Below are 57671 nucleotides of genomic sequence, written 5' to 3'. Positions count from 1 at the left end.
CTGAGGCACGAACGGCCCCTTCTCAGCCGGTGCCGCCGGGCGCTCCGCACCGCGAGCGGCCAGGCGGCAGCCGGCGGAACCGAAGCACAGCGGGCACAGGAGCCCGGCCCATGCTGCTCAACTCGGCGAACCCGGCTCACGCCTCACGGAGCCAGCCGCTCCACCAACCAACTCTCCCCCACCCGGCGATACCGCAGCCGATCATGCAGCCGGGCGATCCCGCCCTGCCAGAACTCGACGGTCTCCGGCACGACCCGGTACCCGCTCCAGAACTCCGGCAGCGGCACCTCCTCCGGATACCTCTCCGCGATCTCGGCGGCAGCCGCCTCCAGCGACTCCCGCGTCTCCAGAACGGACGACTGCCGGCTGGCCCAGGCGCCGATCTGCGACTCCCTCGGCCGGCTGCGCCAGTAGGCGAGCGTCGCCGCCCGGGTCACCGTCGAGGCCGAGCCGCAGACGAGGACCTGGCGCTCCATGGCGATCCAGGGGAAGCACAGCGACACCCGCGGGTTGCCGGCGATCTCCGTCGCCTTGCGCGAGCCGGTGTTGGTGAAGAACACGAAGGCGCCGCCGTCGATGCCTTTGAGCAGCACGGTTCGGCTGCTGGGCTGGCCGTCGGGGCTGGTGGTGCCGAGAACCATGGCGTTCGGCTCGGGCAGGTTCATGGTGACGGCGTCGTGCAGCCAGGCGCGGAACTCGTCGAACGGATCGGGCGCGAGGTCGCGCTCGAGCAGCCGTCCGGCGGTGTAGCGGCGGCGCATCCGCGGCAGTCCTTCCTCCACGTCCTCCACTCTGTCACCTCGACCAGACAGATGGCCGGTCACGGCGGTCACACAAACGTCGTGGCCGAGGCCACTGTGGGAAACCGCACATTCACATTGCCGCAACTTGTGGAGAGCCACCAGTTGCGAGGCATGATGGGCGTGGGGGCCCGCGAGCGCACCACGAATGGAGATGTCAATGACCGAGGTCAAGCATGGCCTTGAGGGTGTCGTAGCGTTCGAGACCCACATCGCCGAGCCCGACAAGGAAGGCGGCGCACTCCGCTACCGCGGGGTCGACATCGACGACCTCGTCGGCCGGGTGCCGTTCGGCAACGTGTGGGGGCTGCTGGTCGACGGCGGGTTCGATCCCGGCCTGCCGCCGGCGGAGTCGCTGGATCTGCCGGTCCGCACCGGCGATGTCCGGGTCGACGTGCAGAGCGCGGTCGCCACGCTGGCGCCGCTGTGGGGCTTCCAGCCGCTGCTCGACACCAGCGACGAGGACGCCCGCGACCAGCTGGCACGCAGCGCGTCCACCGCACTCTCGTTCGTCGCGCAGTCGGCGCGGCACTCGACCGGGCAGGCGCCGGTCCCCGACGACGTCGTGGCGCAGGCCGGCAGCATCGTCGAGCAGTTCATGGTGCGCTGGCGCGGCGAGCCCGACCCGCGGCACACCGCCGCCGTCGACGCGTATCTGACGTCGGCCGCCGAGCACGGCATGAACGCGTCGACGTTCACCGCGCGGGTGGTCGCGTCCACCGGCGCCGACGTCGCCGCGTCGCTGTCCGCCGCTGTGGGCGCCATGAGCGGGCCGCTGCACGGCGGCGCGCCGTCGCGGGTGCTGGCCATGATCGAGGAGATCGAGCGCACCGGCGACCCCGTCGGCTATGTCAAGGGCATCCTCGACCGCGGCGAGCGGCTCATGGGCTTCGGCCACCGCGTCTACCGCGCCGAGGACCCGCGGGCCCGCACGCTGCGCCGCGTCGCCCGCGAGCTGGGCGCGCCGCGCTACGAGGTCGCCGAGGCGTTCGAGAAGGCCGCGCTGTCCGAGCTGCACGAGCGCAAGCCCGACCGCGTGCTCGCCACCAACGTGGAGTTCTGGGCCGCCATCGTGCTCGACTTCGCCGAGGTTCCGGCGAACATGTTCACGTCGATGTTCACGTGTGCCCGCACGGCCGGCTGGTGCGCGCACATCCTCGAGCAGAAGAAGACCGGCCGGCTGGTCCGCCCGTCGGCCATGTACACCGGCCCGGGCGCCCGCACCCCTGACACCGTCGCCGGCTGGGATCCCGCCTGGGCGGCCTGACCAGCACCAACGTACGACGCCACGCGCCGGTCCGGGTCATCTGACGGACCGGCGCCCGCATGTGCGCTCTCATGCGGCACAATGGCCTACCTGACAGTGTGGTCACACTTCCGTAACCCACCGGACACCCGACACGGAGCGCAGCCATGACCGACACTGTGCAGATCCCCGACGACCTCAAGCCCGCCGACGGCCGGTTCGGCTCAGGCCCGAGCAAGGTCCGCCCCGAGGCGCTGGCCGCCCTCGCCGCCCAGGGCGGGTCCGTCCTCGGCACGTCGCACCGGCAGGCGCCGGTGAAGAGCCTGGTCCGCCGCGTCCGCGAGGGCGTCGCCGCGCTGCTCGGCCTGCCCGAGGGCTACCAGGTCGTGCTCGGCAACGGCGGCACGACGGCGTTCTGGGACGCCGCGGCGTTCGGCCTGGTCAGGCAGAAGGCGCAGCACCTGTCCTTCGGCGAGTTCTCGTCGAAGTTCGGCACCGTCACCAAGACCGCGCCGTGGCTCGACGAGCCGACCATCGTCAAGGCCGAGCCGGGCACGCTGCCCTCGCCGGTGGCCGAGGACGGCGTCGACGTCTACGCGTGGCCGCACAACGAGACCTCGACCGGCGTCATGGCGCCGATCCGCCGGGTCGACGGCGCCGCCGGCGACGCGCTCGTGCTCGTCGACGCCACCAGCGGCGCGGGCGGCCTGCCGGTCGACCCCACGCAGGCCGACGTCTACTACTTCGCGCCGCAGAAGAACCTCGGCTCCGACGGCGGGCTGTGGATCGCCGCGTTCTCGCCGGCCGCGCTGGCCCGGGTCGAGGAGATCGCCGCCACCGGCCGCTACGTGCCGGCCTTCCTCGACCTGCCGACCGCCATCGACAACTCGGCCAAGGACCAGACGTACAACACGCCGGCCGTCGCGACGCTGTTCCTGCTGGCCGACCAGCTCGACTGGCTCAACGGCAACGGCGGCCTCGAGTTCGCCGTCGGCCGCACCACGGCGTCGTCGAGCCACCTGTACAGCTGGGCCGACAAGACCCCCTACACCACGCCGTACGTCGCCGACCCCGACGCCCGCTCGCTGGTCATCGGCACCATCGACTTCGACGACACGGTCGACGCCGCCGCGGTGGCGAAGGTGCTGCGCGCCAACGGCATCGTCGACGTCGAGCCGTACCGCAAGCTGGGCCGCAACCAGCTGCGTGTCGCGATGTTCCCGGCGGTCGACCCTGCCGACGTCGAGGCGCTGACCGCGTGCATCGACTTCGTCGTCGAGAAGCTCGGCGCCTAGGAGGGGCCGGGCATACCGGCGATGAGAGGGGCCGGAGGCCTCCTCGACATCGTCGGTCCGAAGCGCCGAGCCAGGGTGACCGTACCTGCGGCCATGCCCGGCCCGACGACATCCAAGAGATCAGGTAACACGGTCAGTCAATAACAACGCCCGGCCGCGATTCGTGTCAGCGGCCGGGCGCGTTGTTGGTTCCACTTACCGTAGGAACCTCATTCCCCCGTCGTGTTCCTGGGACAACCATAGAACTCGGCGATCATCCTGGGGATCATCCGTTCGGTCCTCTGCCTGTGGGCCGCGCGGTCAGCATTTCACTGCAGTAGTGGACCGGTTTGCCCTGGCTGACGGCCTGGCAGACAACGTTTCCGCTCGGGCTGATCAACTAGTCACGATGTTGGTCACGGAACGGCGAATTCGCCGCCCCGACCAGCCCGTCAGCCGCAGCGCGGCGGCGCGTAGGCTGAGGTCGACGACCCGCGAAGGAGGCACCACGGTGCGGCCGAAGACCACCCGGCAACTGGTGAGCGCCGTCCTGGTCCTCATGCTCATCGTCGTCGCGGTCGCGGCGCTGCTCTGACGGCGTCAGCTGCGGCCGGTCAGCGCGGAGCGGGCGACCGCCTCGTACCGCGGGCCCCGCAGGGCAAGGGCGACCTGGCGGCCCTGCTCGCACCGTCCACACGCTCCCCTCCACTCGAGTCACTCATTCACCGTCCGGTACCGGCATCATGCCGAAGACCACCGCCGTACCCAGCAGGTAGTGATGGATGACGGAGTGCCGGCCCAATGTGGCCTGCCAGCAGCTGTGCTTCACGCCGATCACAGCGTTGGCTCCTTGTTCCTCGGCCAGCAGGGCGAGCTCGTCGAGCGCCTCGTTGAGATCCAGCCGGTCCGCGAACAGCACCCACGAACGGGTGATCGGCGCGTCGACATCAACGACGTAGTCGGTCGTGTAGAGCGGAATCATCCCCCTATGGTCGGGACGTTTCCGGGACTCGGCAATGGGCTCGCCCGCTTCTTCCACGCCCACCACCTGGCGGTGATCCTCATCGTCGCGGTGGCGGCGGCGCTCTGACGGCGTCAGCGGCGGCCGGTCAGCGCGAAGCGGGCCAGCGCCTCGTACCGCGGCCCACGTTCGTGGCCACCCGGCACCGAACGGAACAAGGTCAACCCGTCGGCCAGCCACGACGGTCCCGCGTACGGCGCCAGCCGCTCGACGTACGGGCGCAGGTCGGCGCCGACGTGAGCCCGGGCGAGCGTGACGTGCAGCCGGAACCGCTGCCGCTCGTCGTGCCCGACGCCGGTCCGCCGGCCGGCGGCGCGCGCAGACCCGGCCAGCGCGCGCAGGACGACGCCGTCACCCTCGAACCCAGCCCACAGCACGATCTGGCCGAACCGGCCCGCGCCGGCGATGCGCGCCTGCGTAGCCGAGCGCCGGCGGGCCACACGCTCAAGGCGCTCGGTCAGCTCGGCCAGCCGGTCCTCGCCCACCTCGCCGTAGAACGCCAACGTGAGATGCCAACCGGCCGGGTCCGACCAGCGCAGCGCGCTGTCGCGGACCCCGTCGACGACGGCGGCCAGATGCGCGACAGCTTCCGGCGGTGGCGCGATGGCGGCGAACAGCCTCATCGGGGGACGCTGTCGACGTACTGCTCGTGGGACAGCCGCATCCGCCAACAATTGCATGGCGCCGCGTCGCCGGGCGCCGGGACCATGCGCACCATGACGAGCTCGCTGCTGACCGAGGTCTCCGCGGCGGTGGCGGACGGCATCGCCGCCGCCGACCCCGCGCTGACGTCTGCCGACCCGCTGGTCCGGCCGAGCGAGCGCGCGGACTTCCAGTCCGGCGCCGCGCTGGCGCTGGCCCGACGCGCGGGTCTGCCGCCGGCCGAGCTGGCCGCGCGGGTGGCGGCCGGGGTGCGCACCGGCACGCTGGCCGACGTCCGGGTGTCCGGCCCGGGGTTCCTCGAGCTCACGGTCGCGCCCGACGCGGTGTGGCGGCGGGTCGCGGACCGGGCGGCGCGGGCCGACCTCGGGCTGCCGCGCGGCGAGGCGGGCAAGCGCGTCGTCATCGACTATTCGGCGCCCAACATCGCCAAGGAGATGCACGTCGGTCACCTGCGCTCGACCATCATCGGCGACTGCCTCGCCCGGGTGCTCGGCCGGCTCGGCGCCGACGTCGTCCGGCAGAACCACCTCGGCGACTGGGGCACGCAGTTCGGCATGCTCATCCAGTACCTCGACGAGCATGCCGAGGCGGCCTGGCGGCAGGACGAGCTGGCCGGCGTCTCGCCGGTGTCCGCGCTGGACGAGCTCTACCGGGCGGCGCGGGCGCGGTTCGACGCCGACGACGGGTTCGCCGGCCGGTCCCGGGCCCGGGTGGTCGCACTGCAGTCCGGCGACCCGGCCACGATCGCCGTCTGGCGCGAGATCGTGACGGAGTCAGAGGTGGCGTTCCGGCAGCTGTACGACCGGCTCGGCGTCCTGCTGACCCCGTCCGACTCCGCCGGAGAGTCGTTCTACAACGACCGGCTGGCCGCCGTGGTCGACGAGCTGACCCGGGCCGGCGTCGCGGTGGTGAGCGACGGCGCGGTGGTGGTGTTCTCCGAAGATGAGACAGGCCCGGACGGCGCGCCGGTGCCGCTGATCCTGCGCAAGGGTGACGGCGGCTACGGCTACGACACCACCGACGTGGCGACGCTGCGGTACCGGGTGTCCGAGCTGCACGCCGACCGCGTCCTGTACGTCGTCGACGCGCGGCAGTCGCTGCACTTCCGGCTGGTCGTCGAGGCCGTGCGGCGGGCCGGGTGGCTGCCCGGCGGCGTCGAGGTCGCGCACGTCTCGTTCGGCACCGTGCTCGGCCCCGACGGGCGGCCGTTCCGGACCCGAGCCGGCGACACCGTCACGCTCAGCAGCCTGCTCGACGCCGCCGCCGGCCGCGCCCTGGCCGTCGTCGCGGAGAAGAACCCGGCGCTCGACCCGGCCGAGGCGGCCCGCATCGCCGAGCTGACCGGCGTCGGCGCGGTCAAGTACGCCGAGCTGTCGACGTCGCGGACCAAGGACTACACGTTCGACGTCGCGCGCATGGTGTCGTTCAGCGGCAACACCGGCGGCTACCTGCAGTACGCCCACGCCCGCATCGCGTCCATCCTGCGCCGCGCCGAGGGCGAGCCGGACCCCGTCGTCGACCCGTCGGCGGGCCTGCATCCGGCCGAGCGGGCGCTGGGGCTGGCGCTCGACGCGTTCGGCGACACGCTGGCCGACGTGGCCGCGAGCCTGGAGCCGCACCGGCTGTGCACGTACCTCTACGACACCGCGCGGGCGTTCACCGACTTCTACGAGGCGTGCCCGGTGCTGACCGCGCCTGAGCCCGAGCGCGGCAACCGGCTCACGCTGTGCCGGCTGTCGGCGGCGACGCTGCGCGAGGGCCTGGCGCTGCTGGGCATCGTGGCGCCGGAGCGGATGTGAGCCTCAGGCCACCCGGACCGTCGCCGGCTCGTCCGCCGGTGCCGGGGCCGGCGCTGTGGTGACGACGACCAGCCCAGGCCGCGGCCGCAGCCGCGTCCGCACCACCACACCGCTCCTCGGCGCCAGGACCAGCAGCGCGGCGAGGGCGAAGGCCGTCGTCAGGATGCCGCCGCCGAGCAGCGACCAGCGTGCGCCGAACGTCCCAGCGACGAAGCCGATGAGCGGCGCGCCGAACGGGGTGCCGCCCATGAAGATCATCATGTAGAGCGACATGACCCGGCCGCGGACGTACTGCGGCACCGTGGTCTGCACGTAGGCGTTGGCCGCCGTCATGATCGTCATGGCGATGATGCCCAGCGGCACCAGCGAGATCGCGAACAGCACATACGACGGCATCAGCCCGGCCGTCACCTCGAGCAGGCCGAACACCACCGAGCCGCCGACGATCAGCCGCCGTCGCGGCACCCGCCGCCGCGCCGCGATGAGCGCGCCGGACAGCGTCCCGATGGCCATGATCGAGCCGAGCAGGCCGTACTCGCTCGGGCCCTTCCCGTAGACGTCGGTTGCCATCAGCGCCATGGTCATCTGGAAGTTCATCCCGAAGGTGCCGAGCCCGAACATGATCGCGACGACCATCAGCAGGTCGGGCCGCGACCACAGGTACGACACGCCCTCGCGCAGCTGCGAGACCGTGCCCGCGCGCTCGGGGTCGCGCTTCGGCCGGCCGCCGGCCCCGCGGAGCAGCAGCAAGGCCAGGATCGGCGACACGAACGACGCGCCGTTGAGGATGAACACCCAGCCGGTGCCGATCAGCCCGATGAGGATGCCGGCGAGGGCGGGTCCGATCAGCCGCGCCGCGTTGAACGACGCGCTGTTGAGCGCGACCGCGTTCGTCAGGTCGTCCTTGCCCACAAGCTCCGAGACGAACGCCTGCCGGGCCGGGTTGTCCAGCGCGCTGCCGACGCCGAGCAGGAACGCGAGCACGTAGACGTGCCAGATCTGCGCCGCCCCGGTGAGCGTCAGGACGCCGAGGAACAGGCCGACCAGGCCCAGGAACGTGTTCGTGAGCATGAGCAGCCGGCGCTTGTCGAACCGGTCGGCGAGCAGCCCGCCGAACGGCGCCACCAGCAGGAACGGCAGGAACTGCAGGCCCGTCGTGATGCCGACCGCCTGCGCCCCGCCGCCGAGCACGACCAGCACCAGCCAGTCCTGCGCGATGCGCTGCATCCAGGTGCCGACGTTGGACAGGAACATGCCCGACCAGTAGAGACGGTAATTGCGGTGCCGGAGGGAGTGGAACGTAGGACTCACAGGCCGGCCAGCTTCTCGAGCACGGGCAACGCCGCGCGCAGCCGATCGCGCTCGTCGGGGCTGAGGTCGCGCAGCTTGTGCGTCAGCCAGGCGTCGCGGCGCTTGCGGTCGGCGGCGGTGCGCGCCTTGCCGGCGTCGGTGATGCGGACGTTGATGACGCGGCGGTCGTCGAGGTCGGGCTCGCGGACGGCGAGGCCGAGCTCTTCCAGTCCCGACACGATGCGGGTCATCGACGGCGGCCGGATGCGCTCGCACGCGGCCAGCTCGCCCACCGGCAGCGGGCCCTTGCGCCCGAGGATGCCCAGCGCGGACAGCTGGTTCAGCGTCAGAGAGTCGTCCTCGCGCTGGTTGCGGATGCGGCGGTTCAGCCGGCCGACGGCGATGCGAAGGGAGCTGGCCAGCCCGGCCTGGGTACGCGGCTGCGCCGGGCCCGAGCGCGCCGGTTGGCTCTGGGGCGCGGTGTTCTGAGAGATCTTCGCGGCTGGCACTTTCGTTAGTTTAACTCATTACCTTTGCTAAAGGCCAGCGGCGTCTTGTCGGTTTGGTCCTGGCGGAGTTTGAGCTGCTTTGCGGTGGATTGAACGGCGGGTGAGCGCAGCCCGTCGGTGAGACGTCCGTTCGCGACGTCCGTTGACCTGCCCATCCGCGGGTGCCGAGACTGACCACACCCGACCGCCAGAAGGGTGTGCCGCCATGCCGGACCTCAGCCGTCGCTCCGTCCTCCGCACCGGAGCCCTCGCCGCCGTCGGGGCGGGTGTCGCGGGAGCCGCTGGTGCGGCCGGTGCGGCCAGTGCGGCCGGGGTGCCGCCACGGCCGGCGGCCGGGACCATTCGGGTCCTGACCTGGAACATCTACCGCGGCGGCACCGGCGTCGGCGCGGACAACCTGCCGCTCCTGCTGGACCAGCTGGTCGCGCTGCGCCCAGACGTCTACCTCGCCGTCGAGACGTACGGCGCCGGCGACCGGATCGCCCGCGAGCTGACCCGGCGGGGCGGCAAGGGCCGGTTCACCGGCATCAAGATCACCGACGCGGCACCCGGCAGTGACAACCTGTGGATCTTCACGCACCTGCCGGTGGTCCGGGTGCACCCGAAGCCGGTCGGCGGGACGCACATCGGCGACTTCAACCTCGGCGGGGCGCGGGTCCGGCTGCCCGGACGGCGGGAGCTGGACGCGTTCGTGCTCTGGTGCAACTACACGAACCCGTGGGACGGCTACCTGATCGACGAGAACGCGGCGGCGATCCGAGCGGGACTGACGCCGCGCCACTCCCCGGCCGACGTCGTCCACGCCGGCCGCCGCCAGACCGCCCACGTCGACGAGGTCGTGCGCCGGCACCTGCCCGCCATGACAGGCGGCGACGACGTCCCGATCATCATCGGCGGCGACCTCAACACGCTGCCTGCCGCGGACTGGTCGGCGGCGAACGCGGGTGCGCCGAACCACTTCGGTATGGCCTACGACCTCACCGCGACCAAGGTCCTCACCGACGCCGGCTTCGTCGACACATTCCGCGCGATCGAGCCGGACGTCGCGGTCGAGGGGCGCACGTGGAGCCCGCTGCCGACGGAGCGGCTGATCACGCCGCAGCGCATCGACATGATCTTCGCCAAGGGCGCCGTCCGCGTCCACGACGCCGCGACTGTCGACGCGCGGCTGGCCCAGCACGGTCCGGGCACGTTCTACTCCGACCACGCCGCCGTCTGGACCGACGTCAGCGTGGCCTGACCGTCACGGGCGCCGGGTGACCCGTCCACGGCCCTTGCTTGTCCGTCCCCGTACCTGCAGGACATCCCTGACGATTGCGGCTCCAAGTCACACGCGGTGAGAACCATGATCAAGGGCGGTTTACTGTCGTCAGGGCAGCAGTAGACCGCCCTTGATCATGGTTCTCAACACCCTACGGGTGGACCCAGGACCACACCAACGGTGTTCCCGGACTCGCTCCGGCCGATGTGGCAACCCGATCCACGTTCGCTCGATGAACCGCACATCACCCGCGACACGGATCAGGTCGACGAGCCCCAAAAGATCAATCGGGCTCGCATATCGAGGTGGGAGGACCCTCCCAACCGGGCGGGGTCTGGCCGGCGATCGACCGAATCCTCGAACACTGACGTCAGGCGGTGTCGGAGCGCCGAGCCCGGCGACCGCGGTAGCCGCTGCCGCCCTCGGTGTCGGCGGCGTCGGCGGCGTCGGCGGCGTCGGCGGCGTGGGTGTCGTCCACGGTGCGGCGGCCGCCGAAGGTGGTGTCGAGGAGCGGCTCGTCGTCGTCCGCCGGGGACGAGGCCGGGCGGGTGGGCGCGTCGCCGAACAGCTCAGACGCCGACGGGGGCGGGGTGCGCCGGGACGGGCGCTCGGGCGGCGGCGGGGCGGGACGCCGGTCGGCGGGAGCAGGACGGGGCGGGGCGGCAGCAGCAGGGCGCTGCGGAGCGGCCGGGCTCGCCCCCGAGGCGGGTCGCGGCGCCGGCGCCGGACGCTCGCCCGTCGCCGGACGCGAGGACGGCGGCACCGGGCGCTCGCCCGTTGCCGGACGGGACGGGGCAGCCGGGCGCTCGGACGCGGCCGGACGCGAGGACGGCGGCACCGGACGCTCACCGGTCGCCGGATGGGAGGGGGCGGCCGGACGCTCCGGCGCGACACCGGGACGCTCGCCGGGAGCCGGTCGCGGCGCGGCGGCCGCGGGTCGCTGGCGCGGAGCCGGACGCTCACCCGTCGCGGGCCGGGACGGGCTCTCCCCCGCACCGGGGCGCGGCCCGGCCGCCGGACGCTCCGCAGCCGAGGGAGCGGGGCGCGACGGCGGGATGGGCTGCTCGCCGGTCCAGCTGGGCCGGCCGTGGGCGGTGGCGTCGCGAGGTGCGGAGCGCGGATCGGGACGCGCACCGGGCCGGGCCGGCGGCAGGTCGACGCGAGTGGCGTCGGCGCGGGTGGTGTCGGGGCGGACGGGCGGCAGGTTGTCGCCGGTGTCGATCGGCCGGGTGACGGAGTCGGGCGAGGTCTGCGGGCGGGCCGGCCCACCGGCCATCGGCCCACCGGCCGACGGCGCACCGGCCGACGGCGCACCGTCGAACGGACGCGGCCGTTCGCCACGCGCCGGACCCTCGCCGCGCACCGGCTCACCCGGCAGCGGCTCGTCGTGCGCCGGCTCCCCCCGTGGAGGCCGCTCACCTCGGACCGGCCCGGCCGGCAGGGCGTCGTCGGCGTCGCGGGCGATGACCTCGCCGCGGGTCAGCACCTCGCCGTCGGCGGACGAGGCCTCGGCGAGGGCCGCCTCGGCCTCTTCGCGCTCGAACTCGATGGCGTCGCGCCGCTTGCGCGCGTACTCAAGGCCCAGCAGCCCGAGCCCGACGCCGGCGAGGCAGGTCCAGACCCACCAGCCGCGCCCTTCGGCCTGCAGGGTGTCCATGCGCAGGGCGAGCAGTACGAAGGCGACCGCCCAGAGAACGGTGACGACCGCGACCGTGCGAACGCCGTCGACGTCGAGCGGCTGAACCTGGTCGGGCTCGGCCGCCTCGACCTCGGGCTCCCCTGGGGACCGCCGCCGACGCTTCGCCATATGCCCCAGGCTAGCCCGGCCACCTCGGTCGCGGCGAGCCGATCCGCGGCCCGCCGCATTCGTCCCGTAACGATCTTCTGGCATCCTCACGCCCACAACCGGCTGCGTCCGTCCCCCGCCGAGCTGCCCGGAGGCCCCCATGAGCGACACCGACACCACGACCGAACCCACCGCGCTGCACCGCTATTTCAAGATCACCGAACGCGGCTCGACGATCGGCCGCGAGGTGCGCGGCGGCCTGGTCACGTTCTTCACGATGGCCTACATCATCGTGCTGAACCCGCTGATCATCGGCACGGTCGCCGACGTCGACGGCACCTTCCTGGGCGGCGGCGACACGCCCGACCTCGCCGCCGTCGCCGCGACGACCGCGCTGGTGGCGGGCGTCCTGACGATCGCCATGGGCGTGGTCGCGAACTTCCCTCTGGCGCTGGCGGCGGGCCTCGGGCTCAACGCGTTCGTCGCGTTCGGGCTGGCGTCGGAGATGACGTGGGCCGACGCGATGGGGCTGGTGGTGATGGAGGGCCTGGTGATCCTGGTCCTCGTCCTGACGGGGTTCCGGCAGGCCGTGTTCGGCGCGGTCCCCCGTCAGCTGAAGACCGCGATCAGCGTCGGCATCGGCCTGTTCATCGCGCTGGTCGGCTTCGTCAATGCCGGGTTCGTGCGGTCGACGGGGAATCCGTCGCCGCCGATCGGGTTGGGCGACGGCGGCTCGCTCACGACGTGGCCGGTCGCGGTGTTCTGCGCCGGGCTGATCGCCGTCATGGTGCTGTACGCGCTGAGGGTCCGGGGCGCGATCCTGTGGACGATCATCGGGACGGCCGTGCTGGCGGTCGTCGTCGAGACGATCGCGGACCTCGGCCCGTCAGTGGAGAACCCGGGCGGCTGGAACCTCAACGCGCCGACCTGGCCCGACCAGCTCGTCGACCTGCCGGACTTCTCGCTGATCGGCGACTTCAGCCTGCTCGGCTCGTGGGAGTCGGTCGGCGTGGTGAGCGTGCTGCTGTTCGTGTTCACGCTGATGCTGGCCGACTTCTTCGACACGATGGGGACGATGGTCGCGGTCGGCGCCGAGGGCCAACTGCTCGACGAGGACGGCAACCCGCCGAAGACGACGCAGATCCTGCTGGTCGACTCGGTCGCCGCCGCGGCCGGCGGTGCCGCGTCGGTGTCGAGCAACACGTCCTACATCGAGTCCGCCTCGGGCGTCGGCGAGGGCGCGCGCACCGGCCTGGCCAGCGTGGTGACGGGCGTCTGCTTCCTGCTCGCGACGTTCCTGGCGCCGGTCGTGGCGATCGTGCCGAACGAGGCCGCCGCGCCGGCGCTGGTGCTGGTCGGGTTCCTGATGATGGGCCAGGTCCGCGAGATCGCCTGGGACGACGTCGAGATCGCCATCCCGGCCTTCCTGACGCTGGTGCTGATGCCGTTCACGTACTCGATCAGCACGGGCATCGGCGCCGGGTTCCTGTCGTACGTGATCATCAAGCTGGCCCGCGGCAAGGGTCGCGAGGTGCACCCGCTGCTGTGGATCATCGCCGCGCTGTTCGTGGTCTACTTCGCGATCGCGCCGATCGAGGACCTGCTGGGCGTGCGCTGAGCCGACCTTGTCGGTGCCGTCCGATAGAACCGACCCATGACCGAGATCGTGCTCTTCCACTCCGTCCTCGGGCTCCGGCCCGGGGTGCTGCGAACCGCCGAGCGATGGCGCGCGGCCGGTCACGTCGTCCACGTGCCCGACCTCTACGGCGGTGCGGTGTTCGACGACTACGACGAGGCGTTCGAGTTCCTCGGGAAGCTCGGCGGCCAGACCGAGCTCGCCCGGCGCACCGAGGCGGCGGTCGACGGCGTCCGGCCCGACGTCGTCTACGCGGGGTTCTCCAACGGCGTCATCTCCGTCGTGCAGCTGGTCACGTCGCGGCCGGGCGCCCGCGGGGCGCTGGCGTTCCACGGCTCGGTGCCGGTCCGCGCGGTCGGCGCCGAGCTGTGGCCGTCCGCCGTCCCGGTGCAGGTGCACGAGGCCGAGCTCGACCCGTTCCGCGAAAACGACGCCAACCGCGAGTTCGCCGAGACGGTCGCGGCGTCCGGCGCGTCGTACCACTACTTCTCCTATCCTGGCGTCGCCGCGCACCTGTTCGCCGATCCGTCGCTGACCGGCGAGTACGCCCCTGACGCGGCCGAGCTCCTGCACGGCCGTGCGCTGGAGTTCATCGCGGCATGTGAAGATCGGGGGCGCTGACCCACCCGACGGCGAGGAGCAGGCATGCGGCTGACTCTCCCGGCGGCCGCTGTGCTCGTGGCCGCCGCGACGGCGCTCGGCCCGGCGACGGCCGCCGCGACGACGACGCTCGAGACGACGGCACGTGCCGAGGAGCCGGCGTCCGGCGACTATCCCGGCGCGGTCGCCCTGGCCTGGGCGTCCGAGCCGGTCTACGTCGACGAGACCCAGGCCGGCATCGTGTCCGCCGCCGACGCCAACCGGCTGGCCGACCGCGTCGACGGCCACTCGCCCGCCGTGTACATCGCGGTCCTCCCGGCGGAAGCGCTGTCCGACCAGCCCGGCGACGATGACGACGCCCGCGGCGCGGCGTTCCTCGACGCCGTCGACGAGGCCGGCGGTCCCGACGGCGTGTACCTCGTCGTGTTCGGCGGCGCGGCCACGTACGGCGCCGACTACGGGGTCGACTCCTCGGTGGCCGAGGCGGTCGGGGCCGCGGTCGAGGCGCACACCCGCTCGCAGCAGGTGGCGATCCTCGACGACACGCTCACCGAGCTCGGGGTGTCCGGCGCGCCCGAGGAATCCGGCGGCGCCGGCTGGGTGCTGCCGCTGGTCATCGCGCTGGTGGTGCTCGCCGCCGCAGGCGGCGGGCTGCTCTGGTGGCACCGCCGACGCGACCACGACCACGAGGGACCGGCGCTCTACCGGCCGTCCTTCGACGTGCTCGACGACGAGGCCGACTCCCTGGGTGAGCGGCAGGAGCTGGCCCGCGAGGACGTCACCCGGCTCGGCGAAGAGCTCGACGCCGCCGACACCAGTGTCACCGACCCCGCCGTCGCGGCCGACGTCCAGGCCGCCATGGACGCCTACGCGGCGGCCGCCGCGGCCGTCGACGGCACGCCCGACGACCACGTGCTGCGCGCGGTGCGCTCGACCGTCGAGTACGGTCGGTGGCGCCTCGCGTCCGGGCACGCGCGACTGGCCGGCCGTCCGCTTCCCGCGCGACGCGACGAGTGCTTCTTCGACCAGCGCCATGGGGTGTCCGTGACCGACTGGATGTACACGCCGCCCAGCGGCCGCGCCCGCGAGGTCCCGATCTGCGCCGGCTGCCGCGACCGACTGGCCGGAGCGGTCCGATGAGACTGGTCGCACGAGTCGCGGCCACGCTCGCCCTGACCACCGCTGTCGCCGTCTGGACGGCGGCGGGCCCGGCCGCGGCCGACGAGGCCGACGTCGACCGCTACCTCGACGAGGTCGCCGTCGAGCTGTCCCAGCCCGGCGTGTGGATCGACCCCGACGCGTCCGACGCCTTCGGCCGCGACGAGGCCGCCGACCTCGACGAGGCGGCGGCCGCGGCGCCCGTCGACATGCGCATCGCCGTCGTCCCCGCCTGGAAGCTCGACCCCGAGGGCCAGGACCGCCTCGTCGGCCGGTTCCTGCTCTACGAGGGCGAGGAGCTCGCGTCGCAGCTCTACGACCGCGTCGGCGTCGACGGCGTCTACCTGGTCATGTCCGTCGCCGACTCGTCCTACGACGGCCGCGGCCTCTGGGGCGTCCAGCACAGCGAGGACGGGCCTGCCTACTACGTCGAGGACGCCATCGACCAGGCCGTCGACTGCTGCGCACCTGAGTACGGCCCGATGATCGACCGATTCATCGACCGCGCCTCCGAGGTCGACCACCCGTTCTACATCGACGTCGCGCCGTGGGCCGGCGGCGCCGTCGGCGTGGCCGGTCTCTGGTGGGGCGGCACCACGCTCAGCGCGCGGCGCCGCCGCCGGGCCGACGAGCAGGGCCACCTCGACGTCGTCCGGCCGATGCTGACCGAGGAGGTCATCGAGCTGTCCGACCGCGTATCCGACCTGCCGACGACGTCCGACATCGCGCAGGCGGCGCTGACGAAGGAGATCCTCGACACCGTCGAGAAGGCGCGGCACCCGGCTGGACAAGGCGGCCTCCGACGACGACGTCCAGGCGGTGACGTCGCTGCTCGGCACAGCGCGCTACAAGATCGCCTGCCTCGAGGCGCTGCAGCAGGGAAAGCCGGTCCCCGAGCCGACGCCGCCGTGCTTCTTCGACCCGCGGCACGGGCCGAGCACGCTGCAGCGGCAGTGGACGCCGGCCGAGGGCGCCGAACGCGAGGTGCCGGTCTGCGACCAGTGCGCCGCCCGGCTCGACGCCGGCGAGGCGCCGCAGGCCCGCGAGACGGGACGGGGCCGCTACTGGGAGGGCGGCGAGGACCTCGTCGCCTACATCGAGGGCTACTGGAGCGGCACGGCCGGCACCTGGCGCTTCCCGCACGACGACCACTCGCGCGCCCGCGGCTCGCTGTGGAGCCGGTGGGAGTCGCGGCGGCCGCGGGCCAGGCTCGCGAGCATGCGCCGGTCGATGAGCCGTGCGGCCAGCGAGGCGATGGAGTCCTCCGGCGACGGCTCCTCGGGCTCCAGCGGCGGCTGGGGCGGCTCCGGCGGGTCCAGCGGACGGAGCCGGCGGCGCAGCTTCGGCGGTGGGTCGAGCCGGCGATCGACGCGCCGGTCCGGCGGCGGCCGCCGCTTCTGACCGCCCGCCCAGGCGCCCGCCTCACCGCCGGACCCGAAGTTGATCTTGGAGTTCTTCGGCCATCTAACGGGCATTTCGGGCGGGAATTGCCGAAGAACTCCAAGATCAACTTTGCGGCGAGAGGTCAGTCGAAGGCGTCGTCGGCGAGCAGGGCGGGCAGCGCGTCGGGGTCGGCCAGCGCCTCGGCCAGCACCCACCGCTTCGCCCACTGACCGGTGACCCAGGCCAGCCCGCGGGCCAGGCCGTCGAGGGTGGCGGCGTGGACGTCGTCGCCGTCGGGCCACCAGTCGACCGATGTGCCGGCGACGACCAGGTCGTCGTGCTCCACGTACGTCGGCGGCGGGTCGCCCAGAATCGTGTGCGCGATGTCGGGCACCGGCTGGCGCCGTCCGGGTTCGTGGACGGTGGCGTCGTGCACCTCCGACGCGAGGTCGACGTCGAGCAGGTCGGCCAGGGCGGCCGGCCCGTGGATCAACCCGGGCAGGCCCAGTTGCAGCCAGTGCGGGCCGTCGCACACCACGACCGACCCGGCGGGCACGACGCGGCTGCCGATGCCGTCCGGCACCCTGATCCGGTCGGGCGGCCGCACCCCGGCGGGGTCGTGCGCGGCCAGCGCCGCGTACGCCAGCGATAGGGTCGCGGCCGGCAGCTCGAGGTCGTCCTCCGCCAGCCTGGAGAGGACGGCGTCAGGATCGAGGTCGCCGGGCTCGCGCGCCAGCCCGACGGCGGCGGCGAACGCGTCGTCGACCGGGACCTCGGCGACCGGCAGCAGCGCCCGGACCAGCGCGTCGGCGCCCGGCAGTGCCAGACCGGTGAGCGGCCGCCCGCCGATGCGCGCGTGTCGCCGCAGCCACCACGCGGTGTACGACGGCACGGTGCGCTCGCCGCCGTCGGCCAGCGTCAGCCGCAGCGGCGACACGACGGCGGCCCGGGCGTCGGCGTCGGCGGCCAGCCACTCCAGCACCTGCGCCCAGGCGTCGCCGCGAACCAGGTCGAGGTCGGCGACCGCGGCGAACTCGCCGGTCAGAGGTGGTACGGGCTGGGCCGGCAGCGAGGCGAGGACGTCGTCGACCCACCGGTCCTCGTCGTCGAGGTCGTGCCAGGTGTCCGGCTCCAGCGTCACGTCGGCGTCGCGGACGACGGCGAACCCGTCGCGCACGCCGGCGGCCCGGAGCACCGCCGGCCCGAACCGCGCCACCAGGCCGGGCGCGACGGTGAACTCCGCCGGGTCCGCGTCCAGCACGGCCAGCAGCGGCGACCCGGGCAGCAGCAGCTCACGCGCCGGGACGGCCGCTCCCGTCGCGTCGGCCAGCGGCAGGCCGGCCAGCCACGGCTCGTCGGCGACGTCGAGGCCGGACTCCGCGAGCAGCCCGAGCACCGCCTCGGCGACCGGCGCGGGATCGTCGTCGCCCTCGGAGAGGTCCGCGACGGCGCCCTGGACCAGCGGGTCGCGCAGCACAGACGCCGCGGTCGCGTCGACGGCGCCGAGCCGGTAGAGCAAGGGGTGGACGGCCTCGGGCGCGACGACGCGCAGGTCGAACGGCGCCAGCAGCTCCGGGCGCACCTCGCCGGGCACCAGCAGCCCGCGCGGCCCGCGGACCAGCCGCCCGTCGGCCAGCGGTACCGGCAGCGCGCCCAGCGACTCGTGGTCCGACCCGTCCAGCGCGTCGTACAGCGCCCGCCACCCCGCCGGGGCCAGCCGTTCCGCGGCCAGCTCGTCGACCACGTCGGCCAGCGGCGTCACCGTCGTGCCGAGCCCGGCCAGCACCTCCGGACGCCACCAGTCGCGCACCGGCAGTCCGCGCACCACGCCGCCGAGCGCCGCAGGGTCGCCGGTCCGGCTCAGCCCGTCGACCAGCGTCACGTCACCGGGCCGCAGCCGCGAACCGTCGGCGCCGGGCACGAACGGCGTCGCCGCCAGCGCCGTCCGAACCGCCCGATGCAGCACGGCGTCGACGGCCTCGAGCCCCAGCGGCCCGGGCACCAGCGCCAGCACGGCCGGGCCCGGCACCGGCGGGACGAACGACGCGACCAGCCGCGCGTACACCGCGCCGACCTGGTCGGCCAGATCATCGAGCAGCGGGCCGGGCACCACCCGGCGGCGCGACGAGTCCAGCGGCAGCCCGGCGATCACCAGCGCCGGCAGGTCGGTGCGGTCGTCGGTGGGCGTCGGCGCATGTACGACGGCCGGCAGCGACGGCGGCAGCGCGACCGGTGCCCGCCCCCCGGTGTCGTCGCCGACCGGCACCGCGACCGTCACCGACCAGCCCGGCCGCGACCGCTCCTCGAACGGCCGGTCGGCCAGCAGCTCGTCCGGCGCGACGCCGGCGCGCGTGGCCAGCCGCCAGGTCCGCGCGCCGATCCGCCGCTCCACCAGCCCATCCGCCAGCTGCACCGGCGCACCCGCGTCCAGTCGGCGAACCTCGCCGTCGACGTCCACGACCAGCTCGCCCAGCCACGGCAGCGCCAGCAGCAACGCGTCGTCGATCTCGGTGAGCAGCCGGCGGACCAGCCGTACGGCCTCGTCGTCGCGCAGCGGCAGCTCGACCGCGGTGTCGTACCCGTCCGGCACCGCGCCGGAGGCCGGGAACGGCAGCCGCAGCACCGGCACGTCGTCGCCGCGCCGGGCCAGCTCGGCGGCCAGCCCGGGCACCGACGCGGCGGCCGCCCGCGCCTCCGACCGCGACCACCGCAGGCCGCCGCCGGGCGCCGTCAGTACCCGCGGCTCGTCGGTGACCGCCAGCACGGCGGCGAAGCCGACCCCGAACCGGCCGACGGTGTCGCCGTCGCGCTTGGCCGACGCGCGCAGCGTCGACAGCCCCTCGGCCCCGGCCGCGTCGAGCGGCGCGCCGGTGTTGGCGGCCAGCAGCGTCGACCCGGCCAGCCGCAGCAGCAGCCGCACCGGCAGACCGGCCCGGGCGCCCGCGTCGGCCGCGTTCTGGGCCAGCTCGACCACCACGCGGTCGCGGTAGGACCCGCGGGCCAGCTCGTCCTCGGCGTTGGCGTCCTCGCGGAACCGGGCCGGCGACGCGGACCAGGCGGCGAGGACCCGCTCGCGCAGCGCCGCGGTGTCGAAGACGTCCACTAACGTCAGGGAGTGTCGAGCTCCAGCGGGACCAGCTCGTAGCTGAGGGTGTCGACGACCGGCTCGGCGGCGTCCTCGGACGGCGCGGGCAGCCGCACGTCGGAGTGCCCGCCGCAGCCGTGCGCGTGCGCGACGATCTTGCCGTCGAACGGGGTGCGCTCGTTGGTGCAGACGCCGAACGCGTGGCCGAGCGTGCCGGTCAGCAGCACCGCGAACCCGCAGTTGCCGCAGCGTCCGGGCGCCGCCTTCGCGATGTCGGTGTGCGGGCCGGTGTCGCCCTCGAACCAGCGCAGCGCGGCGTCGTCGCGGCCCTCGCGCGACAGCACCCACTCGCGGCCGAGGCCGAGCTCCTGGACCACCTCGAGGACGTCCTCGTCGTCGGCCAGGGCGTAGCCGGGCTCGATGCGGTAGTCGTCCTCGGAGACGGGCAGCAGGTCGCCGGGGCCGAGGTCCTCGGGCTTGACCCGCTCGTCCCACGGCACCCAGGCCGGGGCCAGGACGGCGTCGGCGCCGGGCAGCAGCACGCACTCGCTGACGGTGACCAGCTTGGACCGCGACGCCCGGGTGACGGTGACCGCCCACCGCCAGCCGACGTACCCGGCCAGGTCGCAGGCGAAGTAGTGGCTGACGACGCGCTCGCCCTCGGCGTCGTGGCCGAGATGGTCGCCGACGGCGTCGTCGCTGCCGATGTCGACGGCTGCGGCTCGCGCCTCGTCGACGGCCTTGACGAGGACGGAGTCGGCCTTGGCGGGGCGGGTGCGAGACGATACGGCGGTCACAAGAGTTGATTGTCGCAAACTCGGGCCATGATCGACACATCGCGGCCGATGCGGGGACATCTTCGGGTCCGGCGGCACCGATGCGGTTGGATGGGTGTGTGGCTGAGACGGATCCGTTCGCCGGCCCGCCCGGCGAGGGCGGGGGCCGTGGCGCGCGCGACGACGGCGGGGGGTACGAGTCGCCGTTCGCCGGTCGCGAGCTGCCGCCCGGGTCCGGCGCGCCCGGCTCCGGCCGTGACCGCCCGGCCGGCGGCGACGCCCCCACCGACCCCGGGGCGGCGGGCGGCCACGGCGACACCCGGGCACTGCCGCCGCCTCCGCCCCCGCCGACCCCCGGCGAGCGAGTCCGCCGCGCTGCCGGTGCGACCGGCCGGGCCGCCAAGACCGCCGCCTCCGGCACATCGCGCGCGGCGAGGTTCAGCGCCGACCGGCTGCATCGCGCCGCCGAGGCGAAGGGCGCCGGCAAGACCGGCATGTCCCGGCTGATCGAGCTCAACGCCGCCAGCTCCTTCGCCGACGCGCTGGTGACGGTGGCGCTGGCCGGCACGCTGTTCTTCTCCGTCTCCACCTCCGAGGCGCGCGGCAACGTCGCGCTGTACCTGCTGATCACCATGGCGCCGTTCGCCGTCGTCGCGCCAGTGCTCGGCCCGTTCCTCGACCGCTTCAGCCACGGCCGGCGGTGGGCCATCGGCTTCACCGCCGCCAGCCGCGGGTTCCTCGCCTGGGTGGCGGCCGATGCCGTCATCGACGGCGGGATCTGGCTCTATCCGGCCGCGCTGGGCGTCCTCGTCGGGCAGAAGGCGTACGCCGTCGCCCGGGCGGCCGCGGTGCCACGGCTGCTGCCCGAGGGCTGGACGCTGGTGGCGGCGAACTCGCGGCTGCAACTGGCGGCCACGTTCGGCACGCTGATCGGCGCCCCGGTGGGCATCGGGCTGGCGCAGATCGGCGACGACTGGCCGCTACGGGCGGCGTTCTTCGCCTACGTCGGCACGACGGTGCTGGCGATCCTGCTGCCGAAGAAGGTCGACCTCTCGATCGGCGAGGAGCCGGCGTCGCTCACCGAGGGCGACGGCGACGACGCGGCCGCGAGCGTGCCCGGCAAGCCGCGCAAGTTCCGCGTCGGCCCGTCGGTGGTGCGGGCGCTGCGAGCCAACGCGACGCTGCGCTGGCTGTCCGGCTTCATGACCATGTTCATGGCGTTCGTGCTGCGCGAAGAGCCGGTCGCCGGGCTCGACGACCTCCTCCTGCTGGGCATCGTCGCGGCGGCCGCCTGGCTGGGCAGCACCGCCGGCTCGTCTGTCGGCGCGCTCGTGCAAGCGCGAAGTCCCGACCGCACCGTGCTGGCGCTGGTCGGGTTCGGCGCGGTGAGCACGCTGGTCACGGCCGTCTTCTGGAACCTGCTGACGGTGATCCTGGTCGGGCTCGCCGCCGGGTTCGCCCAGCAGCTGGGCCGGCTGTCGCTGGACGCGATCGTGCAGCGCGACGTCCCGGAGAAGAACCGGTCCAACGCGTTCGCCCGCTCCGAGACGCTGCTGCAGCTGGGCTGGGTGGTCGGCGGTGGCGTGGGCATCGTGCTGCCGCTGATCCCGTGGCTGGGCATGACGGTGGCGACCCTCGTCATGATCGGCGGCCTGGTGTTCGCGCTACGCGTCCGCCCGTCGGAGCGCAGGCCGACACCGTCGGCCCCGCCACCGGAGCGCGCCCAGGAGTGACGTCCGGCCTAGAGCTCCAGGTCGTCGGCGACCGCGCGCAGCACCGTCGCGACCTTGCGCGACGTGCGCTGGTCGGGGTGCCGGTCGCGCCGGTACGTGTTCGACAGGCCGTCGAGCAGCTTGATGAGGTCTTCGACGATGGTCACCATGTCGTCGGGCTTCTTGCGGGTGGCCGCCGACACCGACGGCAGCGGGTCGAGGACGCGTACCGACAGCGCCTGCTCGCCCCGGCGGCCCTCGGCCACTCCGAACTCCACCCGCTGGCCCGGCTTGAGGGCGGTCACGCCCGCGGGCAGAGCGGACGAGTGCACGAACACGTCGCCGCCGTCGTCCTTCGAGAGGAAGCCGAAGCCCTTCTCGGTGTCGAAAAACTTGACCTTGCCCGTTGGCACGGCTGACCTCTTCGTGTCGGGGGGACCGGACAGTCCTCCCGCAGCCGCGGGAGACGCCTCCAGCCTAAGCCTCGATCCGTGGAAGGGCTATCGGGTGATCTTCGCTCCTGACTGTTGATCTTGATCGGGGTCGTGGGCAGGGCTGGTCGGCTGGTCTGCCCAGCTCTTCCACGTGTCGGTGTCCGGTCGGGGCCCGGTGCGGGCGGTGGTCGACGGTCAGGCCGCCGCGGCGGGTGGCCCGGTGGCGAGCACGTGGTTCCAGAGGCGGGTCCACTGCTGGGCCCAGGGCCAGTGCGTGGGCAGGTGCAACACGCGGCGGCGTTGCGGGCGGGCCAGCCGGGCGGGCACGGTGACGATCTGTCGGCGCAGTGTCGCGCCGCGCGCGACGGCATGCCGCGGACTGGTCAGGGTGCCGGCGGCGCGGAGCAGGTTGTGGGTCATCGCGGCGCAGGTCGCCCAGGCGGCGTTCGCGGCGAACCGGCCAGACGGCAGGTGGGCCAGCGGCCCGTCGATGAGGTCGGCGAACACGGTCTCGATGATCGCGTGCGCGCGGTGGGTGATGTCCGCGTCGGCGGTCGGTTCGGTGTTGTCGGTGAAGAACGGGTGGTGCCGCCAGACCGGGAACAGTTCATCGGTCTTGGCGCGGTCGCGGACCCGGCGCACGATCAGCCGGGCGGTGACCTGGTGCTTCTTGGCCTTGGAGCCGAACGCGGTGAACGGTACTTCGGCGACGTGGGCGTCGGAGATCAACTGCCCGGTGTCCGGGTCGACGACCGCGCCGGGGTAGTGCACCGGTGTCCACGCGTCGGCGGGGATGGTCGCGATCGCCCTGCTCACCGCACGGTTCTTGGTCAGCGCCACGGAGAACCGGGCCCCCGCCCTCACGCAGGCGCCGACGACGACGCTGTTGCCGTAGGCCGAATCACCGCGGACCAGGATCTCACCCGCCGCGCCGGCGGCGCGGGCGGTCCGGATCGCCTCGGCGACCATCGTCGCCGCGCCCTTCCCGGAACCGGCCCGCCCGGCCCGTAGCCGGATCCCGGCCACCACCGGCGCACCGTGCTCGGTACTGATGCTGGTGGCCAGCGGCGACAGGCCCTTGCGGAGCACCTGCCGCCCGGCGATCTTGGTGTGCCCGAAGCTGGCGCCCTGCTTGGCGTGCCCGTAGACCGGGCGCAGCAGCGAATCGATGTCGACGAACGCCCGAGTCCCGATCCCGGGCAACAGCCCCGTCGTCGTGACGAGGCCGACCAGATGCGCCCGCGCGACCGAGGCCAACTGCAGGGCATGGCCATGGGTGAACTCCCGCAGGAACTGCCCCAGCGTGGCCGGCGCATACACGCCGCCGAACAACCGGCCCATCCCGCCGGAACGGACCACGTCCAGATCGTCGATGCAGTCCGCGCCGGCAGCCATCCCCGCCACGATCGAGGTGATCTTGCCCGCCGGGTTCACGCCGGCCGACTTCACCCTCACCGAGCCGACCGCGACCTTGGACGAGATCAGCTCGGACAGGCCAGCCTGCTCGGCCAAGGCCATCACCGGCACCAGCCCCGCGCACGACACGAGATTCTCGTCATCGAACCTCGGCATCGCCTTCGACCAGACGTGAGATAGTCGCACCGAGAGTGCCTTCCGCAGCAGTGGCGATCAGGACCTAGACAATCCAGATCCTCCCTGCACAGAAGGCACTTTCTTCGTCACCACACCGAACGACCAGCCAGCCAGTCCACGGATCGAGGCTAAGGCCGCCGACGGCAAGTAGGCCTCTCCGGGGGCGATCAATCCGATGACGTACCGTCGTCGCCCATGGTCCACGTTCCCGCGGTGACGGTGCACACCGGACTGCCCGTCGTGCGCGCGATCCGCTACGTCGAGCCGTTGCGCGAGGGCGGCTCGCTGCCGGGCCTGGTCGAGGGTGACGACCTCGGCACGTACGTCGTGAAGTTCCGCGGCGCCGGGCAGGGCCCGAAGACGCTGGTCGCGGAGATCGTGGTCGGCGAGCTGGGCCGGCGGCTGGGCATCCGGGTGCCCGACCTCGTGCTCGTCGACCTCGACGACGCGATCGCGCGGCGAGAGCCCGACCCGGAGATCCAGGCGCTGCTGCTGGCCAGTGTCGGCGTGAACCTCGGCATGGACTTCCTGCCGCGCTCGCTCGGCTACGACGGGCACGGCCGGCGGGCCGACGCCGACGACGCGGCGAAGGTGCTGTGGCTGGACGCGCTGACCGTCAACGTCGACCGGAGCTGGCGCAACCCGAACCTGCTGACGTGGCACGGGCAGCTGTGGGCGATCGACCACGGCGCGGCCCTGTTGTTCCAGCACACCTGGCCGGGGGTCGAGGCGTTCGCGGCGCGGCCGTACGCGATCGACGACCACGTGCTGGCGTTCGCCGCCGACCGGCTGCCGTCCGTCGACGCCGCGCTGGCGCCGCAGGTGACGCCGTCCGTGCTGAAGGAGATCCTGACGCTGGTGCCGGACGACTGGCTGCCCGAGGTGCCGGGCATGGACGGCGCCGAACCCGACGCCGTCCGTGCCGTCTACGCCGACCACCTCGCCGCCCGCGCCGCGGCGTCGTCGGCCTGGCTGCCGGCGGGTGGCGCATGATCGCGTTCGAGTACGCCGTGCTGCGGGCCGTCCCGCGCATCGACCGCGCCGAGTTCGTCAACGCGGGTGTCCTCGTCTACAGCCAGAAGGCCGGCTACCTCGCCGCCGCGACCCACGTCGACCCGGACCGGCTGCGCGCGCTGGACCCGGAGGCCGACGTCGAGGCGATCACGGCGGCGGTCGAGGCGTACGCGGCGACCTGCACCGCACCCGAGTCGGCCGGGCCGGTCGGCGCGACGGCGATCGGCGAGCGGTTCCGCTGGCTGACGGCGCCGCGCAGCACGATCGTGCAGCCGGGGCCGGTACACGCCGGACTCACCGACGACCCGGCCGCCGAGCTGGACCGGCTGCTGCGGCGCCTGGTGCTCTGAGGCCGGAACTGCTTCCCGATCCGCGTTGATCTTGGAGCACTCGCCCCGCCGTCACGATGGTTGCGGGAAATGTGTCGCCCCGGCAACCCAGAACCCTCAACCACACGGACCGCGCCCGATGACGGGTCAGGTCGGGGCGCCGACGTAGTCGTCGAGCCAGTACGGGAAGTCGAGCAGGTCGGCGAAGACGACGTCGGCGCCGGCCTCGCGCAACGCGACCGCGTCGTGCCCGCCCGTCGTGACGCCGATGGCGTAGGCGCCGGCCGTGCGCGCGCCGATCATGTCGCCCGGGTGGTCGCCCACGTAGACGTCCGCGCCGCGTTCCTGCAGCGCCGCACCCTTGGACTCCGCGTACCGCTCGCCCACGACGTCATCGACCGGCAGGCCGACGTGCGCCAGCACCGCACGGACCGCGGACTCGATCTTGGCGCTGACGACCAGCACGATGCCGTGGTGCGCGTGGATGGCGTCGACGGCCTCGACGGCGCCGGGCAGCGGCTTGGTGCCGGGGATGCCCATCGTCGGGTACAGCTCGCGGTAGATGTCCCGGGCCTCGTCGACGCGGTCGTCCGGGACGAACGCGCGGAGCGTGGTGTCGAGCGGCAGGCCGATCATCGGCGTCAACCGCCGCGGGTCGATGACGACGCCGACCCGCCGGAACGCCTCGGTCATCGAGACGGTGATGCCCTCCGCGGAATCGACGAGGGTGAGATCGAGGTCGAAACCGATGGTGAGGGGCACGGCGATCACCTTACGCGGTCACCGGCGGCCGATGTGTGACGCAGGTCACTACGCATTTCCTTTCCCCTCTGGGACTCGCCGCCGCCTTGGACCTCGCCGGTCGGCATTGGCTGGGGTCACGCGCCACCGAGGGCGAGGAAGGACCACGCCGTGGCCCGGTCGCGGGCTCCGGCCGCCGCCCGGCGGGCCGCCAGCAGCGCCGCGCCGAGGTCGTCGCCGGCGCGCAGCCGCTCGTGCACGACCAGGCTGAGGTCGACGCTCGCGGCGTCGCTGACCGGGACGACGGTCGCCAGCAGCCCGGCGGTGCCCAGCGCCGACAGCGACGTCGTCAGGCCGAGCAGTTCGTCGGCGCCGGTCGGCGAGCCGACGCCCGACTCGCACGCCGTCAGCAACAGGCGGTACGGCGGCGACTGCAGCCGCTCGATGTCGAACACCGTCAGCGGGCCGTCGGCCAGCTCCAGCGACGAGAACATCGGGTTGTCACCGCGGTAGCGGCCGTGCGCGCCCACGTGCGCCAGCCAGGACCCGTCCAACGCGGCCAGCGCGGCGTCGGCGGTCGCGTCGTCGCCGGTCAGCACGGTCGCGTCGGTGTAGACGCCGGCCAGCACGCCGACCTCCGCACCCGACGATGCGAGGTCGGCGCCGGCGATCAACGCGACCCGCCGGTCCGCCGGTGGCGTGCTCGTGCGGGCGCGCAGCCAGGCGGTCGCCGACGGCGCCACCGTCACATCCCGGTCGCGCAGCGCCGGCAGCGCCCCCCACGGCACCGACTGCATCGTCGACGGCGGCACCAGCACCACCGGCCCGTCGCCCAGCTCGCGGACCGCCGGGCCGAGCATCGTCTCCTGCAGCCGAGCGAGGCCGGGCTCGGCGGCCGCGAGCAGCACCCCGGCGACGGCGTCGGCGGCCAGCGCGGCGCCGCGGAGCGCGAACTTGGCGTACTCGACCTCGTTCAGCGCCGCGCCGGCGTCGCCCGCGACCACGTGCTTCAACCGTCCCCCGCGCGCGACGACGGCGTGGAACCGGCCGCCGCGCAGGCCGACGATGCTCACCAGGGTCCGGTCGCCGAGGGTGTCGAGCAGTTCGCGGACGTCGAGCCGGCGGCGGCCCGTCGTCGGAGTGCGGACGGCCGGGCCGGCGGGAGCCGCGGCGTCGCGACCGTGGACGTGGCGGCGGATGCGCTCCTCGATGCGCCGCCGCTCGGCCTCGTCGGCGTGGCTGCCGATGAGGCTGCCGACGGCGCGCAGCCGGCCCAGCTCGGCGGCCAGTTCGGCGTCGTGTCGGGCCTCCGGCCAGGGCAGCGAGTGGAGGGTGCCGCGCCAGCGCTCGGTCCAGCGCAGCAGCTGCCGCGCCGACCCGTCGACGGCGACCCGCCGGGTGGCCAGCGCCGCGAGGTCGCTGCCGTGCATCGTCGCCCGGGCCCGCAGCTCCGTCGCGCCGAGCGACAGCGCGTGCGTGTCGAGGACGTCCAGCCCGCGGCCACAGGCGCGCAGCATCGCCCGGCGGTCGCCGGCGGACTCGGCCAGCAGCGCCTGCGCGTACCAGCCGGTGGCCCGGCGCAGCGCCGACCCGCGCCCGCGGCGCCCGGCCGCCGCCGTCCGCAGCGCCTCCTCCGCCAGGTCCGGCAGCTTCGTCGCCAAGGCCAGCCGCCCCGCCAGCACGAGCGCGTCGAGGCGTTCGGAGGCGAACCGGTCGGTCAGCTCCGCCGCCAGCTCGGCGGCCGCCCGGGCGTGCCGCTTGGTGACGGCGCCGGCCTCCGCCTGTGCGCGCAGGACCACGATCCGCGCATGCCGCTCCGCGTCGTCGTGCCCCTGCCGGCGGCTGGACCTTGCGGCCCTCCGCGCCAGATCGGCGGCGCGGCCGGCGTTGCCCGCGGCCAGGTGCACGATGGCGGCCGCGATGAACCCGTCGGACCTCCGTAGGGCGGAGTCCCGCGCCCCGTCCAGGACCGCCACCAGCTCATCCGCCGTCGTGGCGGCGTCCTCGGTCAGGCCGGCCGCCAGCTGGACCACCGCGAGGTCGCGCAACACCTCCGGCGGGACGACGCCCAGCTCCTCGTACCTCCGACGCGCATCGTAGAGCAGCCGCAACGCCCGCGGCAGGTCCCCCATACGATGGGCAGTGTCGCCACGGTTCTGCACGATGATCGTCGCCTGGTAGTGCTCTCCGCCAGACTCAGCCAGGGTTTGAGCCTTCGCGAACTCACGATCGCCCTCCAGCATGAGTCCTGAGGCCACCATCGCGCCAGCGAGATTGCTTCTCGCGCGAGCCTGCCAGCCGACGTCCCCGTACCGTTCCAGGATGACCGCCGCCCGTTGGCTGTCGCCCCGAGACTGTTCGAAGTCACCGAACAGGTAGTGCGCGGCGGCACGGCGCACGAGGACACGAGCGTTCTCTGGCTCGCCCACCGCCGCCAGCGCGCTCGCGAACGCCGCGAAGGCCGCCCGACGTCGACCGGCGAGCGCGAGGATCGTGCCAAGACTGGCCTCCAGATCCGCCGTCCGCGTCGTCAAACTGCCGCTGCGACTGATCCGGATACCTCGCCGGATGGTCCGGATCGCGCGTGCAACCTCGCCCCGCTCGCGCTCGATGATCGCCAGCGCCTGCAGTGCATACGTGCGGTCTAGGACGGAGGCGCTACCTACGAGCACGCGCGCCGCTTGCCGCCCGGCCTCCCCCGGACTCGACATGGCCAACGCGGGAAGTGCCTCTGCATCCGCTCCGTTGATCGCTCTTCCCGAGACCATCCCCTGATGCTAGACATGTAGTCGTTTGCCCGAATCACGGCTGGGGGAATCCGATGCAACAGGACCGCGAACGGCTACATCAGGAGTTCGAGCGACTGCGCGACAACAGCGCTCGGCGCACCAAGGAACGGGGGTTCGACCTCGCCGCGCGCTGGAACCGCGACGAGACGGCGATCGAGTACTTGTACCGCCAAGGACAGCTGATCTGTGACGAGCGCGACCTCGACACCGTGCTGGAGGCGTTCGATCAGCTGCGGATCGACCGCCCGGAAGTGTCGGAAGGACCGGTTGGTCTCGCGGTGCTGCACCTCCCCGACACCGACGCCGCCGAGCTCGCCGCTCGGCTGGCCGACGTGCTCGGCGATGAGCGCATCGTCGCACCCAACCACGTGCTGGATGCTCAGATCCACATGTCGATGTGCCCGGCCACCGAGCCGGTGCCGTCCTATGGCCCGATCCCGGTGCTCGGGGAGCCGGGTGGCCCCGGACGGCCGACGATCGCCGTCGTCGACACCGGGTATCTGCCCGACGTCGCCAAAGACTCCGGCTTCGGCCGGTTCTCGGCGGTGACGAAATTCGAGCCGGACGACGACGTCTACGTCCAGGGCACCGATGAGATCCGGCCGTACGGGGGTCACGGCACGGCGGCGACGGCCCGGCTCTTGGCCGTGTCCGGCGCAGACTCGGTCAAGGTCGAGGTGCGCGACTGCCTGCTCGGCGGCGCGGTCGACGAGCTGGCCATCGTCGAAGACCTCGAGACGGTAGTGCGCGCGGGCGTGGATGTCGTCAGCGTGCAGGCGGGCCTCTACGCCAGGCACGGCACGACGCCGAAGTCGTTCGACATGTTCTACCGCCGAGTGTTGAGCAAGCACCCGGAGACGGTGGTCGTCGCTGCCGCCGGCAACCATGGGACCGACGTGCCGTTCTGGCCGGCGGCGTACAGCTGGGTGACGGCGGTCGGCGCACTGACCCGCGGTGGCGACTATCGCGCCCCGTGGAGCAACTTCGGCTACTGGGTCGACGCCTACACGCCGGGCGAGAACACCGTCGTGCCCTACCCGAACGGCCGCTACGACTACATCGACCAGACGTCGGCGCGGTTCAGCAACGGCCACGCGCTGTGGTCGGGCACGTCGTTCGCGGCGCCGGTCGTGGCCGGGCTGATCGCTCGGCGCATGATCGAGCGCGAAGTGTCGGCACCGGTCGCGCGGCACATCGTGCTGCAGGAGGCGGCCATCGGCGCACTGCCGCACACGGGCCCCCGACTCGTCATCTGAGTCGATATCGGGGCATATGGGTCTTGAACGGTCAGGGTGGCGGGGGTACGTTGCCAGAATCCATCTCCGCCACCTGACCCGCAGGAGTCACCATGGCGCATCCCTCCCCGACCACGACCCCGTCCGGCACCGCGTCGCCGGACGCGATGTTCGACCAGAACCACCGGCTGATGGAAGAGGTCCAGCGGCTGCACCGCAATATCGCCCGCCGGCCGGACGGATTCGAGCTGGGGGTGCGCTGGCACGAGTCGGGGGTCGGCGTGGAGTACCTGTACCGGCAGGGCCAGCTGATCTGCCGCGCCGCCGACCTCGTTGCGGCGCTGGACGCGTTCGACGCGATCGGCCAGCCGCGACCGGAGGTCACGGCCGGGCCTGCGAACCTCCGCGTCCTCGAGGTCGGTGACCGCGACGCGGCCGACCTCGCCGAGGCGCTTGCCGCCGCTCTCGGACGCGACGACCTGGTCACGCCGAACCACGTGCTCGACTCGCAGGTGCATTCGGCGATGTGCCCGGCCACCGAGCCGGTGCCGTCCGACGGGCCGGTCCGGGACCTGCCCGAGCCGGTCGGTGACCGGCGGGTCGGCGTTGCGGTCGTGGACACCGGATTCGTCCACGTCCTCGCCGACGAGGCCGGCTACGCCCGGTTCAGCGCCGTCAGCGGTGACTCGCGGGCCGACGCGCAGGTGTACGCCGACGGCACCGACCGCATCGAGCCCTACGGTGGCCACGGCACCGCGGCAGCGGCCTGCCTGCTGGCCGTCTCCGGCGCCGAGTCGACGGCGGTGCACGTCGACAGCTGCCTGGTCGGCGGCGCGGTCGACGAAGTGACGGTGGTCGGCGCGCTGACCTCGGCGGTCGAGTCCGGGGCAGACGTCGTCAGCCTGCAGGCCGGCATGTACACCCGCGAGCACGTCGCGTCGGTGGCGTTCGCCGCCTTCCGCGACGAGGTGCTGGCGGCGCACCCGGACACCGTCGTCGTGGCTGCGGCCGGCAACAACAGCTCGGACGAGAAGTTCTGGCCGGCCGCCTTCGACTGGGTCACCGGCGTCGGCGGCCTGACGGAGGACGGCTCGGCCCGTGCCGACTGGTCCAACCACGGCGACTGGGTCGACGTCTACGCGCCCGGCGATGACGTCACCGTGCCGTTCCCGAACGGCACCTACGAGTACCACGGCGGTGTGACGGCCGAGTTCACCGGCGGGCACGCGGTCTGGTCCGGCACGTCGTTCGCCACGCCGGCGGTCGCGGGCCTGATCGCCCGCCGGATGATCGAGGACGGCATCGACGCGCCGGCCGCGCGTGACCGCGTCCTGGCCGAGGCGGCCGCCAGCGAACTGGCCGGGGTCGGCCCGCGCCTGCTGGCCGACTGAGCCGGTTACCCGACCGAGCCGGTCGCCGGCCCTCCGGGGTCGGCGGCCGGCTCGGCCCGTTTCTCCGCCCGGTACGCGGGCAGGTACAGCGGCACGGCCAGCGCGATGACCACCGCGCCGACGACCATGGCGGCCGTGACCGACGCCGACTCCGCGACGTTCGTCAGCACCAGCATCCCGATCGCCGCAGCCGGCTGGAAGACCATCGAGCTCAGCGACACCATCGTGGTCCGGTGCGCGCCGGTCACCTCCTTGTGCAGCAGCGTCATGTGCATGGGGCTCGATGCGCCGTCGGCCAAGTAGCAGGCCAGGAAGGCCACCAGCAACCCGGCGGGCCCCGCGAACAGGGTCATGGTCGCGATGAAGACGGCCTGCGCCAAGCGCGCCGTGGCCGCCGTCGCCGCGACGCCGAGGCGCCGCGAGATGACCGGCGCCAGGGCCGCGCCACCCGCCGACGCCAGCCACGCCGCGGCGGCGGCAGGGCCCATGATGGCGCCGGCGCGGTCGGCGTCGTCGAGCACCTCGGCCATCCGGATCGGCGTCAGCGACTCGTAGGCGATGGCGCCGATGCCCCAGCACAGCTCGATGCACACCAGCGCCTGGAGGATCCGCGACCCCCGCAGCAGCCGCAGGCTCCCGGTGATGACGCCCGGCACCTCCCGCGCGGCGGTGAGCGACGCTCGCCAACCCGTCGCTTGACCCGGCTCCGCCAGCAGCTTGATCGTCGCGAGCACCGACACGATCCGGAACGCCGCGGCCACCAGTACGGGCACCGCCAGCGCCTCGACCGAGCCGATCGGCCCGAGCGCGACCAGCCCGCCCGCCAGCAGCGCGCCACCGCCCATCGCCACCCCGGCGGCCGTGCCGCCGCGTGAGAGGCCCTCGGAGAGGTCCGCATCGGGGTCGATCGTCTGGACGGTGTCGACGTACCAGGACTCGAGCGGGCCGCTGTCGAGCGCTCGATACAGCCCCTGCACCGCGAACGCGAGGGCGAACACCGCAAAGGAGTCAGCCACGAAGATCAACCCCAACCCGGCCAGGCTGACCAGGCCGGACGCCACCAGCACCGGGCGGCGGCCGAGGGCGTCGGACAGTCCACCGGTGGGCAGCTCGAGCAGGAACACCACGAGGCCTTGGGCAGCGGCGGCGAGCCCGAGCTCGGAGAGGGTGAGCCCGCGCTCCAGCGGCAGCAGCGTCAGGACCGGGAGCAGCATGCCGGACGGCAGCCAGCGCAGCGCGAGCAGGATGAGGTATCGCGTCCGCGCCTGCCGAGGGTCGAGCTGGGTCATGGCAATGCATCTTGGCCGACCCGAGGATCGGACACAACGCGGCAAAGCGGAACACCGACCCGAACGATGGGATGGGGGGTTGGGCGGTTTCGGGCCGGCCGGTAATGTCGCGCATGTGACTGTCGAACGACGCAAGCCCCTCGAGGTTCCCGTAGATCCCGACATCACCGCGGAGCTGAAGGCGGCCGACATCGAAGCCCGGGTCGAAGCCGCCGAGCGCAGCGCCGAACTCCTGGAGAGACTGCGCAAGCTCTGATTCGCAGCACGCCAGATGCACGCCGTACCGTAGAGCGGATGACCGGGAACGACTCGGCTCCGCGCAGTCTTGCCGACGACTTGCGCGCCCGCGCCGACGACGAGCTGGCGGCGCTGCTGCGCGCCCGGCCCGACCTGCTGGTCCCGGTGCCCGCCGACGTCTCGCAGCTGGCCTCCCGGGCGACCACCCGGGCGTCGGCCGTGCGGGCGCTGGACCGGCTGGACCGGTTCACGCTGCAGGTCGTCGACGCGTTGATCATCCTACCGGCACCCGTGAGCCCGGCCGGCCTACGGGCAGCGCTCGGTGCCCGGGCCGCCGTGGTCGACGACGCGCTGGGGACGCTGCGGACGCAGGCGCTGGTCTGGGGTCCCGACGACGACCTGCGGCTGCCGCGCATCGTGCACGAGATCGTCGGGCCGCATCCGGCCGGCCTCGGCCCGCCCGCCAGGCAGGCGCTGCTCGCGCTGTCGCCGTCGCGGCTGGCGTCGATCATGGCCGGTCTCGGGCTCACCCCGGCCGCCGACCACGCCGGCAACGTCGACGTGGTCGCGGCGGTGCTGACCGATCCGTCGTCCCTGACGGCGCTGCTGGACGAGCTCACCGACGACGCCCGCTCGGCGCTCGCGGCGCTGACCCCCGGCCCGCCGACCGGCCGCATCGACGACGCCCTGCGCGAGGTGCATCGCGAGACGGCACGGACGCCGATCGACCTGCTGCTGGCGGTGGGGCTGCTGGTGCCGGTCGACTCGACGACGGTGGTGCTGCCGCGCGAGGTCGCGCTGCAGTTGCGCGGCGGCCGCGTGCACACCGAACCTCAGCCGGCCCCTCCGACGCCGCCGGTCACCGAGCGCGCGCCCGACACCGTCGACCGCACGGCCGGCGCCGGGGCGTTCGACCTCACCCGCAAGGTCGAGTTGCTGCTCGACACCTGGGCGGCCGAGCCACCGCCGGTCCTGCGCACCGGCGGGCTCGGCGTGCGCGACCTGCGCCGGCTGCCAGACCTGCTCGACACCGACGAGGCCGGCGCGGCGCTGATCGCCGAGGCCGCCTACGCCGCCGGGCTGCTGGCCGTCGGCAACGCCGACGAGGTGTGGCTGCCGACGCCTGAGTTCGACGCCTGGCGGCGCGAGGACCCGTCCCGCCGCTGGGCCGTCCTCGCGCAGGCGTGGCTCACCACCAGCCGGGTCGCCGGGCTGGCCGGGTCGCGCGACGAGAAGGACCGCCCGATCCCGCCGCTCGGCCGCGACCTCGAACGTCCCGCCGCGCCCGAGGTGCGCCGGCTGGCGCTGGAGGAGCTCGCCGGGCTGCCCGCCGGCTGGGCGCCCGACCTCGTCGGCGTACTGGCTGCGCTGCAGTGGCGGCGGCCGCGCCGGGCCGGCCGGTTCCGCGACGACCTCGTCCGCTGGACGCTGCGCGAGGCCGAGCAGCTCGGGCTCACCGGCATGGGCGCGCTGGCGTCGTTCGCCCGGCCGTTCCTCGAGGGTCGCAGCGGCGAGCGGGCCGTGACGGCGGCGGCCGACGCCGTGCGCTCCAGCTTGCCGCAGCCGCTGGACCACGTGCTGCTGCAGGCCGACCTGACGGCGATCGCGCCGGGTCCGCTGCGGGCCGACCTCGAGCGCGAGCTGAGCCTGCTGTCCGACGTCGAGAGCCGCGGCGGCGCGTCGGTGCACCGGTTCACCGCCGGCTCGCTGCGCCGGGCGCTCGACGCCGGCCGCACCGCCGCCGACGTGCACGCGTTCCTGGCCACCATCTCGCGCACCCCGGTGCCGCAGCCACTGACGTACCTCGTCGACGACGTCGCGCGCACGCACGGGCAGCTGCGGGTCGGCGCCGCGTCGGCGTTCGTCCGCTGCGACGACGAGGCCGTGCTGGCCGCGATCATGGCCGACCCGCGCTCGTCCAGCCTGGGCCTGCGACGGCTCGCGCCCACCGTCCTGGCATCGTCGATCGCGGCGAACACGCTGGTCGAGCGGCTGCGACTGCTCGGCTTCAGCCCGGTACCCGAGGCCGCCGACGGGTCCATCGTCATCGGCCACTCCGAGCCACGCCGGTCGACGACGCGGTTCGCGCCGCGGCCGGGCCTGGCGGAGCTCACCGCGCCCGAGGAGACGCTGCTCGGCGCCGCCGTCCGGGCGCTGCGGGCCGGCGACCGCTCGCGCGCGGAGCGGCCGGCCGACGGCGCGCGCGGGCACCTCGGCCGCACCACCGCCGCCACGACGCTGGCCGACCTGCGCGAGGCGCTCGAGACCGGCACGACGGTCTGGATCGGCTACGTCGACCAGCACGGCGCCACGACCGAGCGCCTGGTCGACCCCGCCCGCATCGACGGCGGCTGGCTGTCGGCGTTCGACCACCGCAGCGGCGAGGTCCGCTCGTTCGCCGTCCACCGCATCAGCGGCGTCGCGCCCGTCGACGCGGCCTGACCCGGCTCCGGCACATACCCCTATTGACAGTACGAATCCGGCACGCCATTGTCGTCCCACGTTGCTTAAACCTGAACGACTTTCGCTCAATTCGAGCCATATCGAGCAGGAGTAGCCGTGGCCCCCGACACTCGCCTCTCCCTGTCCGCCGCCATCGGGGCGGCCGCACTCGTCGCCGCGACGCTGGTGGGCGTCGCCCCGGCCGCGACGGCCGCACCCGAGCAGCTCGGCGCCGTCGACGACGTGACGTCCGACGGCGCGGCCACGACGTTCGCCTCGGGCGACGCACGGCTGCGCATCACCTTCCTCGACGACGACGTGTTCCGGGTCGAGCTGGCGCCGGACGGCGGGTTCACCGATCCGGCCGGCACGCCGCCGTCCGACCCGGCGGCGCCCGACGCGCGGATCGTCGTCGGCGACGACGGCGCCGGGCCGACGCCTGAGGTCGTCGAGACCGGGGCCGCCTGGGAGCTGCGGACGGACGGCGCCGTCGTCACCGTCGGCAAGGACCCGATCCTGATCTCCGCCGCGACGCCGGACGGCCAGACTCTGTTCGCCGAGACCGCGCCGCTGTCGTGGGAGAGCGGCGCGACCACGCAGACGCTGGGCCGCGGCGCGACCGAGCAGTTCCTCGGCGGCGGTATGCAGAACGGCCGGTTCTCGCACCGCGACCAGACCGTCCGGATCGAGCGGAACTTCGACTGGGACGACGGTGGCTACCCGAACGCCGTCCCCTGGTACCTCAGCACGGCCGGGTACGGGGTGCTGCGCAACACGTTCGCGCCGGGCAGCTATGCGTTCGGCGAGCCCGTGCGGTCGACGCACACCGAGGAGCGGTTCGACGCCTACTACGTGCTCGGCGACGCCTACCGCGCGCTGGACGGCTACACCGAGCTGACCGGGCGGCCGCTGCTGCCGCCGATCTACGGCCTCGAGCTGGGCGACGCCGACTGCTACAACACCAGCGGCCCGACGTACTCCGGCGACCCCAAGCCGGGGAAGCTGGTGACGCCCGACGCGGTCCGCGTCGCCGAGGGGTACGAGCAGCACGACATGCCGCGCGGCTGGATGCTGGTCAACGACGGCTACGGCTGCGAGTACGTCGACCTGGAGGAGACCGGCGACGGGCTGCGCGCCCACGACATCGAGCTGGGGCTGTGGACCGAGCGCGACCTCACCGAGCAGGAGTACGAGGTCGGCACCGCCGGGGTCCGGGTCCGCAAGCTCGACGTCGCCTGGGTCGGCGCCGGATACCGGCACGCGCTCACGGCCTGCGAGGACGCCGACGCCGGCATCGAGGACAACAGCGACGCCCGCGGCTACGTCTGGATGGTCGAGGGGTGGGCGGGGTCGCAGCGCTGCGGCGTCCAGTGGACCGGCGACCACTCCGGCACGCTCGACGCGATCCGCTGGCAGATCCCCGCGATCCACGGGTCCGGTAACTCCGGGCTGGCGTTCACCGCCGGCGACATCGACGGCATCTTCGGCGGCAGCGCCGAGTCCTACGTCCGCGACCTGCAGTGGAAGGTGTTCACGCCGGTCCTCATGACGATGAGCGGCTGGGCCGGGTTCGACAAGCAGCCGTGGACGCGCGGCGAGCCGTACACGTCGATCAACCGCGAGTACCTGAAGCTGCGCGAGCGGCTGCTCCCCTACTTCTACAGCTACGCCGCCGAGGCGCACCGCAGTGGCGCCCCGGTGGCGCGGTCGCTCATCCTGGAGTACCCGGACGACCCGAACACCTGGGACGACACGACGGCGCACGAGTTCCTCGCCGGCCGCGAGTTCCTGGTCGCGCCGGTGTTCACCGACGGCGAGGTGCGCGACGGTATCTACCTGCCGGAGGGCACCTGGGTCGACTACTGGACCGGGCGGCTCTACACCGGGCCGGCGACGGTGGACGGCTACGCGGCGCCGCTGGACCGGCTGCCGCTGTTCGTCAAGGCCGGGTCGGTGGTGCCGATGTGGCCGGCGGGCGTGAACAACCACGCCGACGTCGCGCCGGACGACCGACTCACTCTGGACGTCTACCCGTGGGGTCCCGGGTCGTTCGAGCTGTACGAGGACGACGGGGTGACGCGGGAGTACGCGGCGGGTGCGTCGTCGACCCAGTCGTTCACCGTCGACGCGCCGGCCGGTGGGCGGGGCGACGTCGTGGTGCGGGTCGGCGAGCGGTCCGGGTCGTATGACGGGATGGCGGCGGCGCGGCCGTACGAGATCACCGCGCACACCGGGACGGCGCCGCGGTCGGTGACGGCGGGCGGCGCCTCGGTGCCCGCGCTGTCGTCGGCGGCGGAGTACGGGGCCGCGCCTGTCGGCTGGTTCTTCGACGGGTCCGTCGTGCGGGTGAAGACGGCGGCGGTCGGATCCGACACGGCGCTGACCGTGCGGCTGGCCGGCACCAGCTCCGTCGGCGGCGCGCACCCTGCCGAGGCGGCGGGGACGGTGTCCGTGGACGCGCCCGCGGAGGTGCTGCCGGGCACACCGTCCGACGTGACGGTGTCGTTCACCAACGGCACCGGCCGGGCTATCCCCCGGGCGACGCTGACCGTCGACGTCCCGTCCGGCTGGACGGCTGGGTCTGTGGCGGTCGGCGTGGTCCGGCCCGGCGAGACGGCCACGCGCGTCGTGCAGGTGACGCCGCCGCCGTCGGGTGCGGCCGGCCGGTCGACGCTCACCGCGGTGACGTCGTGGTCGGGGTACGAGGCGACCGCAGGCGCCACCGTCACCGTCCCGTACGGATCGCTGGCCGAGGCGTTCAACGTCGTCGCCGTCACCGACGACACCGCCACCGCGGCCGGCGACTTCGACCGCGGCGGCAACTCGTACTCCGCGCAGGCGCTGGCGGCCGCCGGCGTCACCCCCGGCTCGACGGTGACCAGCCGCGGCGTCGACTTCACCTGGCCGTCCGCGGCACCGGGGACGCCGAACGGGCTGCGCACCGCCGGGCAGACCGTCGCGCTGCGCGGGCAGGGCACCCACCTCGCCGTGCTCGGCGCGGAGGCCGGGCAGGTCGACGGCGAGTTCGAGATCCGCTACGCCGACGGGACCGTCGACCGGCAGAGCCTGCGGCTGCCCAACTGGTGCTGTCTGCCGCCCGACGCCGGCGGGTCGACCATCGCCGTCACGACGAACTACCGCAACACCCAGGCCGGCCCGGCCAACCACGGCACGGCGTACCGCGTGTTCCACAACGAGCTGCGGCTGCTGCCGGGCAAGGAGGTCGTGTCGGTGCGGCTGCCGGACCGGCCGGAGATCACCTTGTTCGCCGCCGCCTTCACGTCGCGCTCACTGCCGGCGCCGCCGACGGGGTCGCCGTGGGTGAGTGACCTCGACTGGCTCTCGGCGGCCAACGGCTGGGGCCCGGTCGAACGCGACACCAGCAACGGCGAGGACGCCGCCGGCGACGGTGCCGCACTCCGCGTCGGCGGCGTGACGCACGAGAAGGGCCTCGGCGTCCACGCCGAGTCCCGGGTGTCGTACTACCTGGGCGAAGCGTGCACTCGGCTCACCGCCGTCCTCGGCGTCGACGACGAGATCCCCGACTACGGCTCGGTCCGCTTCTCCGTCGTCGGCGACGGCGCCTCGCTGTACCGGTCCGACGTGCTCACCGGACTCTCCGACCCGGTCTCCCTCGACCTCGACGTAGGCGGCGTCAACTACCTCGACCTCGTCGTCGACGGCGCCGCCGACGGCGTCAGCGGCGACCACGCCGACTGGGCCGGCGCCCGCCTCACCTGCACGTGACCATGCGGCACAATCGGCTCGTGCCTGAGCCCGAGGTGACGCGCATCGACTATCTCGACGATCCGGCCGCCCCGGCGGCGAACCGGCTCGTGCCGTCGGCGAACGTCGTCGTCGCGAACGAGCGTGGTGAGATCCTGCTGATCCGTCGCACCGACAACGGCAACTGGACCCTGCCACGCGGTGCGATGGACGTCGGCGAGCGCTTTGGCTACGGTCTCTTCCTGCACTCCGGCGCCACCGACTTCCCCGTGTTCACCGTTGAGTGCCCGCTGACCATCACCATCGATGGTGAGCAGGCGTGGACGGGAGAGCCGCTGGCCATCGAAGCGGAGGAGCTGGTTGTGTGCATACCAGGCGGCGATCTCCACCTCTGTCTCTGACGAGGATCGAGCCTTCAAGATCGTAAAATCTGTTAGTACAACCGCGGAATTTTCGTTATTATAGCTTCATGGCGTACGTGCCAAGGCTCGCGCAGGGTCGGCTGGCGGAACGAGTCGGCGCCTTCCGCGTGGTCGTCGTGAACGGGCCGCGGCAGGCCGGCAAGACCACTCTGCTCAACCTCTTCGAGGCGGCCCATGGCGGCTCGTTCCGCTCGCTCGACGACGCCACCACTCTCCGGTCGGCGCTCGCCGACCCTGCCGGATTCGCACAGGCCGGCGCGGCGCCGAGAATGATCGACGAGGTCCAGCGCGGGGGCGACGACCTCGTCCTGGCGATCAAGTACGTCGTGGACCGCGACAACGCACCGGGGCAGTTCGTCCTGTCGGGGTCGACGCGGTTCCTGACCGTCCCGACCATCTCGGAATCGCTGGCCGGTCGCGCGGTGTTCGTCGACGTCTGGCCGTTCGCGGTCGCGGAACGGACCGGTGCACCGGCCGACTTCTGCGCGCTGCTGTTCAGCGACGTTGCTCGACTGTCCGACGCGTCAGCCTCGCCGTGGCGGCGAGCCCACTATGCCGATCTCTTCTGCACGGGCGGCTTTCCGGAGGTTCTGCGGCTACCCACCTCAGCCCTGCGGCAGGGCTGGTTCGACGGCTACCTCAATACCGTCGTCCTGAGAGACGTCGCGAGCTTCGCACAGGTGCGACATGCCGAGGTCATGCCGCGGTTGCTCGGCCTCGTGACGGCGCGTGCCGGCAGCCAGCTCGTGGTGACCGACGTCGCACAGGGCCTCCAGCTCAATCAGGCCACCGTGCGCGACTATCTGACCTATCTCGACACCGTCTTCCTCACCGGCCGGCTCTCGCCCTGGTCGTCGAACGTCACCACCAGACTGGTCAAGACGCCGAAGGTCTATCCGACCGATGCCGGTCTGGCAGCACACCTGCTGCAGGTCGACGCCGACGCTCTGACGGCACCGGGACATCCACAGTTCGGCATTGTGGTGGAGTGCTTCGTGTACGCCGAGCTCACCAGGCTGCTCGCCGTCGGCGATCTGGGTGCCTCCCTGTATTTCTACCGCGACCACGACGGCCGCGAGGTCGACTTCGTCCTCGAACGACGCGACGGCCGGGTCGTCGGCATCGAGGTCAAGGCATCGTCGTCGGTGGGCGCCGCCGACTTCCGGCACCTCCGCTGGCTCCGTGACCGTGTGGGCGACCGGTTCGCCGGCGGACACGTCCTCTACCTGGGCACCGAGACCCTGCCCTTCGGCGACGGCATGACCGCACTGCCGCTCTCCGCGATGTGGCATCACCACGAACTCTGAACGGTCAGCCTCGACACGACCCCGGCCGATGTGCTCGATCGGCCGTGCCCTCATGGAACGGCGGCTCAGGACGGGCGGAGCACCTCGACGTCGGTGCGCGCGAAGTCGTCGCCGATGCACAGCACCGGAACCCCGAGTTCGACGGCGACGCCGTAGGTGAAGCAGTCGCCGTAGTTCAGCCCGGCCGGGTGACGGCCCTTGCCGAACAGCCGCCACCCCTCCAGCGCGCGTTCCGCGATGAGCGGATCGACGTCGACCAGCTCGATGTCGGAGTCGCGGACGAAGCGTGCGGCAGCGCCGGTGGCGATCGCCCCGATGCGGGCCTCGACGACGATGCCGAGCTCGAGGTACGTGGCCGAGGCCATGAACCGGTGCCGCGCGGCGGACAGGGTGTCGATCAGCCAGTCGGCGCCGATCTCGTCGGTCAAGATGGCGACGACCGCGGAGGTGTCGACGACGAGCGCGCCGGAGTCACCGCTCACTGAGGCAGTCCGTGGTCGTCGTACCCGATGATCTCGTCAGCGGAGCGCTCGTCGAGGGCTCCGTGACGGTGGAGATCAGCGCGCAGCGCGCGCAGGCGCCGGGCAACACGGTCACCGGAACCGCCACGCTCGCGATCGAGGCGCTCGCGTAGCGCGTTGACCACCGCCGCGGTCAGGGACTCACCCGTGACCGCGGACAGTTCGCGCGCCAGCCGATCCGCTTCCGCACTCTTGATGCTCAGAGCCATGCTCGAATTCTACCTCGGTGGCGTGAATTCTAGAAAGGCAGAGCAACGGCGGGGTGGGCGGGACCGGCATCCCGCACACCCCGCCGCCGGCCAAGGGGCGAGCGCTCAGCCGTCCAGCCAGGGGTCCTCAGGCCGTTCGCGGTCGAAGGTGGGCCGCGGGTCCTCCCAGTAGCCGCGGGTGAAGTCGGGCACCTTCACGGCCTGGATGCGGCCCCGCTTCATCGACTCGTGGCTGAGCGGGATCACCGAGCACCAGGCCGCCGAGTCGTAGACGTCGATGTCGGGCGTCATGCCGAGGCGCATCAGCTGCACCAGGCGGAAGATCGCGATGAAGTCACCGCCGCCGTGGCCGCCGTACTGGTCGGCGAGGTCCTCGAGGGCCGGCCAGAGCCAGTGGTCGTGCGCGGCCGTGATCGAGGTGAACTGCGCGCCCGTGCGCCAGGTGTGGTTGGTGTGCCCCAGCGACTCCAGGTAGATGCGGCCGTTGTCCAGCTCGACGACGCCGCTGCTGCCGGTCAGCGTGGTCTCGCGGCTGTACGGGTGCGGCGAGTTGACGTCGTGCTCGACCCGGATCATCAAGCCGTTCGCGGTCTTGATCAGCGCCGTGTGGCGGTCGCCGGAGATGTACTCGTCGTCATCCCACGAGGAGTGGTCGGGGCCGACCCGCGGGTCGTTCTCGCGGAACAGGGCGAGGTTCATCGGCGGGGACGCGACGGCGACCAGCTCGTCGAAGCGGTCGCCGCGGTTGATGCCCATGGCGGCGGAGACCGGGCCCAGGCCGTGCATCGGGTAGTGCAGCGCGTTCATCCGGGTCTGCCAGCGCCGCCGCCAGTACTCCGGGTGGTAGGCGCCGCCGAAGAAGTACGGCCAGCGCAGGTCGTGGACGTACCCGCCGGACGCGTGCTGCAGCTCGCCGAACAGGCCGGCCTTGGCCATGTTGAAGATGCGCATCTCGGGCCGGAAGTAGTTGACGTTCTCCAGCAGCATGCAGTGCTTGCCGGTGCGCTCCGACGTGCGCACGAGGTCCCAGATCTCGTCCAGGTGAGGCGAGATCGGCAGCTCGACGGCGACGTGCTTGCCGTGCTCCATGGCGGCCTTGGCCTGCGGGTAGTGCCACTCCCAGGGCGTCGCGATGTAGATCAGGTCGATGTCGTCGCGCTGGACGAGGTTGAGGAAGTCCTCCTCGCCGTTGGAGTAGCCGACCGGCTCGACGTCCTGGAAGCCCTGCGCCATGATGCGCCCGACGGTGCGGCTGACCCGCTCCGGCCGGATGTCGCAGACGGCGGTGACGGTCGACACGGCGCCCCAGCGGACGTCCTGGCCGCCGCCCCGCTCGCCGAGCCCGATGAGGCCCACGCAGACCTGCTCGAAGCCCTCGAACGGCACCTCGGCCATGGACCGCTCGCGCCCCTTGATGCGCGGCGGCTCGCGGCGGGTGTCCTCGGCCGCGTCGTCGGAGGCGGCGGCGGTCCCGGCGGCGGCCCCACCGAGCCCGGCGGCCGCGCCCAGCGCGGCACCGGTCCTGATGACGTCGCGACGGGAGGGTCGATACCTGTGCGGAAGGGCCACGCGAATCACTCCTCTGATCGAAACTGCACTTTTCAATCGAGTAACGAGCATTATCGAGCAAGCATGGAACCGCCCGCAAGGGGCGAAACCGGCTCGATCCGGAACCCGTCGAACTCGACGAGTCCCGTGGCGCCGCTGACGACGTTCACGGCGCTCATGAACACCCCGACGTCGACTGCGGCAGCGGCCGGCAGCGCCGCGGAGCCGACCTCGGTCCACGCCGAACCGTCAGAACTGCACTCGCCGGCGAACGACGAGCCGCGCCGGGTCAGACGTACGTGCACCGGCGCGGTGAACCCCGGCGCCTGACGCACCGAGTCCAGGCGGCCGTCCCCGTTCGCGTCCCAGGAGAAGACGCAGCCGTTGCCGGGTGTGACGGCGATGTTGGCGTACCCGGCCGAACCCTGGACGGCGAGGTCGTCGCGGGCGATCAGGCCTGCCCGCGCCCACGGCCAGGTCGGGTCTTGTGCGAAGACGGTCGTGGTGGCCGCGGTGCCGTCGGACAGCGCGCCGTCCCGGTAGACGGCGCCGAACTCGTTCGTCCCGCCCCACAGGTCGCCACCGCCGCCGGCGATCGCGAACCGGTCGCCGCGCTGCCCGAACGTCGCCTCGTTGAACGACGCCGTCGCGTACGGCGGCTCGACGGTGTCGTCAGTCAGCAGCCGCACCGACCCGGCCGGAACCCCGCCCGCCGGTACGCCGTCCGCCGTCACCCGCACCGGCAGCCGGACCACCAGGTCCGCCGGCGGCGCCGTCACCGAGACCTCGACCTCCACGGTCGCCGATCCGCCGGGCGGCAGCGACGCGACGGGGCCGGCCGGGGTCGCTGTCAGCCCGTCCGGCGTCACGACCTCGACGGCCACGTCGGTCGCTGCGGCGAACTCGTTCGGGTTCGTGACGGTGACGTTCACCCGCGTCGGCGCCTCGGCCGTGACGACGGGTCGCGACGCCTCAGCCGACGCCGTCAGCGCGAGCGGGGACGTCGTCAGGTGCTCCAGCACCTGCCCGGCCACCTCGTGCACATCACCCGACGGCGTCACCGGCAGCGAGTCTGTGCGTGCGGCCCAGGTCGCGCCGAACTCGTACCAATCGATCGCCTCCGCCACCCGCCCCTCCACCAGGGCCGCCTCCAACGACGAGAAGTACGCCCGCCACCGCGGCGCGTAGTACGTCGACACCAGGCCGGACCACTCGCGGTTCGCGTAGTCCGTCAGTCCGGCCGCCGCACCGGCACGCGTCCCCCAGACCGACAGCAGCGTCCGCGCGTCGTGCTCCAGCCGGTCCGACTCCGCGGCGTCGGTGCCCCACGACCGCGCGTCGGCCAGCCAGCGGCCGAGCAGCCAGTGCGGGTTCGTCGCGGCCACCTCGTCGACCAGCTCCAGCAGCGTCATCCACTCCTCGGTCAGCGCGCGGAACGCGTCGAGGTCGCCGGCCTCGTACGCGGAACGCAGCGCCGGCAGCAGCAGCCGGCCGCGGTTCGCCAGCGCCTGCCGCGCGACGTCGGCGAGGTCGTACGCATACGCCGACGACGACCGCAGCTCCGGCGCCACGTCGAGCAGCGCCGGCAGCGCGGCCGCGAACGCCGCCGCGTCGTAGCGCAGCTCGCTCGGCGACCACTCGGCGGCACGGTCGGCGATGAGGCTCGGCTCGGCCCCGAACAGCCCGTCCTGCGCCTCGGACCAGCCGCCCGACGGCATCGCGTACGCGGTCCGGCCCAGCGCCTGCCAGGCCGCCCGCGCCGACGCCGACGGCGCGCCGTAGCGCCGGTCGGCCCAGTCGGCGAACCACGCGTCGAGGTCGACCGGGCAGTCGCGCCAGGCCAGCGACGTCAGCAGGTCCAGCGCGGCCGGGTTGTTCTCGCCCGCCTCGGGCAGGACGGCGATGCCGTCGAGCGCACTGCCCGGCCGGTCGCGCCAGGCGAAGAACCGCTCGTTCCAGACGCCGGCGTTGGCGCCCATCGTCGTGTGCCCGCCGAAGTTCCAGATCGAGCCGAACGCATACGGCGCGCCCTGCCAGGACTCCTCGCGGTCCAGCCCGTCGTAGCGGTCGGACAGCCCGTCCACGATCAGCATCCGGGACGTGTCGACGGCGGCCAGCGTCTCGGGCCGCGGGTTGTTCTGCCAGCCGAGGATCGCCCAGATCGCCCCCGGGTGCGCCGCCTGCAACGCGTCCTCGACCGCCACACTGGCCGCGGCCACGTCGACGTCGCCGGCGGTGCCGCCCTCGTGCAGCAGGTCCATCTTGTACATCGCGGAGTCGCCGAACCGGGCCCGCGAGCTGCGGTAGAACTCCGCCGCGACGCGCGGGAAGTGCGCGCCGGTCGGGTCCAGCCAGCCGGGCCGCTCGAACCCGACCCAGTCGCCCTGCGGCACGACCTTCGCGCCCGGGTTGCGCGCCTCGAAGCCCGTCGGCACGGTGCCGAAGTAGCCCGGCAGCACCGGCGTCATGCCCAGCTCCCGCAGCCGGTCGGCGATCCGCCGGCCGAGCTCGGCCCGCTCCTCGATCAGCGACGACGACACCGGGCTCGGGAAGCAGCACATGTTCTGCAGCAGCCACCACGGCTGGTGCGCCGGCGGCGGGATCCAGCCGCGCAGCTCGTCGGCGGTGTAGCCGAACCGCTGGAACGTGTCGTAGTACACCGCCTCCGCGCCCACCGGCACGAACACCTCGTTGACGCCGTGCAGCGCGAGCACGTCGATCAGCCGCTCCCAGTCGGCCCAGTCCCGGTACGGCCCGGTGTAGCCGTCGTCGGTGTCGTTGAGCGCGAAGCGGTGCGTGACGGTGGCCGGCCGGACGATCTCCTCGTCCGGCAGCGGCAGCCGGGACGGCAGGTCCAGCTGCTCGCCGGTCCACGAGACGTTCGCGTCGGCGACCTCGCCGAGGTACGCGTGCAGGCCGGTCAGCAGCACGGCCGGGCTGGTGCCGCCGATCTCGACCAGGCCGTTCCGGGCGCCGATCCGGTAGTGGTCGCCGCCATCCGGACCGGGCTGCTCGGCGACGAACCGGATCCGCCGCACGTGGTCGGGCAGCAGCCGCCGAGCCGCCTCGACGGCCGGCCGCACACTCCAGTCCGCCGCCGCATACCCGGGTTCTGCCCCGGCGGCGCCCCCGGCCGGCAGCAGCGACGACCCCACCAGGGCGAGGACGACCGCGATGCGGCGCACCCCGGTCACCGGGCCCGGACGACGTCGAGCTCGGCCACGGCGGCGAACCGGTTCGTGCCGCCGTACTCCGACGCCGCCCGCAGCGCGACGTACCGGGCCTCGGTCGCCTCGAACGGGACGATGAACTCGGTCCGGTCCTCGGCGAACGTGCCGCTCGCGACCGTCCGCCAGTCCGACCCGTCCGCCGACACCAGCACCTCGAAGTCGCGGATCTTGCCGTTGACGCCACCGTCCTGGCGCGGCATGTACCGCACCCCGGCGACGGACTGCACAGCGCCGAGGTCGACGTCGAGCCGGTGCGGCAGCGGTGCGTCGTAGCGGCTGTGCCAGTGCGTGTACGGGTCGTTGTCGACGGCGTTCGCGGCCCGGCCGTTCTCGCCGGCGGTCTCCTCGTCCGACGCTGACGCCGTCCAGCCGGCCTGGCTCAGCAGGCCGGTGTTCGCGCCGATCTGCGACGCCAGGTCGCCCGGGTCCGGGGTGCCGACCGGGTTGGCGTCGCCCACGCGGTCGAACCGGTCGAGGAACGGCCGGACGTCGCCGCCGGGCGCGGCCCACGTGCGGTCGGCGACGACGGCGAGCGGGCGCCGGGCGAAGTAGTCGACCCAGCCGATCGCGAACTGCTGCGTCCGGTCGGACCAGCGGGCGACGTGGTAGCCGAGCACGCCGTCGAGCGCCTCGAACGGGTAGTCGCGATAGGTCGTCCGCACGTCGAAGAACCCGTACGAGCCGGGCGCCGCGCCGAAGCCGGGACTCACGTAGAGCGGGCCGTCCTGCACGCCGATCGTCCGGTAGCCCTGCGCGACGCGGCCGGCCGGCGGGCTCAGCCACTCGTTGACGACGACGCGCGTGGGCGGGTCGATGCTGGTCGGCTGCTGGAAGTCCCACCACTGCCACAGCTGGGTGGTCTTGCCGGCGGCGTGGACCACCTCGTCCAGCTCGTTGATGTACTCGACCAGCACGTCGCCGACGTACGGGTAGCCGCGCTCGCGCTGGTACGCGACCAGCTCCGGGCACGCCTCCTGCGCCGGCCGCAGCGGGACCTCGTCGGTGCCGATGTGCACGTACGGGCTGTCGAAGATCGCCGCGACCTCGGCGACCAGGTTGCGGGAGAACTCCCGCATCGCCGGGTCGGTGTAGTCCAGCGTCCAGCCGCCGCGGTCCGAGCCCTCCCAGCTGTTGTTCGGCCGCGACATCGGCTCGCACTGGAACGCGAGGTCGGGACGGGCGACGCTGATCGCGGCGGCGTGCCCCGGCAGGTCGATCTCCGGGACGATCGTGACGCCGTAGGTCGCCGCGTACGCCTCGAGGTCGCGCAGCTCGGCCTTGGTGTAGTGCTCCGGCGAGACGATCTCCGGGTACAGCTCGCTCTCGACCCGGTACCCGTTCCAGTCGGACAGGTGCAGGTGGAACGTGTTGAGCTTGAACCACGCCTGCTGCCTGATCTGCTGCTTCAGGTAGTCGACCGGGAAGTACTTGCGGCCGACGTCGAGCATCTGGCCGCGGTCGGCGAACGTCGGCCAGTCGAGGGCGGTGCCGCGGGCGACCGTCCGGGCGGTGTCCGAGCTGCGCAGCGCCTGCAGCAGCGTCCGGGTGCCGTAGAACGCGCCGTCGCGGGCGGCCGCGGTGATGGTGACCGCGGCGCCGACGTCCATCCGGTAGCCCTCCTCGGGCAGGTCACCGCCGAGGTCGAGCCGGATGTCGTGCGGCCGGGCAGGTGCGCTCACGACCCGCGGCCGCGGCACGCCCTCCTGCCCGGCCAGCTCGTCGGCGAGCAACTGGGCGAGCGGGCGCAGCTCCCGGCTGTCGCGCGGGTCGACGACGATGCGCGAGCCGGGCACCAGCTGCCAGGTCCCGTCGCCGCCGGTCCACTGCCGGATCGCGGGGACGGTGACCGGCGCCGGGTTGGCGGGTTCGGCGGGCGCCGGCGCCGCGCTCACGAACAGCGCGGCGAGCGGGCCGAGGACCGCGGCGGACAGGACGAGGCGCGCTGGACGGGGGGCCATCGGCAGCTCCTGGCGATCGATTATGATCGAATTGAGCGGAGAATAGCCAGATTCACGCACAATGCCAAGGGTCGTCCGGTCGTCGGTCAGGCGCGCAACACTCCCAGCAGCCGAGCCGTCTCGGCGGCCAGCGCGTCGCGGCCGGCGGCGACGTAGCGGCGCGGATCGACCAGGCCCGGGTCGCCGGCCAGCCGGTCGCGGACCGCGGCCGTGAACACCGCGTTGAGGTGGGTGGCGATGTTCACCTTCGTCATGCCGGAGGCGACGGCCCTGGTCAGCTCGGCGTCCGGCACGCCGGACGAGCCGTGCAGCACCAGCGGGACCGGCACGGCGGCGCGAAGCTCGGCGATCAGCTCGTGGTCGACGACGGCGTCGCGGGTGCGCATGGCGTGCGACGTCCCGACGGCGACGGCGAGCGCGTCGACGCCGGTCGCGGCGGCGAAGGCGGCCGCCTCGGCGGGGTCGGTGCGGACGCCGGGCGCGTGCACGCCGTCCTTGCCGCCCACCTCGCCCAACTCCGCCTCGACGGCGACCCCGCGGGCGTGGCAGTGCTCGACGACCGCGCGCGTGGCGGCGACGTTCTCCTCGTACGGCAGCGCCGACGCGTCGAACATGACGCTGCCGATGCCCAGCTCGACCGCCTCGTGCACGAGCGCGGGGTCCTCGGCGTGGTCCAGGTGCACGACGGCCGGGATCGCCGCCGCCCGGGCGACCGCCAGCGTCGCGGCGGCGATCGGCGGGAGGGCGCCGTGGTAGCGCACGCAGTTCTGGCTCAGCTGCAGCACGACCGGCGCGCCGGCCCGCTCCGCGCCGGCGACCAGGCCTTCGGCGTGCTCGAGCAGGATCACGTTGAACGCGCCGACGCCGCCCCGGCGGATGGCGGCGTCGGCGAGCAGGGTGGTCATCGAGGTCAGCGTCATCGGACTCGCTCCGTGTCCAGCGTGGGCAGGAAGGTCAGCGTCATGCGACTCGCTCCGCGTGCAGAGTGGGCAGGAACCGTGCGTAGGCGGCGAGGTCGACCTCGCCGGCGGCCGCGCTGAGGACGGCGGCCGCCCCGAGCGCGGCAGCGTCGGCGAGGACGTCCGGCCAGGGCGCCCCGGTGACCAGGCCGCGGACCAGGGCGGCCACGGTGGCGTCACCGGCGCCGGTCGGGTTGCCGCTGACCCCGGGGACGGCCGCCACCCGCCAGGTGTCGCCGTCGCCAGTCAGGCCCAGCAGGCCGTCGGCGCCCTGGGAGACGACGACGCGGCCGGCGCCGAGGGCGAGCAGCCGGCCGGCCGCCTCGACAACGTCGCCCGGAACGGCGGCCGCGAGCTCCTCGGCGTTCGGCTTGAGCAGCGCCGGACCGGCCTCGGCCGCGGACAGCAGGGCCGGCCCGGAGGTGTCGGCGACCGCCGGGACCCCGGCGGCATGGGCGGCCGCGACGAGCCGCGGCAGCAGGTCGTCCGGCGCGCCTTCGGGCAGGCTGCCGGAGACCACCAGTGCGGAGGCGCCGGCCAGCTCCTCCGTCACTGCCGCCACGACGGCGGACCATTCGCCGCTCGTGAGCGGGCGGCCGGGCTCGTTGAACGCGGTGGCCGCGCCGGAGTCGTCGACGACGGTGACGGTGCGGCGGGTCTCGGCGGCGACCGGCACCGCCCGCGTCGCAAGCCCGCCGTCAGCGAGCGTCTCGGCCAGCCACCGGCCGCCCGGCCCGCCCACCGGCGCGACGACGACCGCCGGGACGCCGATCGCCCGCAGCACCCGGGCGACGTTGACGCCCTTTCCCCCGGCCCGTTCCAGCCCGTCGGCCACTCGGTGACTGGCGCCGGGGATCAGCTCCGGCACCCGATAGGTGACGTCGACCGCCGGGTTCGGCGTGACACACACGACGCGGGTCACGTGACCAGCTCCCGGGCCAGCAGGCCGGCGCCGACGCAGCCGGCGCGGTCGCCGAGCTCGGCGGCGACGATGCGGGGCGGCCGCTGGAACGTCAGCCGCGCGGCCAGGCGTCCGGCCAGCGGCCGCAGCACGAGGTCGGGCGACTCCCCCAGCCCACCCCCGATCGCCACGACCGTCGGCGCCACCACGCCGGTGAGCAGCGACAACCCGTACGCCAACGCGTCGAGCGCGTCGTCCCAGACGGCGACCGCGGCGGGGTCGCCGCGGCGGACCAGCTCGGCGACGTCGCGGCTGCCGGCGACCGGGGTGCCGGTCGCGACGGCGTAGCGGCGGGCGACGGCCGCGGCGGACGCGATCGCCTCCAGACAGCCGCGCCCGCCGCACGCGCACTCCAGCGAGTGCCCGACGTCGACGTGGCCGATCTCGCCGGCATAGCCGTCGGCGGCGAACACCCGGCCGTCGAGGACCAGCGCTGCCGCGATGCCGGTCCCGACCGGCAGGAACGCGCCGTTCACCGCCCCGCGCAGCGCGCCGGCCCGGTGCTCGGCCAGCCCGCCGGCCCGCACGTCGTGACCCACCGCGACGGGGCAGCCCAGACGTGTGGCCAGCAGGTCGCGCAACGCGACGTCGTGCCAGCCGAGGTTCTCGGCGTGCACCGCGACCCCCGCCGCGTCGTCGATGATGCCCGGCACCACGACACCGACCGCGGCCGGCGGCGCGCCGCCGCTGAGCCGGCGGACGATCCCCTCGACCGCCTCGATGACCGGCGCCCCGTCCGTCCCGGCCGGCGGCGTGGCCGTCCGGTCCACCGGGCCGAGCCGGCCGTCGGCGCCGAACACGCCGGCCTTGATCGACGTGCCGCCGATGTCGACGGCGACCACCGGCCCGGCCCCGCCGGACCCGTCCGGCGCCATGTCAGGCACCGGGCAGGACGACCGAGCGGGTGAGGTGCCGCGGTCGGTCGGCGTCCAGGCCGCGGGACTCGGCCAGCGCGACCGCCAGCCGCTGCGCCACCACCAGCTGCGCCAGCGGATCGAGCTCGCTCGCGACGAACGTCGCGCCGGTCGCCTCGACCTCGTCGGCCAGTCCCACCGGCGGCGGCCCGAACGACCAGACCAGCCGCCCCGGCTCGGCGATCGAGATGGGACCGTGGCGGTAATCCATGGCGGGATACGCCTCGGCCCAGAACTGCGCCGACTCGCGCAGCTTCAGCGCTGCCTCGTGCGCCAGCCCGACCGTCCAGCCGCGGCCGACGAACGTCGCCTGCTCGATGCCGGTGAGGCCGTCGAGCGGCTCGGCCAGCGCCTTCTCGGCGTCCGCGACGACCGGCCCGAGGTCCTGGCCGAGGTGCGCGCGCAGCAGCGCCAGCACGCTGGTCGCCGACCGGGTCTGGACGACCGCCTGCTCGTCGGCGAAGTCGAGTACGACGGCCGCATCCGCGGCGTCGACGGCCGGTGAGCCGGCCACCGCCGTGAGCACGACGGTGCGTGGCGCACCGGCGCCGGCGGCCGCGACCGCCGCCAACAGGTCGAGCACCTCGGTGGTCGTGCCCGACCGGGTGATGGCGACGATGGCGTCGTAACCGCGGCCGATCGGCGCTTCGGAGGCGGCGAAGGCGTCGGTCTCACCGTGGCCGGCCTGCTCGCGCAGCGCCGCGTAGGACATGGCCACGAACCACGACGTGCCGCAGCCGACGACGGCGACCCGCTCGCCCGGCGCCGGGAGCACTCCGCGGACGCCGTCGAGCAGGCCGGCGGCGCGGATCCAGCAGGCCGGCTGACTGGCGATCTCCGCCCTGACGTGTTCGGTCATCGATGTGTGTCCCCTCTCGTGCGGCCCGGACCGCATGCATCATATCGATCGAATCATGCCTCAATCGCTCAGACTCGGTCGCTCGCCGTCACATACGATCAAGGTTGCAGTCGAGTCACGACCTGTTGACACGGTCTGTCGCGGCCGCCACGATGGTGACCCGCATCGACAGATTGTGCGCGAAACGTGCTTGAAACGCATACAAACAATCATCGCGTGAGCGGAGCTGGAGGGCGGACATGAGACGACTGGTGTCCTTGACGGCGGCAACGGTGGCAGCGGGACTCACGCTCACGGCGTGCGGGTTCGGCGGCGACGACGACAACGGCGGCGGGACCGAGGAGGGCGGCTCGACCACCCTCGACCTGCTGGTTCCGCAGTACAGCGACGGCACGACGGCGCTGTGGGACGAGATCATCGCCTCGTTCGAGGAGGACAACCCCGACGTCACCGTCAATCTCGAGGTGCAGTCGTGGGACAACATCAACGACGTCATCCGCACCAAGGTGCAGGCGGGCCAAGCGCCCGACATCCTCAACATCGACGCGTTCAGCGGCTTCGCCAAGGACGACCTGCTCTACCCGGCCGAGGACATCGTCTCCGAGGAGACCTTCGCCGACTTCCAGGAGTCCTTCGTCGAGAACGCCTCGCTCGACGGCACCGTCTACGGCCTGCCGATGATCGCGTCGGCCCGGGCGCTGTTCTACAACGAGGACGTGCTCGCCCAGGCCGGCATCACCGAGCCGCCGGCCACCTGGGACGACCTGCTGGCCGCGGGCACCGCCATCGCCGCGCTGGGCACCGGCGTCTACGGCTACGGCATGCCGCTGGGCAGCGAGGAAGCGCAGGCCGAGACCTCCATCTGGACGTTCGGCGGCGGCGGGTCGTGGACCGACGGCGACGCCATCACCGTCGACACCCCGGAGAACCTCGCGGCCGTCGAGTTCATGAAGCGGATGATCGACGAGGGCGCCACCCAGCCCGACCCGGGCGCCACCGACCGCACGCCGATGCTGGACGTCTTCATCCAGGGCAGCATCGCGATGGCGGTCGGCTTGCCGCCGACCATCGGGCAGATCGAGGAGCGCAACCCGGCGCTGAACTACGGCATCGCGCCGGTGCCCACGCAGGACGGCTCGCCGGTGACGCTCGGCGTCGCCGACCACCTGATGGCGTTCCGGAACGACGATGACAAGCAGGACGCGATCCGGGCCTTCCTCGACCACTTCTTCAGCTCCGAGGTGTACCTGAGCTTCGTCGACACCGAGGGCTTCCTGCCCACCACGATGTCCGGCGCCGAGGGCACCGCCAACGCGGAGCGGTTCGCCGACTTCCTCGAGGTGCTGCCCGACGCGCAGTTCTACCCGAGCACCAACGAGGCGTGGGCGGCCACGCAGGGTGCGCTGCAGACCCTGGTCGGCCAGATCCAAACCCAGGACGCCGCAACGGTCATGCAGCAGATCCAGGCCAGCGCCGACGACGCATGACGACGGGCGGTCGCCCGGCACGCTGGACCGCGACGGCCCGGGCCCTTCCGTGGCTCGGGCCGACGCTGGTCCTCGTCGCCGGCGTGGTGTTCTTCCCGGCCGGCTACATGGCGTGGACGTCGTTTCGCGACCTGAGCCAGTTCGGCGTCGACAACGGCTCGGCCGGCCTCGACAACTACGCGCGGCTGCTGGAGTTCACCGCGCTGCCGCGGGTGCTGCTGAACACCGTCGTCTGGGTGGTCGGCGTGGTTGTGGTGACGGTGCTGATCTCGCTCGCGCTGGCGCAGTTCCTGGACAAGGCGTTCCCTGGCCGCCGGTTCGTCCGGCTCACGATCATCGTGCCGTGGGCGGCCAGCGTCGTCATGACCACCACCGTCGTCTACTACGGGCTGGACCCGTTCTACGGCATCATCAACGCGTTCCTCGTGGACGTCGGGCTGCTCGACCAGCCGTACGGGTTCACCCGCAACGCGGTGCCGGCGTTCCTCACGGCCATGGGCATCGCGGTGTTCGTGTCGCTGCCGTTCACGACGTACACGCTGCTGGCCGGGCTGCAGACGATCCCGCCTGACGTGCGCGAGGCGGCGGCCATGGACGGCGCCGGGCCGTGGGCGACCTACCGGCGGATCATCCTGCCGCTGCTGCGCCCCGCGCTCGCCGTCGCCACGATCATCAACATCATCAACGTGTTCAACTCGCTGCCGATCCTGCAGGTGATCACCGGCTCGATCCCCGGCTACGACGCCGACACGACCACCACGCTGATCTTCAAGTTCATCCGGGCGGACCGGCAGATCGACACCGCCAGCGCGCTGAGCATCGTCAACTTCCTCATCGTGCTCGCGGTGATCCTCGTGTACCTGAAGGTCGTCAAGCCCATGAGGGAGGACTAGCCGTGTCCGCCGCCGTCCGCACCCGAGGCGCGCGAGGCGCCCGGCGCCCCCGGGGAGCCCGCCGGCCGCTGATGGCCGTCGCCGGCGCCCTCATCGCGCTGGTCTTCGTGCTGCCGTACCTGATCATGCTGATAGGGTCGTTCAAGTCGCGGTCGGAGATCCTGCAGGTCCCGCCGACGTACCTGCCGCAGGAGTGGCACCCGTCGAACTACGTCAACATGTGGTCCACGCCCGAGACGCCGCTGCCGTACAACCTGGTGTCGACGATCGTGATCGCGGTCTGCGCGACGCTGCTGGTGCTGGTCGTCGCCGCGCCGGCCGCGTACTACACCGCGCGGCACCGGTTCCCCGGCCGGCTGGTGTTCCTGCTGCTGGTGCTGATGACGCAGATGCTGCAGCCGACGGTGCTGGCCACCGGGCTGTTCCGGCAGTTCGTCACGCTCGGCATCAACGACACCTGGCTGGCGATGATCCTGGTCAACAGCGCGTTCAACCTGTCCTTCGCGGTCTGGATCATGCACAGCTTCTTCGCCGCGATCCCGCGCGAGCTGGACGAGGCGGCCGCGCTGGACGGCGCGTCGCGGCTGCAGATCCTGCGCCGGGTGACGCTGCCGCTGGTCTGGCCCGGCGTGGTCACCGCGATCATCTTCACGTTCGTCGCCTGCTGGAACGAGTTCGCCGCCAGCCTCGTCATCCTGACGACGGCGGAGAACCAGCCGCTGTCGGTGGCGCTGACCAAGTTCGTCGGCCAGTACGAGTCGGCCTGGCAGTATGTGTTCGGCGTGTCGATCGTCGGTATCGTGCCGGTGGTCGTGCTGTTCGCGCTGATCGAGAAGAGACTGGTGGCGGGGTTGACCGCCGGGGCGGTCAAGTGAGGGGGACGCCGTCGTGACCGAGCAGCCGGCCGGTGAGGCCGGCGCCGACCTGGACGGGCAGGCGCCCGACCGCGCGCGGCGCTGGCGGCAGATGCTCGACCTGCTCGCCGAGCGCGGCCGGCTCAGCGTCACCGAGACCGCGTCGGCGCTGTCGGTCTCCGAGGCGACCGTCCGCCGCGACTTCACCGAGCTGGCCCGCCAGCAGCTGGTCACCCGCACCCACGGCGGCGTCCTGGCCACCGCCGTCGCCTACGACCTGCCGGCCCGCTACCGCGCGTCGTCGGGCAGCGACCCCAAGGAGCGCATCGCCGCGCTGGCCGCCGACCTCGTCGAGCCCGGCATGGTGGTCGGGTTCAACGGCGGCACGACGACGTCGGCGACGGCCCGCCGGCTGGCCGCCCGCATCGAGCACGGCACGCACTCAGGCGAGCACGCGCTGACCGTCGTCACCAACGCGCTGAACATCGCGACGGAGATGGTGCTGCGCCCGCACATCCGCACCGTCTCGCTCGGCGGCGTGGCCCGGCCGCAGTCCTACGAGATGACCGGGCCGCTGGCCACGCTGGTCCTCAACGAGCTGTGGCTGGACGTCCTCATCCTCGGCATCGACGGGTTGACGGCGGACGGCGGCGCCTCCTGCCGGCACGTCGGCGAGGCCGGCATCAACGCGCTCATGGTGCAGCGAGCCAGCCGCGTGGTCGTCGTGGGCACCGGCGACAAGATCGGCCGCCGCGCGTTCGCCCGCATCTGCGACGTCGACCAGGTCGGCGTGCTGGTCACCGACCCCAGTGCGCCCGAGGACGAGCTGGCCGCCCTGCGCACCGCGGGCGTCGAGGTCCACCTCGTCTGACGCCCGCGGGGTGTGTCTCTCCCGGGTCAGCAGACGTCGTCGACGTTGACGGCGCCGTCGGCGTCGCTCGGGGTCTCGGTCGCGCCCGGCGTCTCGCCCTCACCGGGCTCGGCCGGCGGCGCGGCCTCGTCCGGCGGTGCCTCTTCCTCGGTCGGGTCGTCGGCGGGAGCCTCCTCGGTCGGCTCCTCCGTGGGAGCCTCCTCGGCCGGGTCCTCGGTCGTGCCCCCTGCCGGCTCCTCGGTCGCGCTGGGCGGCGGTGTCGGGGCCGGGTCGAGCGACTGCTGGACGTACTCGCGGATGACGTCGTAGTCGGGGTCGTGGTACTCGATGATGTCGTTGGTGAACGGCAGGCTGCGCAGGCCGCCGGCGTCCTGCACCTTCAGCGCCAGCTCGGCGAAGTCGGACAGCCGCGACTCGGTGATGTCGGTGGACATGGTGTTCTCGGCCGCCGACGCGAGCTGCTGGTAGCGGCGCAGCAACGTCACCGGATCGGCCTGCTCGGCGATGGCGCCGATGACGCAGCGCTGCCGCCGCATGCGCTCGTAGTCATCGGAGACCGGGCCGGGGCCGCAGCGGGCGCGGGCGAACCAGAGCGCCTGGTAGCCGCCGAGGTGCTGGTTCTCGCCCGGCTCGATCCAGCCCGTCGGCTCGGTGCAGGCGCCGAACTGCTCCTTGGTCCCGATCGGGATGCGGTACGGGACGTCGATGTCGATGCCGCCGAACGCGTCGACCAGGTACTGGAACCCGCGCAGGTTGACCATGACGTAGTAGTGGATGTCCAGCCCGAGCGCCTCGCCGACGATGAGCTTGGCCGCCTCGGCGCCGGGGTCGGCGACGCCCTCGAAGAACTCGGGGAACTCGTGCGGCACGAACCGGTAGACCGCGGAGAGCCAGTAGTAGGCGTCGTCCTGGGGCCCCATGTAGCCGTCGGGGTAGGCCTCGGCCAGCGGGGTGTCCGGCGGCATCGGCAGGTTGAGCAGGTTGCGCGGCAGCGAGAACAGCGCGGTGTCGCCGGTCTCGGTGTTGATGCTGGCGACCATGACGGTGTCGGTGCGGGTGTCCTCGCGGCCCGGCCCGCTGTCGGAGCCGAGGATGAGCACGTTGACCCGCTGCTGGCCGGCCCACGGGTCCTCGTCCGAGCTGTCCGGGCGGGTGAGGCTGTGGGAGTCGTCGTCGGCGAAGACGTTGCCGATGAAGCCGCGCTGCGTGTAGGCGTACCGGCTGCCGATGCTGAGCGGGGCGACCACCAGCGACGCGACCACCACGACGACCAGCGCCGAGAGCAGCCGCTGCGGCGCCTTCAGCCCGCGCGGCTGCAGCAGGTACAGGCTGACCAGCGCGGTGAGCAGCCAGACCACGGCGACGGCCGCGAGCACGCCGGTGATGAGGTTCAGTGTGTCGGTGTCGGTGCCGTCGTCGACCAGGCCGCTGATGCCGCTGCGGACGACGTAGACCGCCG

At 73.2% G+C, this 57671-nt stretch carries 46 protein-coding genes and 1 pseudogene (1 of these 47 only partly in view); 24 read left to right on the top strand and 23 right to left on the bottom strand.

The genetic code is table 11. The annotated features are described in order from the left end of the window. Positions 1-143 precede the first annotated feature (143 nt). Entirely contained in the window at positions 144-791 is a 648-nt protein-coding gene (gene pdxH, locus BLV05_RS08980; protein WP_231948787.1) for a pyridoxamine 5'-phosphate oxidase, read from the bottom strand. 169 nt (positions 792-960) lie between these two features. Here pdxH and BLV05_RS08975 point away from each other — a divergent pair, with 169 nt between their 5' ends. The 3 genes from BLV05_RS08975 (at position 961) to BLV05_RS35690 (ending at position 3915) form a co-directional block, all read left to right on the top strand. After that, positions 961-2067, top strand: a complete 1107-nt coding sequence (locus BLV05_RS08975) for a citrate synthase 2 (protein ID WP_046770200.1) — start codon at positions 961-963, stop codon at positions 2065-2067. A 146-nt stretch (positions 2068-2213) separates the two neighbouring features. Beyond that, positions 2214-3341 carry a phosphoserine transaminase gene (serC, locus tag BLV05_RS08970; RefSeq protein ID WP_046770199.1) on the top strand — a complete coding sequence of 376 codons (1128 nt, stop codon included), beginning with the start codon at positions 2214-2216 and terminating at the stop codon, positions 3339-3341. A 388-nt stretch (positions 3342-3729) separates the two neighbouring features. Continuing rightward, on the top strand, positions 3730-3915 hold the full coding sequence (locus BLV05_RS35690) for a hypothetical protein (protein ID WP_152690868.1): 186 nt from the start codon (positions 3730-3732) through the stop codon (positions 3913-3915). Positions 3916-4038: 123 nt separating this feature from the next. Here BLV05_RS35690 and BLV05_RS08965 read toward each other — a convergent pair whose 3' ends face one another. Together BLV05_RS08965 and thpR are read right to left on the bottom strand one after the other, a co-directional pair. Continuing rightward, the gene (locus tag BLV05_RS08965) at positions 4039-4302 is read right to left on the bottom strand and encodes a heavy metal-binding domain-containing protein (protein ID WP_046770198.1); all 264 of its coding nucleotides are present in this window, start codon (positions 4300-4302) and stop codon (positions 4039-4041) included. A gap of 113 nt (positions 4303-4415) precedes the next feature. Next, positions 4416-4964 (bottom strand): RNA 2',3'-cyclic phosphodiesterase, encoded by a 549-nt coding sequence (thpR, locus tag BLV05_RS08960; protein ID WP_046770197.1) that lies wholly within the window; start codon positions 4962-4964, stop codon positions 4416-4418. A 93-nt stretch (positions 4965-5057) separates the two neighbouring features. On the opposite strand from thpR, the gene argS reads away from it, so the two are divergent. After that, positions 5058-6803, top strand: coding sequence for an arginine--tRNA ligase (gene argS, locus BLV05_RS08955; protein ID WP_046770330.1), 1746 nt, complete (start codon positions 5058-5060; stop codon positions 6801-6803). Positions 6804-6806: 3 nt separating this feature from the next. Here the strand turns inward: argS and BLV05_RS08950 are convergent, their stop codons facing one another. Then, on the bottom strand, positions 6807-8057 hold the full coding sequence (locus BLV05_RS08950; protein ID WP_231948786.1) for an MFS transporter: 1251 nt from the start codon (positions 8055-8057) through the stop codon (positions 6807-6809). A gap of 53 nt (positions 8058-8110) precedes the next feature. Then, positions 8111-8602 (bottom strand): MarR family winged helix-turn-helix transcriptional regulator, encoded by a 492-nt coding sequence (locus tag BLV05_RS08945; protein WP_231948785.1) that lies wholly within the window; start codon positions 8600-8602, stop codon positions 8111-8113. Positions 8603-8807: 205 nt separating this feature from the next. On the opposite strand from BLV05_RS08945, the gene BLV05_RS08940 reads away from it, so the two are divergent. Next, positions 8808-9842, top strand: coding sequence for an endonuclease/exonuclease/phosphatase family protein (locus BLV05_RS08940; RefSeq protein WP_046770195.1), 1035 nt, complete (start codon positions 8808-8810; stop codon positions 9840-9842). A 391-nt stretch (positions 9843-10233) separates the two neighbouring features. Here BLV05_RS08940 and BLV05_RS08935 read toward each other — a convergent pair whose 3' ends face one another. After that, positions 10234-11670 carry a DUF2530 domain-containing protein gene (locus tag BLV05_RS08935; protein ID WP_046770194.1) on the bottom strand — a complete coding sequence of 479 codons (1437 nt, stop codon included), beginning with the start codon at positions 11668-11670 and terminating at the stop codon, positions 10234-10236. Positions 11671-11809: 139 nt separating this feature from the next. Between BLV05_RS08935 and BLV05_RS08930 the strand changes: the two genes are divergently transcribed. Genes BLV05_RS08930 through BLV05_RS35685 form a run of 4 tightly spaced genes read left to right on the top strand, consistent with a single transcriptional unit; the run spans position 11810 to position 16656 of the window. Then, positions 11810-13267 carry an NCS2 family permease gene (locus BLV05_RS08930; protein WP_046770193.1) on the top strand — a complete coding sequence of 486 codons (1458 nt, stop codon included), beginning with the start codon at positions 11810-11812 and terminating at the stop codon, positions 13265-13267. A gap of 36 nt (positions 13268-13303) precedes the next feature. Continuing rightward, a complete protein-coding gene (locus BLV05_RS08925; protein WP_046770192.1) occupies positions 13304-13906 on the top strand; it encodes a dienelactone hydrolase family protein in 603 nt (200 codons plus the stop codon). 24 nt (positions 13907-13930) lie between these two features. Continuing rightward, positions 13931-15025 carry a flagellar basal body-associated FliL family protein gene (locus BLV05_RS08920; protein ID WP_046770191.1) on the top strand — a complete coding sequence of 365 codons (1095 nt, stop codon included), beginning with the start codon at positions 13931-13933 and terminating at the stop codon, positions 15023-15025. Next, positions 15022-16656, top strand: a complete 1635-nt coding sequence (locus tag BLV05_RS35685; protein ID WP_157524226.1) for a hypothetical protein — start codon at positions 15022-15024, stop codon at positions 16654-16656. The genes BLV05_RS08920 and BLV05_RS35685 overlap by 4 nt, the downstream gene beginning before the upstream one ends. Here BLV05_RS35685 and BLV05_RS08905 read toward each other — a convergent pair. Beyond that, the gene (locus BLV05_RS08905) at positions 16569-19529 is read right to left on the bottom strand and encodes a sacsin N-terminal ATP-binding-like domain-containing protein (RefSeq protein WP_082155445.1); all 2961 of its coding nucleotides are present in this window, start codon (positions 19527-19529) and stop codon (positions 16569-16571) included. The genes BLV05_RS35685 and BLV05_RS08905 overlap by 88 nt on opposite strands. A 5-nt stretch (positions 19530-19534) precedes the next feature. Further along, positions 19535-20308 carry a DUF3027 domain-containing protein gene (locus BLV05_RS08900; protein WP_046770189.1) on the bottom strand — a complete coding sequence of 258 codons (774 nt, stop codon included), beginning with the start codon at positions 20306-20308 and terminating at the stop codon, positions 19535-19537. A 98-nt stretch (positions 20309-20406) separates the two neighbouring features. Here BLV05_RS08900 and BLV05_RS08895 point away from each other — a divergent pair, with 98 nt between their 5' ends. Further along, positions 20407-22020 carry an MFS transporter gene (locus BLV05_RS08895; RefSeq protein ID WP_063932590.1) on the top strand — a complete coding sequence of 538 codons (1614 nt, stop codon included), beginning with the start codon at positions 20407-20409 and terminating at the stop codon, positions 22018-22020. A gap of 8 nt (positions 22021-22028) precedes the next feature. On the opposite strand, the gene BLV05_RS38545 is transcribed toward BLV05_RS08895, so the two are convergent. Further along, a complete protein-coding gene (locus BLV05_RS38545) occupies positions 22029-22412 on the bottom strand; it encodes a cold-shock protein (RefSeq protein WP_046770188.1) in 384 nt (127 codons plus the stop codon). A gap of 216 nt (positions 22413-22628) precedes the next feature. Further along, on the bottom strand, positions 22629-24035 hold the full coding sequence (locus BLV05_RS08885; protein ID WP_172860593.1) for an IS1380 family transposase: 1407 nt from the start codon (positions 24033-24035) through the stop codon (positions 22629-22631). A 186-nt stretch (positions 24036-24221) separates the two neighbouring features. Here BLV05_RS08885 and BLV05_RS08880 point away from each other — a divergent pair, with 186 nt between their 5' ends. Together BLV05_RS08880 and BLV05_RS08875 are read left to right on the top strand one after the other, a co-directional pair. Then, positions 24222-25019: a HipA family kinase gene (locus tag BLV05_RS08880; protein ID WP_046771802.1), complete on the top strand. Its 798-nt coding sequence runs from the start codon at positions 24222-24224 to the stop codon at positions 25017-25019. Further along, on the top strand, positions 25016-25390 hold the full coding sequence (locus tag BLV05_RS08875; RefSeq protein ID WP_046771803.1) for a DUF3037 domain-containing protein: 375 nt from the start codon (positions 25016-25018) through the stop codon (positions 25388-25390). The genes BLV05_RS08880 and BLV05_RS08875 overlap by 4 nt, the downstream gene beginning before the upstream one ends. A gap of 126 nt (positions 25391-25516) precedes the next feature. Here the strand turns inward: BLV05_RS08875 and BLV05_RS08870 are convergent, their stop codons facing one another. Then, positions 25517-26131, bottom strand: coding sequence for an HAD family hydrolase (locus tag BLV05_RS08870; RefSeq protein ID WP_160312809.1), 615 nt, complete (start codon positions 26129-26131; stop codon positions 25517-25519). A gap of 116 nt (positions 26132-26247) precedes the next feature. Next, positions 26248-28242 carry a CHAT domain-containing protein gene (locus BLV05_RS08865; RefSeq protein ID WP_052762987.1) on the bottom strand — a complete coding sequence of 665 codons (1995 nt, stop codon included), beginning with the start codon at positions 28240-28242 and terminating at the stop codon, positions 26248-26250. A gap of 204 nt (positions 28243-28446) precedes the next feature. Between BLV05_RS08865 and BLV05_RS35680 the strand changes: the two genes are divergently transcribed. The 3 genes from BLV05_RS35680 to BLV05_RS08855 all read left to right on the top strand — a co-directional run bounded on the left by BLV05_RS35680 (position 28447) and on the right by BLV05_RS08855 (position 31525). Next, on the top strand, positions 28447-28758 hold the full coding sequence (locus BLV05_RS35680) for a hypothetical protein (protein WP_152691008.1): 312 nt from the start codon (positions 28447-28449) through the stop codon (positions 28756-28758). Positions 28759-28931: 173 nt separating this feature from the next. Next, positions 28932-30155, top strand: coding sequence for a S8/S53 family peptidase (locus tag BLV05_RS08860; protein WP_046771806.1), 1224 nt, complete (start codon positions 28932-28934; stop codon positions 30153-30155). Between the two features lie 92 nt (positions 30156-30247). Then, on the top strand, positions 30248-31525 hold the full coding sequence (locus BLV05_RS08855; protein WP_046771807.1) for a S8 family peptidase: 1278 nt from the start codon (positions 30248-30250) through the stop codon (positions 31523-31525). A 5-nt stretch (positions 31526-31530) separates the two neighbouring features. Here the strand turns inward: BLV05_RS08855 and BLV05_RS08850 are convergent, their stop codons facing one another. After that, positions 31531-32814, bottom strand: coding sequence for an MFS transporter (locus BLV05_RS08850; RefSeq protein ID WP_063932630.1), 1284 nt, complete (start codon positions 32812-32814; stop codon positions 31531-31533). 115 nt (positions 32815-32929) lie between these two features. On the opposite strand from BLV05_RS08850, the gene BLV05_RS36500 reads away from it, so the two are divergent. From BLV05_RS36500 to BLV05_RS08830, 5 genes and pseudogenes are all read left to right on the top strand, one after another. Then, the gene (locus BLV05_RS36500; protein ID WP_157574734.1) at positions 32930-33070 is read left to right on the top strand and encodes a hypothetical protein; all 141 of its coding nucleotides are present in this window, start codon (positions 32930-32932) and stop codon (positions 33068-33070) included. A 38-nt stretch (positions 33071-33108) separates the two neighbouring features. Continuing rightward, a complete protein-coding gene (locus BLV05_RS08845) occupies positions 33109-35493 on the top strand; it encodes a helicase C-terminal domain-containing protein (RefSeq protein ID WP_046771808.1) in 2385 nt (794 codons plus the stop codon). A gap of 117 nt (positions 35494-35610) precedes the next feature. Continuing rightward, entirely contained in the window at positions 35611-39240 is a 3630-nt protein-coding gene (locus BLV05_RS08840) for an NPCBM/NEW2 domain-containing protein (RefSeq protein ID WP_083421295.1), read from the top strand. A 2-nt stretch (positions 39241-39242) separates the two neighbouring features. Next, positions 39243-39440 (top strand): annotated as a pseudogene (locus BLV05_RS38540) (NUDIX domain-containing protein); the annotation flags it as partial. Positions 39441-39688: 248 nt separating this feature from the next. Continuing rightward, the gene (locus tag BLV05_RS08830) at positions 39689-40948 is read left to right on the top strand and encodes an ATP-binding protein (protein WP_046771810.1); all 1260 of its coding nucleotides are present in this window, start codon (positions 39689-39691) and stop codon (positions 40946-40948) included. A 65-nt stretch (positions 40949-41013) separates the two neighbouring features. On the opposite strand, the gene BLV05_RS08825 is transcribed toward BLV05_RS08830, so the two are convergent. From BLV05_RS08825 to BLV05_RS08785, 9 genes are all read right to left on the bottom strand, one after another. Then, a complete protein-coding gene (locus tag BLV05_RS08825) occupies positions 41014-41430 on the bottom strand; it encodes a type II toxin-antitoxin system VapC family toxin (RefSeq protein ID WP_046771811.1) in 417 nt (138 codons plus the stop codon). Continuing rightward, positions 41427-41678: a type II toxin-antitoxin system VapB family antitoxin gene (locus BLV05_RS08820; protein WP_082155680.1), complete on the bottom strand. Its 252-nt coding sequence runs from the start codon at positions 41676-41678 to the stop codon at positions 41427-41429. The genes BLV05_RS08825 and BLV05_RS08820 overlap by 4 nt, the downstream gene beginning before the upstream one ends. 105 nt (positions 41679-41783) lie before the next feature. After that, positions 41784-43247 (bottom strand): Gfo/Idh/MocA family protein, encoded by a 1464-nt coding sequence (locus BLV05_RS08815; RefSeq protein WP_052762988.1) that lies wholly within the window; start codon positions 43245-43247, stop codon positions 41784-41786. 50 nt (positions 43248-43297) lie between these two features. Continuing rightward, entirely contained in the window at positions 43298-46411 is a 3114-nt protein-coding gene (locus BLV05_RS08810; protein ID WP_082155686.1) for an alpha-N-acetylglucosaminidase, read from the bottom strand. 5 nt (positions 46412-46416) lie between these two features. Next, complete coding sequence (locus BLV05_RS08805) at positions 46417-48414, bottom strand: family 20 glycosylhydrolase (RefSeq protein ID WP_082155682.1); 1998 nt, start codon at positions 48412-48414, stop codon at positions 46417-46419. 86 nt (positions 48415-48500) lie between these two features. After that, on the bottom strand, positions 48501-49334 hold the full coding sequence (locus tag BLV05_RS08800; RefSeq protein WP_046771813.1) for a class II fructose-bisphosphate aldolase: 834 nt from the start codon (positions 49332-49334) through the stop codon (positions 48501-48503). Between the two features lie 40 nt (positions 49335-49374). Beyond that, positions 49375-50295: a 1-phosphofructokinase family hexose kinase gene (locus BLV05_RS08795; protein ID WP_046771814.1), complete on the bottom strand. Its 921-nt coding sequence runs from the start codon at positions 50293-50295 to the stop codon at positions 49375-49377. Continuing rightward, positions 50292-51209 (bottom strand): ROK family protein, encoded by a 918-nt coding sequence (locus BLV05_RS08790; RefSeq protein WP_046771815.1) that lies wholly within the window; start codon positions 51207-51209, stop codon positions 50292-50294. The genes BLV05_RS08795 and BLV05_RS08790 overlap by 4 nt, the downstream gene beginning before the upstream one ends. A 1-nt stretch (position 51210) precedes the next feature. Then, positions 51211-52107 carry an SIS domain-containing protein gene (locus tag BLV05_RS08785; protein ID WP_046771816.1) on the bottom strand — a complete coding sequence of 299 codons (897 nt, stop codon included), beginning with the start codon at positions 52105-52107 and terminating at the stop codon, positions 51211-51213. A 239-nt stretch (positions 52108-52346) separates the two neighbouring features. On the opposite strand from BLV05_RS08785, the gene BLV05_RS08780 reads away from it, so the two are divergent. From BLV05_RS08780 to BLV05_RS08765, 4 genes are all read left to right on the top strand, one after another. Next, positions 52347-53594: an extracellular solute-binding protein gene (locus BLV05_RS08780; protein ID WP_046771817.1), complete on the top strand. Its 1248-nt coding sequence runs from the start codon at positions 52347-52349 to the stop codon at positions 53592-53594. Then, positions 53591-54487 (top strand): carbohydrate ABC transporter permease, encoded by an 897-nt coding sequence (locus tag BLV05_RS08775; protein WP_046771818.1) that lies wholly within the window; start codon positions 53591-53593, stop codon positions 54485-54487. Before BLV05_RS08780 ends, BLV05_RS08775 begins: the two co-directional genes overlap by 4 nt. 71 nt (positions 54488-54558) lie before the next feature. Then, complete coding sequence (locus BLV05_RS08770; RefSeq protein ID WP_046771819.1) at positions 54559-55362, top strand: carbohydrate ABC transporter permease; 804 nt, start codon at positions 54559-54561, stop codon at positions 55360-55362. 13 nt (positions 55363-55375) lie between these two features. Beyond that, positions 55376-56212, top strand: coding sequence for a DeoR/GlpR family DNA-binding transcription regulator (locus tag BLV05_RS08765; protein ID WP_231948784.1), 837 nt, complete (start codon positions 55376-55378; stop codon positions 56210-56212). Between the two features lie 26 nt (positions 56213-56238). Here the strand turns inward: BLV05_RS08765 and BLV05_RS08760 are convergent, their stop codons facing one another. Further along, a protein-coding gene (locus tag BLV05_RS08760) for an LCP family protein (RefSeq protein WP_152691010.1) crosses the window boundary here: on the bottom strand, positions 56239-57671 show its 3' portion. The gene runs 190 nt beyond the window's last position; the window shows 1433 of its 1623 coding nt (coding positions 191-1623); its start codon lies beyond the right edge, outside the window; it ends in the stop codon at positions 56239-56241.

The sequence above is a fragment of the Jiangella alkaliphila genome, assembly GCF_900105925.1.
Classification (GTDB): domain Bacteria; phylum Actinomycetota; class Actinomycetes; order Jiangellales; family Jiangellaceae; genus Jiangella; species Jiangella alkaliphila.
This window is presented reverse-complemented; position numbering and strand designations above follow the sequence as displayed.

Excerpts from the sequence above, each read along its gene's own strand:
- BLV05_RS08940 (WP_046770195.1), top strand. The coding sequence starts at position 8,808 with ATGCCGGACCTCAGCCGTCGCTCCGTCCTCCGCACCGGAGCCCTCGCC.
- argS (WP_046770330.1), top strand. The coding sequence starts at position 5,058 with ATGACGAGCTCGCTGCTGACCGAGGTCTCCGCGGCGGTGGCGGACGGC.
- BLV05_RS08880 (WP_046771802.1), top strand. The coding sequence starts at position 24,222 with ATGGTCCACGTTCCCGCGGTGACGGTGCACACCGGACTGCCCGTCGTG.
- thpR (WP_046770197.1), bottom strand. The coding sequence starts at position 4,964 with ATGAGGCTGTTCGCCGCCATCGCGCCACCGCCGGAAGCTGTCGCGCAT.
- BLV05_RS08920 (WP_046770191.1), top strand. The coding sequence starts at position 13,931 with ATGCGGCTGACTCTCCCGGCGGCCGCTGTGCTCGTGGCCGCCGCGACG.
- BLV05_RS08975 (WP_046770200.1), top strand. The coding sequence starts at position 961 with ATGACCGAGGTCAAGCATGGCCTTGAGGGTGTCGTAGCGTTCGAGACC.
- BLV05_RS35690 (WP_152690868.1), top strand. The coding sequence starts at position 3,730 with ATGTTGGTCACGGAACGGCGAATTCGCCGCCCCGACCAGCCCGTCAGC.
- BLV05_RS08860 (WP_046771806.1), top strand. The coding sequence starts at position 28,932 with ATGCAACAGGACCGCGAACGGCTACATCAGGAGTTCGAGCGACTGCGC.
- BLV05_RS08850 (WP_063932630.1), bottom strand. The coding sequence starts at position 32,814 with ATGACCCAGCTCGACCCTCGGCAGGCGCGGACGCGATACCTCATCCTG.
- BLV05_RS08785 (WP_046771816.1), bottom strand. The coding sequence starts at position 52,107 with ATGACCGAACACGTCAGGGCGGAGATCGCCAGTCAGCCGGCCTGCTGG.
- serC (WP_046770199.1), top strand. The coding sequence starts at position 2,214 with ATGACCGACACTGTGCAGATCCCCGACGACCTCAAGCCCGCCGACGGC.
- BLV05_RS08770 (WP_046771819.1), top strand. The coding sequence starts at position 54,559 with ATGGCCGTCGCCGGCGCCCTCATCGCGCTGGTCTTCGTGCTGCCGTAC.
- BLV05_RS08790 (WP_046771815.1), bottom strand. The coding sequence starts at position 51,209 with ATGGCGCCGGACGGGTCCGGCGGGGCCGGGCCGGTGGTCGCCGTCGAC.
- BLV05_RS08855 (WP_046771807.1), top strand. The coding sequence starts at position 30,248 with ATGGCGCATCCCTCCCCGACCACGACCCCGTCCGGCACCGCGTCGCCG.
- BLV05_RS08935 (WP_046770194.1), bottom strand. The coding sequence starts at position 11,670 with ATGGCGAAGCGTCGGCGGCGGTCCCCAGGGGAGCCCGAGGTCGAGGCG.
- BLV05_RS08930 (WP_046770193.1), top strand. The coding sequence starts at position 11,810 with ATGAGCGACACCGACACCACGACCGAACCCACCGCGCTGCACCGCTAT.
- BLV05_RS08965 (WP_046770198.1), bottom strand. The coding sequence starts at position 4,302 with ATGATTCCGCTCTACACGACCGACTACGTCGTTGATGTCGACGCGCCG.
- BLV05_RS08950 (WP_231948786.1), bottom strand. The coding sequence starts at position 8,057 with ATGTTCCTGTCCAACGTCGGCACCTGGATGCAGCGCATCGCGCAGGAC.
- BLV05_RS08780 (WP_046771817.1), top strand. The coding sequence starts at position 52,347 with ATGAGACGACTGGTGTCCTTGACGGCGGCAACGGTGGCAGCGGGACTC.
- BLV05_RS08875 (WP_046771803.1), top strand. The coding sequence starts at position 25,016 with ATGATCGCGTTCGAGTACGCCGTGCTGCGGGCCGTCCCGCGCATCGAC.
- BLV05_RS35685 (WP_157524226.1), top strand. The coding sequence starts at position 15,022 with ATGAGACTGGTCGCACGAGTCGCGGCCACGCTCGCCCTGACCACCGCT.
- BLV05_RS08845 (WP_046771808.1), top strand. The coding sequence starts at position 33,109 with ATGACCGGGAACGACTCGGCTCCGCGCAGTCTTGCCGACGACTTGCGC.
- BLV05_RS08800 (WP_046771813.1), bottom strand. The coding sequence starts at position 49,334 with ATGACGCTGACCTCGATGACCACCCTGCTCGCCGACGCCGCCATCCGC.
- BLV05_RS08925 (WP_046770192.1), top strand. The coding sequence starts at position 13,304 with ATGACCGAGATCGTGCTCTTCCACTCCGTCCTCGGGCTCCGGCCCGGG.
- BLV05_RS08820 (WP_082155680.1), bottom strand. The coding sequence starts at position 41,678 with ATGGCTCTGAGCATCAAGAGTGCGGAAGCGGATCGGCTGGCGCGCGAA.
- BLV05_RS08830 (WP_046771810.1), top strand. The coding sequence starts at position 39,689 with ATGGCGTACGTGCCAAGGCTCGCGCAGGGTCGGCTGGCGGAACGAGTC.
- BLV05_RS08805 (WP_082155682.1), bottom strand. The coding sequence starts at position 48,414 with ATGGCCCCCCGTCCAGCGCGCCTCGTCCTGTCCGCCGCGGTCCTCGGC.
- BLV05_RS08865 (WP_052762987.1), bottom strand. The coding sequence starts at position 28,242 with ATGGGGGACCTGCCGCGGGCGTTGCGGCTGCTCTACGATGCGCGTCGG.
- BLV05_RS08775 (WP_046771818.1), top strand. The coding sequence starts at position 53,591 with ATGACGACGGGCGGTCGCCCGGCACGCTGGACCGCGACGGCCCGGGCC.